53 protein-coding genes, 1 tRNA gene and 1 pseudogene (1 of these 55 running past the window's edge) are annotated in these 55855 nt (G+C 66.9%); 25 read left to right on the forward strand and 30 right to left on the reverse strand.

Annotation, left to right across the window (positions count from 1 at the left end):
• The 7 genes from cysS to ACX12D_RS06760 all read left to right on the forward strand — a co-directional run.
• On the forward strand, window positions 1-1311 hold the 3' portion of the coding sequence (gene cysS / locus ACX12D_RS06730; protein WP_459373373.1) for a cysteine--tRNA ligase. Its footprint begins 78 nt before the window's first position; the window shows 1311 of its 1389 coding nt (coding positions 79-1389); its start codon lies off the left edge, out of view; it ends in the stop codon at window positions 1309-1311.
• A complete protein-coding gene (locus tag ACX12D_RS06735; RefSeq protein WP_459373374.1) occupies window positions 1296-2234 on the forward strand; it encodes a DNA-3-methyladenine glycosylase family protein in 939 nt (312 codons plus the stop codon). Before cysS ends, ACX12D_RS06735 begins: the two co-directional genes overlap by 16 nt.
• Window positions 2235-2348: 114 nt before the next feature.
• The gene (locus ACX12D_RS06740) at window positions 2349-3320 is read left to right on the forward strand and encodes an acetyl-CoA carboxylase carboxyltransferase subunit alpha (protein WP_006163150.1); all 972 of its coding nucleotides are present in this window, start codon (window positions 2349-2351) and stop codon (window positions 3318-3320) included.
• Complete coding sequence (gene tilS, locus ACX12D_RS06745; protein WP_459373375.1) at window positions 3286-4752, forward strand: tRNA lysidine(34) synthetase TilS; 1467 nt, start codon at window positions 3286-3288, stop codon at window positions 4750-4752. The genes ACX12D_RS06740 and tilS overlap by 35 nt, the downstream gene beginning before the upstream one ends.
• 141 nt (window positions 4753-4893) lie before the next feature.
• On the forward strand, window positions 4894-6144 hold the full coding sequence (locus tag ACX12D_RS06750) for an aspartate kinase (protein ID WP_174422792.1): 1251 nt from the start codon (window positions 4894-4896) through the stop codon (window positions 6142-6144).
• 150 nt (window positions 6145-6294) lie between these two features.
• Window positions 6295-6388: transfer RNA gene (locus ACX12D_RS06755), tRNA-Ser, on the forward strand.
• Between the two features lie 123 nt (window positions 6389-6511).
• Entirely contained in the window at window positions 6512-6670 is a 159-nt protein-coding gene (locus tag ACX12D_RS06760) for a DUF6538 domain-containing protein (RefSeq protein WP_459373376.1), read from the forward strand.
• Between the two features lie 289 nt (window positions 6671-6959).
• Here the strand turns inward: ACX12D_RS06760 and ACX12D_RS06765 are convergent, their stop codons facing one another.
• From ACX12D_RS06765 to ACX12D_RS06800, 8 genes are all read right to left on the reverse strand, one after another.
• Window positions 6960-7910: a PDR/VanB family oxidoreductase gene (locus ACX12D_RS06765; RefSeq protein ID WP_459373953.1), complete on the reverse strand. Its 951-nt coding sequence runs from the start codon at window positions 7908-7910 to the stop codon at window positions 6960-6962.
• Between the two features lie 63 nt (window positions 7911-7973).
• Window positions 7974-8714, reverse strand: coding sequence for an SDR family NAD(P)-dependent oxidoreductase (locus ACX12D_RS06770; RefSeq protein ID WP_459373377.1), 741 nt, complete (start codon window positions 8712-8714; stop codon window positions 7974-7976).
• A 9-nt stretch (window positions 8715-8723) separates the two neighbouring features.
• Window positions 8724-9224 carry an aromatic-ring-hydroxylating dioxygenase subunit beta gene (locus tag ACX12D_RS06775; RefSeq protein ID WP_459373378.1) on the reverse strand — a complete coding sequence of 167 codons (501 nt, stop codon included), beginning with the start codon at window positions 9222-9224 and terminating at the stop codon, window positions 8724-8726.
• Window positions 9217-10506: an aromatic ring-hydroxylating oxygenase subunit alpha gene (locus ACX12D_RS06780; protein ID WP_459373379.1), complete on the reverse strand. Its 1290-nt coding sequence runs from the start codon at window positions 10504-10506 to the stop codon at window positions 9217-9219. Before ACX12D_RS06780 ends, ACX12D_RS06775 begins: the two co-directional genes overlap by 8 nt.
• 17 nt (window positions 10507-10523) lie before the next feature.
• On the reverse strand, window positions 10524-11666 hold the full coding sequence (locus ACX12D_RS06785) for an amidase (protein ID WP_459373380.1): 1143 nt from the start codon (window positions 11664-11666) through the stop codon (window positions 10524-10526).
• Window positions 11663-12178, reverse strand: coding sequence for a nuclear transport factor 2 family protein (locus ACX12D_RS06790; RefSeq protein ID WP_459373381.1), 516 nt, complete (start codon window positions 12176-12178; stop codon window positions 11663-11665). Before ACX12D_RS06790 ends, ACX12D_RS06785 begins: the two co-directional genes overlap by 4 nt.
• 4 nt (window positions 12179-12182) lie before the next feature.
• On the reverse strand, window positions 12183-12551 hold the full coding sequence (locus ACX12D_RS06795) for a hypothetical protein (protein ID WP_459373383.1): 369 nt from the start codon (window positions 12549-12551) through the stop codon (window positions 12183-12185).
• A 34-nt stretch (window positions 12552-12585) separates the two neighbouring features.
• Entirely contained in the window at window positions 12586-13722 is a 1137-nt protein-coding gene (locus tag ACX12D_RS06800; protein WP_459373954.1) for an acyl-CoA dehydrogenase family protein, read from the reverse strand.
• A gap of 289 nt (window positions 13723-14011) precedes the next feature.
• Between ACX12D_RS06800 and ACX12D_RS06805 the strand changes: the two genes are divergently transcribed.
• The gene (locus tag ACX12D_RS06805) at window positions 14012-15511 is read left to right on the forward strand and encodes a sensor histidine kinase (protein WP_459373384.1); all 1500 of its coding nucleotides are present in this window, start codon (window positions 14012-14014) and stop codon (window positions 15509-15511) included.
• A 17-nt stretch (window positions 15512-15528) separates the two neighbouring features.
• Here ACX12D_RS06805 and ACX12D_RS06810 read toward each other — a convergent pair whose 3' ends face one another.
• Window positions 15529-16164 carry a response regulator transcription factor gene (locus ACX12D_RS06810; protein ID WP_459373386.1) on the reverse strand — a complete coding sequence of 212 codons (636 nt, stop codon included), beginning with the start codon at window positions 16162-16164 and terminating at the stop codon, window positions 15529-15531.
• 270 nt (window positions 16165-16434) lie between these two features.
• Between ACX12D_RS06810 and hpaC the strand changes: the two genes are divergently transcribed.
• The 4 genes and pseudogenes from hpaC to ACX12D_RS06830 all read left to right on the forward strand — a co-directional run.
• Window positions 16435-16941: a 4-hydroxyphenylacetate 3-monooxygenase, reductase component gene (hpaC, locus tag ACX12D_RS06815; RefSeq protein ID WP_459373388.1), complete on the forward strand. Its 507-nt coding sequence runs from the start codon at window positions 16435-16437 to the stop codon at window positions 16939-16941.
• Window positions 16942-17056: 115 nt separating this feature from the next.
• Window positions 17057-18454 (forward strand): MFS transporter, encoded by a 1398-nt coding sequence (locus ACX12D_RS06820; protein WP_459373389.1) that lies wholly within the window; start codon window positions 17057-17059, stop codon window positions 18452-18454.
• An 87-nt stretch (window positions 18455-18541) separates the two neighbouring features.
• Entirely contained in the window at window positions 18542-19474 is a 933-nt protein-coding gene (gene catA / locus ACX12D_RS06825) for a catechol 1,2-dioxygenase (protein ID WP_459373390.1), read from the forward strand.
• A gap of 18 nt (window positions 19475-19492) precedes the next feature.
• A pseudogene (locus ACX12D_RS06830) lies at window positions 19493-19639 on the forward strand (helix-turn-helix domain-containing protein); the annotation flags it as partial.
• A gap of 107 nt (window positions 19640-19746) precedes the next feature.
• On the opposite strand, the gene ACX12D_RS06835 reads toward ACX12D_RS06830, so the two are convergent.
• From ACX12D_RS06835 to ACX12D_RS06890, 12 genes are all read right to left on the reverse strand, one after another.
• Window positions 19747-20910: an FAD binding domain-containing protein gene (locus ACX12D_RS06835; RefSeq protein ID WP_459373955.1), complete on the reverse strand. Its 1164-nt coding sequence runs from the start codon at window positions 20908-20910 to the stop codon at window positions 19747-19749.
• Between the two features lie 67 nt (window positions 20911-20977).
• Window positions 20978-23242: a xanthine dehydrogenase family protein molybdopterin-binding subunit gene (locus ACX12D_RS06840; RefSeq protein ID WP_459373392.1), complete on the reverse strand. Its 2265-nt coding sequence runs from the start codon at window positions 23240-23242 to the stop codon at window positions 20978-20980.
• Window positions 23239-23748, reverse strand: coding sequence for a (2Fe-2S)-binding protein (locus tag ACX12D_RS06845; protein WP_459373393.1), 510 nt, complete (start codon window positions 23746-23748; stop codon window positions 23239-23241). Before ACX12D_RS06845 ends, ACX12D_RS06840 begins: the two co-directional genes overlap by 4 nt.
• Window positions 23745-25019, reverse strand: coding sequence for a c-type cytochrome (locus ACX12D_RS06850; protein WP_459373394.1), 1275 nt, complete (start codon window positions 25017-25019; stop codon window positions 23745-23747). Before ACX12D_RS06850 ends, ACX12D_RS06845 begins: the two co-directional genes overlap by 4 nt.
• A 329-nt stretch (window positions 25020-25348) precedes the next feature.
• Entirely contained in the window at window positions 25349-26461 is a 1113-nt protein-coding gene (locus ACX12D_RS06855; RefSeq protein WP_459373395.1) for an alkene reductase, read from the reverse strand.
• Window positions 26462-26635: 174 nt separating this feature from the next.
• Complete coding sequence (locus ACX12D_RS06860) at window positions 26636-27559, reverse strand: LysR family transcriptional regulator (RefSeq protein ID WP_459373396.1); 924 nt, start codon at window positions 27557-27559, stop codon at window positions 26636-26638.
• A gap of 45 nt (window positions 27560-27604) precedes the next feature.
• Window positions 27605-28288 carry a TetR/AcrR family transcriptional regulator gene (locus ACX12D_RS06865; protein ID WP_459373398.1) on the reverse strand — a complete coding sequence of 228 codons (684 nt, stop codon included), beginning with the start codon at window positions 28286-28288 and terminating at the stop codon, window positions 27605-27607.
• A 122-nt stretch (window positions 28289-28410) separates the two neighbouring features.
• Window positions 28411-30060 carry a cation/acetate symporter ActP gene (gene actP / locus ACX12D_RS06870; RefSeq protein ID WP_459373399.1) on the reverse strand — a complete coding sequence of 550 codons (1650 nt, stop codon included), beginning with the start codon at window positions 30058-30060 and terminating at the stop codon, window positions 28411-28413.
• Window positions 30057-30419 carry a DUF485 domain-containing protein gene (locus ACX12D_RS06875; RefSeq protein ID WP_441630489.1) on the reverse strand — a complete coding sequence of 121 codons (363 nt, stop codon included), beginning with the start codon at window positions 30417-30419 and terminating at the stop codon, window positions 30057-30059. The genes actP and ACX12D_RS06875 overlap by 4 nt, the downstream gene beginning before the upstream one ends.
• Before the next feature lie 49 nt (window positions 30420-30468).
• On the reverse strand, window positions 30469-31692 hold the full coding sequence (locus ACX12D_RS06880; RefSeq protein WP_459373400.1) for an FAD binding domain-containing protein: 1224 nt from the start codon (window positions 31690-31692) through the stop codon (window positions 30469-30471).
• Between the two features lie 2 nt (window positions 31693-31694).
• Complete coding sequence (locus tag ACX12D_RS06885; protein WP_459373402.1) at window positions 31695-32183, reverse strand: VOC family protein; 489 nt, start codon at window positions 32181-32183, stop codon at window positions 31695-31697.
• Between the two features lie 153 nt (window positions 32184-32336).
• Window positions 32337-33494 (reverse strand): FAD binding domain-containing protein, encoded by a 1158-nt coding sequence (locus ACX12D_RS06890; protein WP_459373403.1) that lies wholly within the window; start codon window positions 33492-33494, stop codon window positions 32337-32339.
• 157 nt (window positions 33495-33651) lie between these two features.
• On the opposite strand from ACX12D_RS06890, the gene ACX12D_RS06895 reads away from it, so the two are divergent.
• From ACX12D_RS06895 to ACX12D_RS06915, 5 genes are all read left to right on the forward strand, one after another.
• The gene (locus ACX12D_RS06895; protein WP_459373404.1) at window positions 33652-34302 is read left to right on the forward strand and encodes a DsbA family oxidoreductase; all 651 of its coding nucleotides are present in this window, start codon (window positions 33652-33654) and stop codon (window positions 34300-34302) included.
• A gap of 76 nt (window positions 34303-34378) precedes the next feature.
• Window positions 34379-35038, forward strand: a complete 660-nt coding sequence (locus ACX12D_RS06900; RefSeq protein ID WP_459373406.1) for a DsbA family protein — start codon at window positions 34379-34381, stop codon at window positions 35036-35038.
• Window positions 35039-35204: 166 nt separating this feature from the next.
• The gene (locus tag ACX12D_RS06905) at window positions 35205-35747 is read left to right on the forward strand and encodes a gamma carbonic anhydrase family protein (RefSeq protein ID WP_459373407.1); all 543 of its coding nucleotides are present in this window, start codon (window positions 35205-35207) and stop codon (window positions 35745-35747) included.
• A 162-nt stretch (window positions 35748-35909) separates the two neighbouring features.
• Window positions 35910-36413: a hypothetical protein gene (locus ACX12D_RS06910; RefSeq protein WP_459373408.1), complete on the forward strand. Its 504-nt coding sequence runs from the start codon at window positions 35910-35912 to the stop codon at window positions 36411-36413.
• Between the two features lie 11 nt (window positions 36414-36424).
• Window positions 36425-37240 carry a DUF2145 domain-containing protein gene (locus ACX12D_RS06915; RefSeq protein WP_459373409.1) on the forward strand — a complete coding sequence of 272 codons (816 nt, stop codon included), beginning with the start codon at window positions 36425-36427 and terminating at the stop codon, window positions 37238-37240.
• Between the two features lie 21 nt (window positions 37241-37261).
• Here ACX12D_RS06915 and ACX12D_RS06920 read toward each other — a convergent pair whose 3' ends face one another.
• The 3 genes from ACX12D_RS06920 to wrbA all read right to left on the reverse strand — a co-directional run bounded on the left by ACX12D_RS06920 (window position 37262) and on the right by wrbA (window position 39818).
• Window positions 37262-38683 (reverse strand): FAD-binding oxidoreductase, encoded by a 1422-nt coding sequence (locus tag ACX12D_RS06920; protein ID WP_459373410.1) that lies wholly within the window; start codon window positions 38681-38683, stop codon window positions 37262-37264.
• Between the two features lie 83 nt (window positions 38684-38766).
• Complete coding sequence (locus ACX12D_RS06925; RefSeq protein ID WP_459373412.1) at window positions 38767-39216, reverse strand: DUF2069 domain-containing protein; 450 nt, start codon at window positions 39214-39216, stop codon at window positions 38767-38769.
• A complete protein-coding gene (gene wrbA, locus ACX12D_RS06930; protein ID WP_459373413.1) occupies window positions 39213-39818 on the reverse strand; it encodes an NAD(P)H:quinone oxidoreductase in 606 nt (201 codons plus the stop codon). Before wrbA ends, ACX12D_RS06925 begins: the two co-directional genes overlap by 4 nt.
• 157 nt (window positions 39819-39975) lie before the next feature.
• Between wrbA and ACX12D_RS06935 the strand changes: the two genes are divergently transcribed.
• Window positions 39976-41340, forward strand: coding sequence for a YihY family inner membrane protein (locus tag ACX12D_RS06935; RefSeq protein WP_459373414.1), 1365 nt, complete (start codon window positions 39976-39978; stop codon window positions 41338-41340).
• Window positions 41341-41353: 13 nt separating this feature from the next.
• On the opposite strand, the gene ACX12D_RS06940 is transcribed toward ACX12D_RS06935, so the two are convergent.
• The 3 genes from ACX12D_RS06940 to ACX12D_RS06950 all read right to left on the reverse strand — a co-directional run bounded on the left by ACX12D_RS06940 (window position 41354) and on the right by ACX12D_RS06950 (window position 44277).
• Window positions 41354-41671 carry an Mpo1-like protein gene (locus tag ACX12D_RS06940; protein ID WP_441630513.1) on the reverse strand — a complete coding sequence of 106 codons (318 nt, stop codon included), beginning with the start codon at window positions 41669-41671 and terminating at the stop codon, window positions 41354-41356.
• A gap of 471 nt (window positions 41672-42142) precedes the next feature.
• Window positions 42143-42967: an alpha/beta fold hydrolase gene (locus tag ACX12D_RS06945; RefSeq protein WP_459373415.1), complete on the reverse strand. Its 825-nt coding sequence runs from the start codon at window positions 42965-42967 to the stop codon at window positions 42143-42145.
• Window positions 42967-44277: an O-acetylhomoserine aminocarboxypropyltransferase gene (locus ACX12D_RS06950; protein WP_459373416.1), complete on the reverse strand. Its 1311-nt coding sequence runs from the start codon at window positions 44275-44277 to the stop codon at window positions 42967-42969. Before ACX12D_RS06950 ends, ACX12D_RS06945 begins: the two co-directional genes overlap by 1 nt.
• A 201-nt stretch (window positions 44278-44478) precedes the next feature.
• Between ACX12D_RS06950 and ACX12D_RS06955 the strand changes: the two genes are divergently transcribed.
• From ACX12D_RS06955 to ACX12D_RS06975, 5 genes are all read left to right on the forward strand, one after another.
• The gene (locus tag ACX12D_RS06955) at window positions 44479-44925 is read left to right on the forward strand and encodes a CBS domain-containing protein (protein ID WP_006163173.1); all 447 of its coding nucleotides are present in this window, start codon (window positions 44479-44481) and stop codon (window positions 44923-44925) included.
• A 163-nt stretch (window positions 44926-45088) separates the two neighbouring features.
• A complete protein-coding gene (locus tag ACX12D_RS06960) occupies window positions 45089-46987 on the forward strand; it encodes an MFS transporter (protein ID WP_459373417.1) in 1899 nt (632 codons plus the stop codon).
• 22 nt (window positions 46988-47009) lie between these two features.
• Window positions 47010-47729, forward strand: a complete 720-nt coding sequence (locus tag ACX12D_RS06965) for a glutathione S-transferase C-terminal domain-containing protein (RefSeq protein ID WP_459373418.1) — start codon at window positions 47010-47012, stop codon at window positions 47727-47729.
• An 87-nt stretch (window positions 47730-47816) separates the two neighbouring features.
• On the forward strand, window positions 47817-48935 hold the full coding sequence (aroC, locus tag ACX12D_RS06970; RefSeq protein ID WP_309405460.1) for a chorismate synthase: 1119 nt from the start codon (window positions 47817-47819) through the stop codon (window positions 48933-48935).
• A 1-nt stretch (window position 48936) separates the two neighbouring features.
• Window positions 48937-50163: an MFS transporter gene (locus ACX12D_RS06975; RefSeq protein WP_459373419.1), complete on the forward strand. Its 1227-nt coding sequence runs from the start codon at window positions 48937-48939 to the stop codon at window positions 50161-50163.
• Window positions 50164-50193: 30 nt separating this feature from the next.
• On the opposite strand, the gene ACX12D_RS06980 is transcribed toward ACX12D_RS06975, so the two are convergent.
• Window positions 50194-51300, reverse strand: coding sequence for an NAD(P)/FAD-dependent oxidoreductase (locus ACX12D_RS06980; RefSeq protein WP_459373420.1), 1107 nt, complete (start codon window positions 51298-51300; stop codon window positions 50194-50196).
• A gap of 106 nt (window positions 51301-51406) precedes the next feature.
• Window positions 51407-52105 (reverse strand): FadR/GntR family transcriptional regulator, encoded by a 699-nt coding sequence (locus ACX12D_RS06985; RefSeq protein WP_459373421.1) that lies wholly within the window; start codon window positions 52103-52105, stop codon window positions 51407-51409.
• 305 nt (window positions 52106-52410) lie between these two features.
• On the opposite strand from ACX12D_RS06985, the gene ACX12D_RS06990 reads away from it, so the two are divergent.
• A complete protein-coding gene (locus tag ACX12D_RS06990; RefSeq protein WP_459373422.1) occupies window positions 52411-53301 on the forward strand; it encodes a flagellar brake protein in 891 nt (296 codons plus the stop codon).
• 157 nt (window positions 53302-53458) lie between these two features.
• The gene (locus tag ACX12D_RS06995; RefSeq protein ID WP_459373423.1) at window positions 53459-53920 is read left to right on the forward strand and encodes a hypothetical protein; all 462 of its coding nucleotides are present in this window, start codon (window positions 53459-53461) and stop codon (window positions 53918-53920) included.
• A gap of 57 nt (window positions 53921-53977) precedes the next feature.
• On the opposite strand, the gene ACX12D_RS07000 is transcribed toward ACX12D_RS06995, so the two are convergent.
• Window positions 53978-55663, reverse strand: a complete 1686-nt coding sequence (locus tag ACX12D_RS07000) for an electron transfer flavoprotein-ubiquinone oxidoreductase (RefSeq protein ID WP_459373425.1) — start codon at window positions 55661-55663, stop codon at window positions 53978-53980.
• Window positions 55664-55855 lie beyond the last annotated feature (192 nt).

Consider the following 55855-nt stretch of genomic DNA (forward strand, 5'->3'; position numbering starts at 1 on the left):
ATGTATGTCTGCGGCATGACGGTGTACGACTATTGTCACGTCGGCCATGCGCGCGTGATGGTGGTATTCGACATGGTGCAGCGCTGGCTGCGCACCGCCGGCTACGATGTGACGTATGTACAGAACATCACAGACATCGATGACAAGATCATTCGCCGCGCCGCGGAGAATGGCGAGACCATCGGCGCGCTGACCGACCGCTTCATCCGCTACATGCACGAAGACGCCGATGCGCTCGGCATCCAGCGCCCGGACCATGAGCCGCGCGCCACCGACTACGTGCCGCAGATGCTCGACATCATCAGCAAGCTCGAAGCCCGCGGCCTGGCCTACCACGCCAGCGATGGCGACGTGAACTATGCCGTGCGCAAGTTTCCCAACTACGGCCGCCTGTCGGGCAAGTCGCTGGAGGACCTGCGCGCCGGCGAGCGCGTGGCCACCAACGAAGCCAAGCACGATCCGCTCGACTTCGTCCTGTGGAAGTCCGCCAAGGAAAGCGAGCCCGCCGAAAGCAAGTGGGATTCCAAGTGGGGCTCGGGCCGCCCGGGCTGGCATATCGAGTGCTCGGCGATGAGCTGCGCCTTGCTGGGCGAGCATTTCGACATCCACGGCGGTGGCGCCGACCTGCAGTTCCCGCACCACGAGAACGAGATCGCGCAGTCCGAGGGCGCGAGCGGCAAGACATTCGTCAACCTGTGGATGCACAACGGCTTCGTGCGCATCAACGACGAGAAGATGTCGAAGTCGCTCGGCAACTTCTTCACCATCCGTGACGTGCTCAAGGAGTACGACGCCGAGGTGGTGCGCTTCTTCATCCTGCGCGCGCACTACCGCAGCCCGCTGCACTACAGCAATGTCCACCTGGAAGACGCCCGTCACTCGCTGACGCGCCTGTACACGGCGCTAAAGGACGTGCAGCCCGATGGCCTGCCGCTGGACTGGGAAGAGGCGCATGCGCGGCGCTTTATCGACGCCATGGGCGACGACTTCAATACGCCGATCGCCATGGCCGTGCTGTTCGACCTGGCCGGCGAAGTCAATCGCACCGGCTCCAGCGCGATGGCGCGCCAGCTCAAGGGCTTGGCCGCCACGCTGGGCCTGCTGGAGCGTGACGCCCATGCGTTCCTGCAAGGCGGCAAGCCGGCCGATGGGCTGGAGCCGGAGCAGATCGAGGGGTTGATCGCGGCGCGCAAGCAGGCCAAGGCCGACCGCAATTTTGCCGAAGCCGACCGCATCCGTGCCGAACTGCTGGCGGGCGGCGTGGTTCTCGAAGACAAGCCCGGCGGTGCTACCGAGTGGAGGCGCGCTTGAACGCTGCCGTGCGCAAGACGGCGACGCCCGCGGCGCCGTCCAAGACTGCTGCGACCACCAAGGCCAAGCCCGCGGCCAAGCCGCTGGCGCCCGCGAAACTGCCTGCAAAGCCGCTGAAGGCAAGCCCGGCGGCGAAAGTCGCCAAGCCTGTGAAAGCGGCCGCCAAGGCCGCCGGCAAGTCAGCTGGCCCGGTGCTCAAGGCGGACGGCAAGCCCGCCCTCAAGACCGGCGCGCGCGCGGCCAAGGCGCCCGTGCTGCCGGAAGCCGAGGCGCTGCCCCTGCCGGTCGAAACGGTGGTGGATGCCGTGCGGCCGGCTTACTGGGACGAGGCCTGCGCCGACCTGATGAAGCGCGACCGCATCCTGCGCAAGATGATCCCCACCTACGGCCCCGCGCACCTGATCTCGCGCGGCGACCCGTTCATCACGCTGGCCCGCTCCGTGGTCGGGCAACAGATCTCGGTCAAGGCCGCGCAGACGGTGTGGGAGCGGCTGGTGGCGGTCTGTCCCAAGCTCACGCCGGCGCAGATGCTCAAGGCGGGGCACGATAACCTGGCCGCCTGCGGCCTGTCGCGCCGCAAGGCGGAATACATCGTCGACCTTGCCGAGCATTTCAAGGCAGGGCGCGTCCATGTGAACAGCTGGACCGAGATGGATGACGAAGCCGTCATCGCGGAACTGACGCAGATCCGCGGCATTGGCCGCTGGACCGCCGAAATGTTCCTGATGTTCAACCTGATGCGGCCCAATGTGCTGCCGCTCGATGACGTCGGCCTGATCAACGCCATCTCGGCAAATTACTTCAGTGGCGAGCCCGTCACGCGCAGCGAGGCGCGCGAGGTCGCGGCCAACTGGGAGCCCTGGCGCACCGTCGCCACCTGGTATATGTGGCGCAGTCTTGATCCCCTGCCTGTGACGTATTAGGCTGGAAGGCAGCAAAATTTGCATGGAAGTGCGCGAGACTGCATCCGCAGACTTGCGGTTTAGTGGGCGAATTCCGGTAGAATGCGCTCCTTCACAGACAGGTACGCGAGTCTCATGAAAACCACCTTCCTAGATTTTGAGCAGCCGATTGCCGAACTCGAGGCAAAGATCGAAGAACTGCGATTTGTGCAGGACGATTCGGCTGTCGATATCTCCGAAGAGATTTCGCGGCTGGCCGGCAAGAGCCAGCAGCTTACCAAGGACATCTACGCCAACCTGACCCCATGGCAGGTGGCACAGATCGCCCGGCACCCGCAGCGTCCTTACACGCTGGACTATGTGCGGGAGATCTTCACCGATTTCCACGAACTGCACGGCGACCGCGCCTTTGCCGACGATCTGTCGATCGTGGGCGGCCTGGCCCGCTTCAACGGGCAGGCGTGCATGGTGATGGGCCACCAGAAGGGCCGCGACACCAAGGAGCGCGCGCTGCGCAACTTCGGCATGTCCAAGCCCGAGGGCTATCGCAAGGCCAAGCGCCTGATGGAACTCGCCGACAAGTTCGGCCTGCCGATCTTCACCTTCGTCGACACCCCGGGTGCATTCCCCGGCATCGACGCCGAAGAGCGCGGACAGTCCGAAGCCATCGGCCACAATCTTTACGTCATGGCCGGCCTCAAGGTGCCCCTGATCGCCACCATCATCGGTGAGGGCGGCTCGGGCGGCGCACTGGCGATTGCCGTGGGCGACGTGGTGCAGATGCTGCAGTTCGCCACCTACGCCGTGATCTCGCCGGAAGGCTGCGCGTCGATCCTGTGGAAGACCGCCGAAAAGGCGCCGGAAGCTGCCGAAGCCCTCGGCCTGACCGCGCACCGCCTCAAGGCGCTCAGCCTGATCGACAAGATCGTCAGCGAGCCGCTGGGTGGCGCGCACCGCGACGTCAAGGGCATGGCAGCCATGCTCAAGCGTTCGCTGGCGGATTCGCTGCGCCAGTTCCAGGGCATGAGCGTGAAGGAGCTGCAGGCGCGCCGTCATGAGCGTCTGCTGGCCTATGGCAAGTTCAAGGAAACCGGCGCACCGGGCTGACCCGTCCGCCGGCTTGACCGACAAGGTCGCACAGGCGCTTCAGGCCGGTGCGGCCTTTGTTGTTTCTGGCGACGGCGCACGGGCAGGCACGGTGGCGGTGGCACTCTCCGGCGGACGCGATTCGGTCGCGCTGCTGCACGCGCTGCGTGCGGCGGTGGTGGCGTCGTCGCTGCCGCTGCGTGTGGTGGCGCTGCATGTGCATCATGGCCTGCAGGCCGAGGCGGACCAGTGGGACGTGTTCTGCGCGACGCTGTGCGCCGACTGGCAACTGCCGTTTTACAGCCAGCGTGTCTCGGTCAGCCAGGGGCAGGGCGAAGGGCTGGAGGCGGCGGCGCGCCGCGCGCGCTACGCGGCGCTCGAATCCATGTGCGACGAGGCAGGGGCAGAGTTGCTGCTGTTTGCCCATCACCTGGACGACCAGGTCGAGACCGTGCTGTTGCGCTTGTTTCGCGGCGCCGGGCTGGCCGGGCTTGGCGGCATGCCGCGCCTGCGCAGGCTTGGGGCAAGGCAGCAGATCGTCTTGCTGCGTCCGTGGCTCGAGGTCGGCCGCGACGAGATCGATGCGTACTGCGCCGTGAACGCGCTCCCCTGGATCGACGATCCTTCCAATGACGATTCCCGATTCGCCCGCAACGCGCTGAGGCAGCACATGCCCGCGCTGGCCGCGGCGTTTCCCGCGTTGCGCGCCAATGTGGCGCAAGCCGCCGCGCACCTGGCGCAGGCCGGCGAATTGCTCGATGCGCTGGCCACGCAATGGATGGCGGGGCTGGTGCGCACGCCGCGCGATGCCAGCACGCTGGCGGAACTCGATCTTGCTGGGTTGCGCGCGCTGCCGCCGGCCGAGGCCGACGCCGTGCTGCGCCTGTGGCTGCGCGAGCTTGGCACGCAGGCCCCGTCCACCGCGCGGCTGGCCGCCATGCGCGCGCAACTGATCGAGCATGAAGGCGGCGAGCCCGCCATCCAGCACGAGACGCTGATGCTGCATCGCTTCCGGGGGCGCGTGCTGGCCCGGCGCGCGGGACCAGCCATCGAGTCTGAAGACCTGGCGCTGCACTGGCAGGGCGAGGCCCGCGTGGCCGTGCCTGCGTGGCACGGCGAGCTGCGCTTTACGCGCGACGATACCTTCGGCCTGCCGGAGGCAGCGCTGCGCCGGCCCCTGCGCCTTGCCGCGCGCCAAGGCGGCGAGCGCATCGTGCTGCGCCCGGGCGGGCCCGCGCGCGCGCTCAAGCAGGCCTACCAGGAGGCTGGCGTGCCGATGGCACGGCGCGCGCGGCTGCCGCTGCTGTGGTCGGGCGATCAGCTCGTGTTCGCGGCGGGCCTGGGCATGCACCGGCGCTGGCCGGATGCGCCGGCCGCGCCGCGCTGGCGTGTCGAATGGGTCGAGTGGGTCGAGCCGGTTGGATCGCCCGGGCAGGGCGCAGCCATCGAATAAGCCGCGGCAAGCTGCGTTCCGCCCGCAATATTCCTCGCGCGCCACTTGCCGTGGCCGTCGTCCGAGCCGCCCACACCTTGCCTTGGTGCTCCCCTTCGTGTATTTTCAAGGGTTTGCACAATCGCTGGTGTCGACAAACAGATGGCTCTCATCGTTCACAAATACGGTGGCACTTCGATGGGTTCTCCGGAACGCATCAAGAATGTCGCCAAGCGCGTTGCCAAATGGCATCGTGCAGGTCACCGCGTAGTCGTGGTGCCTTCGGCCATGTCAGGCGAAACCAATCGCTTGCTTGGCCTTGCCAAGGAAATTTCGGCGCAGCCGAGCCCGCGCGAGCTGGATATGCTGGCCGCCACCGGCGAGCAAGCCAGTTCCGCGTTGCTCGCGATTGCGCTGCAAAGCGAGGGCGTCGACGCGATCAGCTACACCGGCTGGCAAGTGCCGGTGAAGACCGACTCGTCCCACACCAAGGCCCGCATCGAGTCCATCGATGACGAGCGCATCCTGGCCGATCTCGACGCCGGGCGCGTGGTGGTGGTCACGGGCTTCCAGGGCATCGACGACAACGGCAACATCACCACGCTTGGCCGCGGTGGTTCCGACACCTCGGCCGTGGCGATCGCCGCCGCCATCGAGGCTGAGGAATGCCTGATCTACACCGACGTGGACGGGGTCTACACCACCGATCCGCGCGTGGTCGAAGACGCTCGCCGCCTGGACCAGATCACCTTCGAGGAAATGCTGGAAATGGCCAGCCTGGGCTCCAAGGTGCTGCAGATCCGTTCGGTGGAATTCGCCGGCAAGTACCGCGTGAAGACCCGCGTGCTGTCGTCGCTCACCGACCCCCTGATGCCCCTCGAGCAAGAAATGCACTCGGGCACGCTGATCACTTTTGAGGAAAATTCTGAAATGGAAGCAGCCGTCATCTCCGGCATCGCCTTTGCCCGTGACGAGGCGAAGATCACCGTCCTGGGCGTGCCCGACAAGCCCGGCATCGCATACCAGATCCTGGGCCCGGTAGCCGACGCCAACATCGACGTCGACATGATCATCCAGAACCAGTCCGTCGACGGCAAGACCGACTTCACCTTCACCGTGCCGCGCGGCGAATACCAGCGCGCGCTTGCCATCCTCAACGACGGCGTGAAGGCACATATCGGCGCCGCCAGCGTATCGGGCGACCCGAAGGTGTCGAAGGTCTCGGTAGTCGGCGTGGGCATGCGCTCGCACGTCGGCATCGCCAGCAAGATGTTCCGCACGCTGTCCGAAGAAGGCATCAACATCCAGATGATCTCCACCTCGGAAATCAAGATCTCGGTGCTGATCGACGAGAAGTACATGGAGCTCGCCGTGCGCGCGCTGCATAAGGTGTTCGAGCTGGATCAGGCGTGATCCATGCAAGGCAGGCTGCTTGCGGCCTGCGCTTCTAACGGGCTGTGCAAGTTTTTTAAATTAGTCATCGAATCACCGTTGACCAATTGAAATTGGCCCGATAGAATACGCGCTTCGTTGTGTGGCCTCCCTCACACAACGGCAGATTTGGGAGACGTGGCCGAGAGGTCGAAGGCACTCCCCTGCTAAGGGAGCATCCGGGCCAAAACCTGGATCGAGGGTTCGAATCCCTCCGTCTCCGCCACTACATCGTATTGGCGGCGGAACCCCGGAAGATTGCGGTCTTCCGGGGTTTTGTTTTTTGGGGCGGGGTTCAGGCGGTACACTATGCCGCGCAGGTGTTACACCGGTACCTGTGAGAACCCGAATGGCAACGAACATCCAGCTTCGCGGCAGCGTGTATTACTTCCGCCGCAAAATTCCCCTAGACCTCATTGAGCAGCACAGCGGCAAGCGCGAGATTATCCGCAGCTTGGGCACAAAGGATCGTCCCGAGGCCGAACGTCTGGCACGCAATATCTGTTGAGCTTGATGACGAATGGCAGGCCATGAGGGCAGAGCCATCCGGCCCGGCAGCATGGCCTGACGATACCGACTTCGTAGACGTTGCCGGCAAGCTGATCCCTGTTTCGACTGGCCCGGCCCCTGGACCTAGGCAAGTCACGCAGGCGTCCGCTACCTCCCGCCGGAAAGGCCGCCATAGCGCCTAAGTCATGAGGGAAGAAATGGGCGCTCCCAAAGACCCGTACCAACATTACTTCGCCGAAGTATCACGATTACTAGACTTCACTTCACGTCACGCAAGGAGATGCGTACTACAGGTCCAGTACGATCCGTGCCGTGCGCGCACGCGACACGCAGGCACAGATCTGCTTGTTGGAGGCCTTCTCTTTCTTCGAGAGGCAGTTGTCGCGGTGATCTGGCTCGCCATCGAGCACTGGCACCACGCACGTGCCGCAGATGCCTTCGCGGCATTCGGTGTCGATGTCGCAGCCAGCGGCGATCAGCGCGTCGACCAGCGTCGTGCCTTCCGGGACGACGATGACCTTGCCGCTCTGCGCCAGCTCGGCCTCGAACGCGCCGGTGGGCAGGCCGGCCGCCGGCGGGTCGGCCTGGAAGTGCTCCAGGTGCACGTTGTCGGGGCCAAGCACGCGTTCGCCTTCCTCGACCACGCGTGCCATGAAGGCGGAGGGGCCGCAGGTGTAGGCCAGCGCGCCCGCGCCGGCTCCCGCTATGCAGTTGGCCAGCAGGTGGCCGAGCGCGTCGCGCTCGATGCCGATGTGCAGCGTCACCTTGCCGTCAAACGGCGCGGATTCCAGCAGCCGCAGGAAGGCGGCGCGCTCGCGCGAGCGAGCAAAGTAGTGCAGGTGGTAGGGGCGCTTCTCGTGATTGAGCTTGTAAGCCATGCTCAGCAGCGGCGTGATGCCGATGCCGGCGGCAAACAGCAGGTACTGGCTCGCCTGCGGTGCCAGGCTGAACAGGTTGCGCGGGGCGCTGATCGCTAGCTCCGCGCCTTCCTGCACCACGTCGTGCAGGGCCTCGGAGCCACCGCGCGACGCATCTTCCCGCTTCACCGCGATCAGGTAGCCGGACGTATCGTCGGGCGGGCTGCACAGGGAATACTGGCGTGTGACGCCGGTCGGCCCGAGCACATCCACGTGGGCACCCGGCTCGTAAGGGGCGAGCGCCGCGCCATCACAGGGCACAAGACGGTACGAACGGATGCCGACCGCCTCTTCCACAACCTTTTCGACTCTGACTTTCAACATGACTACCCTTCCAGAACGGCTATCTTGATTCAGGCTGAGACGCGCGGATGCCTTCGGCGCCTAGCGCATCAGCAGGCCGCCGTTCGCATCCCAGTTGGCGCCGGTGACCGCGCCCGCGGAGTCGGCGGCGAGCAGCAGCACCACATCCGCCACATACTCCGGCGACCCCAGCCGCTGGACCGGGATCGTCTTGCAGATCGCCTCCAGGCGTTCACGCGGGACGGTCTCGTGGACGATCGGCAGGTCGAGCGGGCCGGGCGACACGCAGTTCACCGTCACGCCGTGCGGCGCCAGTTCACGCGCGAAGATCTTGGTCAGCACGCCCACGCCGCCCTTGGCCGCCGCGTAATGCGCGCCGGTGGCCGTGCCGCCGTTCTGGCCGGCCAGCGAGCCGATGTTGACGATCCGGCCGAAGCCCCGCGCGGCGAAGTGCGCACCGAACACCTGCGAGCCGACAAAGGTGCCGCGCAGATTGATGGCCACCACCTGGTCGAACTCTTCGGGGCTGATGTCCATCAGCGCCGACACCTGCGACTTGCCGGCGTTGTTGACCAGCACGTCGGTACCGCCCCAGCGTTCTTCCAGTGCGGCCCTGGCCGACTCGAACGCGGACTTGTCGGTCACGTCGAGGGTGAGTGCCAGGGCGGTCTCGCCCGCAGGATCCAGCGAATGCGCCACCGCTGCGGCGTCCTGCGCATTGAGGTCACCGATGGCCACACGGTAGCCGGCCGCATGCATGCGGCGGGCGATGACCTCGCCAAGGCCGCGCGCACCGCCGGTGATCAGGGCAACTCGCTTCATCGCGTCTCCTTACAGCAGGAAGCCGAGAGCGTTGAGGCTGTCGGTGGAGTTGATCAGGCGGACCACCTTCTGTTCGAGCCGGATGCCGGCCTGCGTGAAGCGCAGGCGGTGGGTCAGGTCGGCGGCGAACAGCGTGTGGCGCTCGCGCTTGTAGGCGACCAGGATCTGCGCGGAACGGACCTCGATGACGTCAGCCTCGCTCGACACTTCAGTGAAGCGCGACACGGTACGCACCGTGCGCGCCGCATCCACGGCCGAGACCGAGTGGCCGGACGTCAGGCGCTCGATGCGCATGGCGCGCATGCGGGCATCGTCGTAGGCGTAGTTCAGCGCGGCTTCGAAATCGGTCGTGTCCGGATCGATGGGAATCACGTAGCGGCCGTTTTCGCTCCACAGGTCGGCCCAGTGCTTGTAGTCCTTGCGATCCAGCAGCTCGGCCTCGCACCAGATGAACTCGGCGGCCAGTTGCAACGAGGGCGTGACCCGGTTCAGTTCGTTGGCATTATTCATCGCTCATCATCCTTTTCCACATCCGATAGGCTTCGCGCATGCCGCCTTCGTCGGTGGCGTGCGAGACCTTGTCGCCGTTTCCAGCAACGATTTCGCGGTTCAGGCCGCGGTTGACCAGGATCGGCACGTTCTTGCCGGCATACGCGCCGCGTTGCACGCGTTCCCAGGCTTCGGCGTCGTCCGGGCTGCCAAAGCCGAACGGGCCCTGGAAGTGCTCATGGATGCGCAGGCGCTCGCGGTTGGCGATCTCCGGGCCGCCGTCCATGCCGAGCGCCACGTGGCGAATCTCGGTCTCGGTGGCCGACACCGGATGCAGCACGCGGAAGAACGCCATCGACATCGCCACGTTGGGGAACAGGTTCAGGTTGAAGCCTGCGCCGTGCAGCGAGCGGACGATGCGGCGGACCTGCTTGGGCGGCATCTCCTTCGACAGGGCCTCGGCGATGTGGGCGAAGCGTTCCTGAAGCTGCTCGGTGCCGTCGTCCTGGTCGAGATCGACATGCTCGGGCACCATCACCATCACGCTGTGCCCGTTGCCAAGCGCATGGGTGACGGCCTTCTCGTCGGTCATGAACGACAGCATCTCGGACGTCTCTTCATCGACCGACGACATCCACGACTTGTGCACGATCGGGAAGTGGTAGCCGTCGGTGGTGTTCTCGAGCTGGATCTTCCAGTTGCCGCGGAAGCTGAACTTGTGTTCGCCCTGCGTCTTGATCGGATAGCCGGCGCCCTGTTTCATGAACAGGTCGATCCAGTGCCTGGCTTCGCCGAGGAAGTCGCTCAGCGGCTCCACGTCCTGGTTGAAGCAGGCGAACACCATGCCGGCGTAGCTGTCCACGCGCAGCGAACGCAGCGGCAGTTCGGACTTGTCGAGGATGTCCTCGTAGCCGTCCGGATAGGGCAGGGCGCGCAGCTTGCCGTCCAGGGCGTAGGACCAGCTGTGGTACGGGCAGGTGAAGCCGCTGACGTTGCCCTTGGACTTTTCGCACACCGTGGCGCCGCGATGGCGGCAGCGGTTTTCGAGCACGCGGATCGCGCCGGTCTTGTCGCGCACGACGATGACGGGCTGGCGGCCGATCTTCGTGGTGCGGAAATCGCCGGGGTTACGGATCTCGCTTTCGTGCGCGACCCAGACCCAGGTCTTGTAGAAGATGCGTTCGAGTTCGGTTTCGAACAGCGCCGGGTCGTAGTACATCGAACCGTCGACGCGGTCGTCCTGCACCAGTTGCTCAGGCTTGACCGTGAACGTCACCGGCTGGTAGTTGTCGTGGGAACACATGCTAGTTCTCCGTGAGGTCATTGGGAGGCGCCATCGGCAGCGATGGCGCGTTCAATCCGGGATGCGATGGCGCAAAGCGTCTCGTCCTCGCCCTTGCGGCCCACCAGTTGCAGGCCCGCCTTGATGGCAACGCCGGCGACCGGCACGGGCAGCGTGAGCGCGGGATGGCCGCTCAGGTTGAAGGGGCGGACCAACGACGTCAGGCCGAGTATTGGTGCGCCAGCGTAGACTGCCGCGAGGGTCGGCGGGAGTTCGGGCAGGGTGGGCAGCACGATGGCGTCCACCCGGCCGAGCACGGCATCGACCTGCGACGTGAAGGCGCGGCGCACGGCTTCCGCCTGCCCGACGTCGTCAAGGCTGACGACACTGGCGGCCAGCAGGCGCTGCTCGACGTCGGGCTGCAGCGCCCCGGCGCCGGTCAGGTGTCCGAAGGCGGACCAGGTCTCGAAGTTGATGACCTGCATGCCGGCCCGGTAGGCGGCGGCCATGTCGTCGAGGCTCACACGCTGGGTGTCGAAGCCGGCCTTGCACAGTGCGCTGGCGACGGCGTCGAGGATGGCGGGATCGGCCTGCACGTAGTCCAGCAGCCCGATGCGCAAGCGCTTGCCGCTGTCGCGTGCCTGCACCGGGTCGAAGTCCGGCGCGATCACCGCCATCGCTGCGACGATGCCCTCGACCGAGTCCGCGAACGGGCCGACGCAATCCAGCGACGACTCTGCCGGATGCGCGCCGCGGCGGCTGACGCGGCCGAAGGTCGGTTTCAGTCCGGCCACGGCACAGCAGGCAGCGGGCATGCGGATGGAGCCGCCGGTATCGGTGCCCAGCGCGATGCGGACTTCGCCCGCGGCGACCGCAGCGGCGGAGCCGCTGGACGAGCCACCCGGAATGCGGTCCGGCGCATGCGCGTTGAGCGGCGTACCGGCAAAGTTGTTGATACCCGAGATGCCGAACGCGAGCTCGTGCATCGTGGTCTTGCCGACGATCGACCAGCCTGCCTCGACGAGGCGAGCGACAACGTCCGCGTGCGCGGCGGCCGGCGCGGCGTTGCTCAGTGCCCGGCTGCCTGCCACCGTCGGGTAGCCCGCGATGTCGATCGAATCCTTGATGGCGATGGCGGGGCCGTCGCCACCGAGGCGGAAGCGCGAGACAAAGGCGGTCATTGCGGTGCCTCCGCGAGCGTCAGGCACGACAGCCGCTCTGTCTGGAAATGCCGCATGCGTGCCGCGCCGTCGCTGCCGATGGCGAATTTGACTGCCAGCCGCGCCGAGATCAGCTCGGTCTTGCCGCCGACATAGACAGACAGTTGCTGCATGATCCAGCGGCCGCGCACGACGTCGCCGTCAGCGACCATCGCCTCGCTGGTGAGGCAATGCACGTTGCGCTGGAAATGCGGCACGGGCGGCAGGTACTTGCGCAGGAACCCGCCGATGGCGGCGGGGCCGACGTGGCGACCGAAGCCGGACGCGTATTCCGTGCCCACGCCTTCCCATACGGCGTCGTCGGTGAACAGCGCCGGCAGTTCGCCGTCGCCGTTGCAGGCGTCAGCCGGCGCCGGCACGTCGCACAGCGACATGTAGCGGGACAGCGTACGGCGTGCCGCGCCTTCGGCTTCGAGGGCTGCCATGCGCCGGCTGAGGTCGTCGACGCTGGCGGGGATCTGCGTTTTCGTCATGGCGTCAGGCGGCTTCGGCCGGAATCTCGAGCGCGCGGCCCACGCGTGCCTCGATCTTGGCGTAGCGCCACAGGCTGTGCTCGCCGACCGGTGTCGTGCGGAACAGGTTGCAGGCGGCGACGACGGTGTCGTAGTCCTTCACGTCGGCCATGATGTACACGGTCCACGGCGACGTGGTGGACGGGCCGACCATCAGGCGGTCGTCGTCGATAGCGCCGAGGATGGAGACGCCGGGTATGGCGCCCATCGACTTCATCATGGCGCTGAATCCTTTCCACACTTCAATGCCATGGCCGGTCGGCAGGTCGAAGAAGTTCTGCGTGATGCCAATGCAGAAGAGGACGCGCAGGGGGCTTTGGGCAGGTTGCGACATACTGGCTCCGGTCGGTGTTGGTTCGAGTGGCAATTCAGATGTAGCCGGGCATCGGCGGCACGCCGAGGCTGACAGCGCCGGCGGCGTCGTACAGGCCTTCGCCGAGGAAGGCGTGCTGCGTGACGACCATCGCGTCGCGCAGGTAGCGCTGCAGCGGGTGGCCGTCGTAGATGGCGGCGGTACCGGCCAGCAGGTAGGCCGCCTGCACGGCGCTGGCGCCGGCGCGGGTCGCCTGCACGGCCGACAGGCGCAGCAGGCTGGTCTGTTCGGGGGTGAGGTTGTCGCCCTTGAGGATCGTGACCCAGGCGGACTCGGTGGCGTCGTAGAAGAAGGCACGGGCCGAGCGCAGTTCGGCTTCGGCCTTGGCGACCGAGATGCGCAGGTACGCGCGGTCGGCCATCTTCGGTGCGCCGGTGATCCCGGTGCGGCCGCCGGCCATGCGCGACACTTCATCCAGCGCGGCGCGGGCAACGCCCAGGCTGACCACCGCCAGCACCTGCGCGGCGTAGGCGATGGACGGATAGCGGTACAGCGGTTCATCGATGGTTGGCGTACCGCCGCGCACGAAGGTCCACTCGTCGGCGACAAAGGCATCCTTGACGCGCAGGTCGTGGCTGCCGGTGCCGCGCAGGCCGATCACTTCCCAGTTCTCGACGATTTCCACGTCTTCGGGCCGCAGCACGGCAGTACGCGGCTTGCCGCCATCGCCGGCGCCGATGCCGACCCCCAGGATGTCCGCGCCCTTGCAGCCGCTGGCGAACTTCCACAGGCCATTGACGCGGTAGCCGCCGTCCACCTTCTTGGCCGGCTGGATCGGGAACAGGCCGCCGGCGAACGCGACGTCCGGGCCATTGGCATAAAGGCTGGCGAGGGTAGCGTGCGGCAGGGCGGCGAGGTAGACGGCGGCCGAGCCGAAACTGGCCACCCAGCCGGCGGAGCCGTCGGCTTCGGAAATGGTCTCGATCAGCCTGAGGAATTCCGCGGGCGAGCACGCATCGCCGCCGAAGCAGCGCGGCGTGGCGGCGCGGTAGACGCCCAGTTGCTTCAGCTGGGCTACCATGTCCCGCGGCACGTGCCGCTTTGCATCAAATTCTTCGCGGCGGGCGCGGATTTCGGCCAGCAGGCGGTCGAGCGCGGCCTGGTGCGGCTCGGTCTGCGCGGCGTAGGGCATGGCGACGCCGGGGTGCTGGTTGAGAAGGCTATCCGACACAGCGGAATGCAGCATGGTTGTCTCCGGTGGATTGCGTAGGCCGGCTAAGGGACCGGCCGGGGAGCCGGTTCTGACGGCATGGACCGTTGAGAGCAGTCTATCGACGGCGCCCGGGCGGCAACAATTGGAGCGGGGCGTGCATTGCTGCGCAGTTTCCCGTGGATGCGTAAAGAAATTACCTATAGGGGTCCAGGGTCTGCCGGCGGTACGCTGCGGGTTGATTCATTCCACTGGCATGGCTCGAGGCAATATGTATCGATTCGGACAAGACGACTTCTTTCGCATGGTCGAGGCGCTGACGTTGCGCGTGATCCTCCATGACGCCGAAACCAAATCCATCCTGTGGGCGAACCATGCCGCGCGTGAGACGCTGGGCTTCACGCTCGAGGAATTTCCGGCACTGAAGGCGCCGGACATGACCAGCACTGCGGAGAAGTACCGGCGCGAGGTCGGGCTCCAGTGGCTCGACGAAGCGGTCCGCACCGGCCAGAGCGTGATTGAGTGGTGCTATCGCGCCAAGAACGGCGACGAGATCCTGTCGGAAGCCATCGCCACGCGCGTGTCACTCGAGGCGCGCGACGTGCTGATGGTGCAGTTCCGCGATATTGCGGCGGAAGAAGCGCTCAAGCGCGAACTGCGGCGCTCGGAAAGCCGGCTCAGGGCATTCATGCAGGACCTGGCCGAAGGGGTTCTCGTGGTCGATCGCGGCGGGTACGTGGCGTACGTGAGCGAATCAGGGTGCCGGATTCTCGGGCGCGTCGAGGGCGACCTGCTCGGAGCAGCGATCGACAGCCTGTGCGAAGCCCCGTTACTGGAGGTGCTCCGCGACCACGTCGCGCCCGATGCGGCCACGCGCGGCTCATTCTCCACGCGCTTTCAGGTGCGCACGGCAATGGGCGAGCTGCGCTGGCACCAGGCGGTCACGCGCTACGTGGAAATCGAGGACGACGTCAGCGGCTACCTGCTGCTGTTCCGCGACGTGACCGAGCTGGTCGAGGCCGAATCGTTGGAGCGCGAACGCGAGCGCGAGATCGAGTACCGCGCGCGCTACAACGCGATGGGCGAAATGGCGATGACCATTGCGCACGAACTGAGCCAGCCGCTGGCGGCCACGCGCAACTTCATCGAAGGCGTCTCCATGCGGCTGGCGAGGAACCAGGCCAACCCGGACTCGATCCGCTTCGGCCTGGAGGCGGCCGCACGCCAGGTGGAACACGCGTCGCTGATCATCAAGAGTATCCGCGAGTACGTCGTCAAGCTGGAGCAGGCCGAGGCGCTGGCGGACCTGAACGACATCGTCCATGACAGCGCCTACTTCATCTCGCTGAAGTGCGAGGAGGCGGACGTCAGGCTGGAACTGGCACTGTCGCCGCAGGCGCTGCCGATCAACTGCGAGAAGGTGCTGATCGGCCAGGTGATCCTGAATATCGCGTTCAATGCGATCGAGGAGATGGCGGCGCTGCCACCGGACCGGCGCACGCTGCGCATCGAAACCTGCACGACGGGCGATCATGGTGACAAGGCCATGCTGATCGTGCACGACCTCGGGCGCGGACTGCCGCAGGCGGCGAGCAAGCGGATCTTCGACGGCTTCTTCTCTGGCAAGCCGGGCGGCAACGGCATCGGGCTGGCGCTCTGCAAGAGCATCGTGTCGCGGCACCGGGGCGAAATCTGGGCGCAGAACCGCGTGCCGTTCGGCACGTCGTTCGCATTCTCGGTGCCGCTGTGCGGGGAGCCGGCGGGCAGCTAGCCGTGCTGGCCGGCGTGCTAGCCCACCGCGCCGGTCTTCGACGACGCCCAGACCTCCATCACCTCCCGCACCAGCGTGGCCGTGCTCACCACGCCGAGCTTCTCGCGAATCTTGGTGCGGTGGACGTCAACCGTCTTCACGCTGATGTGCAGTTCGTCGGCAATGACCTTGCTTGCCTTGCCGTCGAGCACGCGGCACAGGATCTCCTGCTCGCGTGTGGTCAGCTTGTCCAGCTTGGCGCGGATCTTCTGGCGCTGCTCGGCGCTGTCGTGCATCTGCACGGCCTGCTTCAATGCGCCCTGGATCCTCTCCAGCATCTGCTGCGGGTTGTAAGGCTTCTCGACAAAGTCGATGGCGCCGTTCTGCAGCGCCTTCACCGACATCGGGATGTCGCCGTGCGCCGAGACGAAGATGATCGGCAGCGTAGCGCCTCTGTCATTGAGGATCTGCTGGAGCTGGAAGCCGCCGGTCTCGGGCATGCGCACATCAAGTACCAGGCAGGCCGGCCGCCTTGGATCGTAGGCGGCCAGGAATTCTCGCGCGCCGGCAAGGCACTCGGCCTGGACGGACACTGTCTCGAGGAGCCAGGCCAGGGAGGTGCGAAGGTCTTTGTCATCGTCGACGATGTAGACGATAGCCGATGTAGCGGTCATGAAGGAGGCGCTTTTTGTAGAGAATGCCGAATTCATCCTGGCCGATGCGCATCTGGTGTGTGTTCTGCCCGGCAAGGTGCTTGAGGTTTAAGCGTACACCAGGTACTACCGGGCCCACGATAAAGAAAACACGTAGAAGGTGGCGCATAACCCTGTGAATCAGGGTAGATCCTATGAATAGCGGGCGGCGGGGGCATTGCCCTAAGCTTTCGTAGAAGCCGGCCATGAGGTCGGCAACAGGACCGACAGCACCCCCATAGCGAGCCCCCGATGAATGCCGTCAATCAAACTGAATTCCGCCAGGCCATGGCGCACCTGCCCGCAGGGGTCAATATCGTCACCACCCAGGGAGACGCAGGCCGGTGCGGCATCACCGCCAGCGCCGTGTGCTCGGTGACCGATTCACCGCCGACGATCCTAGTCTGCGTCAACCGCGACAGTGCCTCGTGCGGCATTTTTCAGCGCAATGGCCGCCTTTGCGTCAATGTGCTGAGCAGCGAGCAGGAGGATCTTGCCAGGCACTTTTCCGGCATGACCAAGGTGCCGATGGAGGACCGCTTCTCCTGGGACATCTGGGACATCTGGGACGACTGCGACGCCGACCAGCCGGCCCTGCGCGACGCCATCGTCAAGCTGCAAGGCACCATCAGCGACTGCAAGGAGGTGGGGTCGCATTCGGTGGTCTTTGTCACGCTCGACCGCATCGCGGTCAACGAAGAGGGGGGCGGCCTGGTGTATTTCAACCGGGATTTCCACCGCGTGCAGCGTTCGCGATAGCGGCGCCCGGACACGGCGCGACACTGGACCGCACGGCACCGCGGTTTGACAGAGGCATCAGCCCGCCGCAGCCGTCGCGCCTGCCATCCACCACAGAAGAGAAAGGAGACAAGTCATGAGACCAGATGGCGATCTGACGATCGATGCCAAGCCAGCCCCCGCCGTATCGCAGCTCCAGGCGGGCAAGCGTTCCGGCGACGTCCATGCGGAGGATGCCGCGGCGGACGAAGCCGTCGTCGGGAAGATCTACCGGCGGCTGATCGGCTTCCTGTTCGTACTGTTCGTGTTCTCGTTCCTCGACCGCATCAACATCGGCTTCGCGGGACTGACCATGGGGCGCGACCTCGGCCTGTCGGCTACGGCCTTCGGCCTGGCGTCCACCGTGTTCTACGGCGCCTACATCCTGTTCGGGATCCCGAGCAACATCATGCTCGGCAAGCTCGGCGCGCGCCGCTGGATCGCGACGATCATGGTGGCGTGGGGACTCGCCTCCACGGCGACGATGTTGGCCTGGGATGCCAACAGCCTCTACGTCCTGCGCATTCTCGTGGGCATTACGGAAGCGGGCTTCCTGCCCGGCGTCCTGCTGTACATGACGTTCTGGTTCCCGGCGGCGCATCGCGCGCGTGCCAACGCCTTCTTCATGATCGCGATGCCGGTCACGTCGGCAATCGGCGCCATCGTTTCCGGCTACCTGCTGAAGCTCGACGGCTTGCACGGGCTGCACGGCTGGCAATGGCTGTTCATGCTGGAAGGCCTGCCGTCGGCGCTGCTCGGCATTGTGGTCTGGCTGTATCTGGATGACACGCCGGCCAAGGCAAAGTGGCTGACACCGGCCGAGCGCGCGCGGCTGGCAGCGATGATGGAAAAGGATGCGGCCAGCAGTCCGGTCCGGAAGGTGGGAGGCCAGGAGGTGTCGCTGACGCAGGCGCTCTTCTCGCTGCCGGTCATGAAGCTGGCCGTTGCCTACTTCCTGCTGGTCAACACGCTGGGGATGATCAGCACCTGGGTGCCGCAGATCGTCAAGAGCTTCAACCAGGGCAGCAGCGAGCTCGCCATCGGCATGCTGACCGCCGTGCCGCACGTTGTCACCATCGCCGCGATGGTCGTGTGGGGCCGCCGTTCCGACAAGCACCAGGAGCGCCGCTGGCACGTCGCGCTGCCGATGCTGTTCGCCGCTGCCGGCTGGGCACTCACGTCCTTTGCCGCCGACCCGCTGGTCAAGCTTGCCGGCCTGTGCGCGGCATCGGCGGGTGCGTACGCGTCCATGACGATTTTCTGGACGCTGCCCGACCTCGTCATGTCCGCGAATCACCGCGCCATCGGCATTGCGTTCATCAACGCCGCCGGCATCGTCGGCGCGGCGCTGAATGCAGTGATCGTCGGGTACCTGCGCGATGTCACCAGCAGCTTCACCTCGGGGCTGCTGTACGCCGCCGCGGTGCTCGTGCTGGGCGCGCTCGTGGTGGTCACGTTCGCGCGCGGTGGCTCCGCCGCAGATCGTCGCGCCTGATTTCCGTTTGCCTTGCCGAAGACGCCAGAGTTCTAGCGCGCACCGCGCGCAGCACCCATCCCCCAAAAACCAAAGGAGGTAGTCATCATGAGCGTTCAAGTTTTTCAAACCAAGGAAGTTCAGGATCTGCTGAAGGCAGCCGCCAACCTTGAAGGCAAGGGCAGCGCGCGTCTGCAGCAGATCGTCCATCGCCTGCTGGGCGATCTATTCAAGGCCATCGATGACCTCGACATCTCGCCCGACGAAGTCTGGGCTGGCATCAACTACCTCAACAAGCTAGGCCAGGACGGCGAAGCAGCACTGCTCGCGGCGGGTCTCGGGCTCGAAAAATACCTCGACGTGCGCATGGACGCTGCGGACAACGCGGCCGGTCTCGACGGCGGCACGCCGCGCACCATTGAAGGCCCGCTGTACGTTGCCGGCGCAACCGTGCGCGACGGTGTGAGCAAGATCGATATCAATGCCGACGCCGAAGCCGGTCCGCTGGTCATTCACGGCACCGTCACGGGTTCTGACGGCAAGCCCCTCGCAGGCGCGATCGTGGAATGCTGGCACGCCAACTCAAAGGGCTTCTATTCGCATTTCGACCCGACCGGCGCGCAGACCGAATTCAACCTGCGTGGCGCAGTGCGCTCCGGCGCAGATGGCAAGTACGAATTCCGCACGCTGATGCCCGTGGGCTACGGCTGCCCGCCGCAAGGCGCAACGCAGCAACTGCTGAACGGTCTTGGCCGCCACGGCAACCGCCCGGCACACGTGCATTTCTTTATCACGAGCGATGGCCATCGCAAGCTCACGACGCAGTTCAACGTCGAAGGCGATCCGCTGATCTGGAACGACTTCGCCTACGCCACCCGCGAGGAACTGATTCCGCACGTCGTCGACAAGACCGGTGGTGCGGCGCTCGGCCTCAAGGCCGATGCATACAAGTCGATCGAGTTCAACATCGTGGTCACGCCGCTCGTCAATGGTAAGGACGACCAGATCGTCAATCGCCTGCGCGCCAAGGCGACGGCGTAACGGGTTCGCGCTGGACGGATGTTGTTAGCGAACAAGCCGCTCGCGGAAGGTGCGGCAGCGGTGGGCGTGGCACGGCAGACGGTGTACACATGGAAGGCGCGACTGGACGAAGGCGGCATCGATGCGCTGCGCACCATGGCCCGTGGACGGCCGTCGTTGCTCGAAGGTAGCAGTTTTCTACCCTGCATGGGCGCCGAAAGGTCAAACGCCAGTCATCCCGTTTCATTTCAACATGGAAACATGTCTCGGCCATCGCGGGCCTGAGGCCCCGGTCAGTCAGGCTGCATCACGCCCATGATGCGCCGGCCGAGTGAAATGCCCCACTGGGCCAGGCGCTTGTCCTCGGCCCACTGGCTTCGATCCCACAGCGCGAGCGCGTCGTCGATATGCTCCCCGCCGGCCTGCAGCGCGCGCGCCAGGGCTACGGCATTGGCTGCCGCCTTGCCCGCGCCCGCGCCGGTATGCGGACGTGCCACGAAGGCGGCATCGCCTAGCAGCACGGCGCGGCCAAAGCGCATGCGCGGCGCCGCGTAATCCTGGATCAGCTGCAGGAAGGGATCAGGGGTCGATGTGACCAGTGCCGCGAACACGGGTGCGAGGCTGTCCGCCGCGGCAAGCCGCAGCGCCTGGGCATCGGCATCCTTGACCGCGCCCGGGGGCAGCGAATGCGTGTGCTGGCGGCCATGGCGGTCCAGCAGCACGGCCGCCAGCGGTGCTCCCGCGGGCAGCGCGCGGTACCAGACCCAGTTCAGGCGCCGTTCGTTGCGCCGGGCCGATCCGTCCTCGCCGGGAATCAGGTAGGTCAGCATCTGGTGTCCCGGCCCGTCCTGGAAGGCGAAGGCATCGACCAGCAGCGATCTGGCCTGCTCGCCCAGCGCTGCCTCGGGCAGCACGCCGCGCCAGGCGACATAGCCGGCATAGGCGGGCGCATCGCCGGGCAGCAGTTGCTGCCGCACCGTGGACAGCGGTCCGTCGGCGCCGACCAGCAGATCCGCGCGCTCGGTGCGGCCGGAGGCAAAGCGGGCGGTCACATGATCGGCCTCGCGGGCCAGCGTGACCAGTTCCTCGCCGGCATGGATCCTGCGCGGATCCAGCGCGCCTTTCATCAGGGCATAGAGTCCGTTCCAGGCGATTTGCGTCTGCGGCATGTCGATGCGGCGAACCACACCCGCGCGGTCCAGGAAGATGCGGTCCTTCGACGGCACGCCGAACTCTGGCGGGTACGCGACCCCGGCGAAGGCCAGCGCGTCGAGCACGCTGGGCTGCAGCACTAGCCCGCCGCCGCGGCTGTCGAGCTGCTGCGGCGAGCGCTCGAAGACATCGACCTCCCAGCCGATGGCGCGCAGGCAGATGGCGGTAAAGAGCCCGCCGAGCGAGCCGCCGATCACGATGGCGCGGCGAGGTCTGGACGTGGGCATGGTGGGCACGATGGGCATGATGGTCATGGCATTGAGGTTCTGGGACCGGGCGCCGGTCAGCGCCCGGGTCATGGCACGCTGCGCGCTATGGCGCGATTTCCCTGCGCAGCCGCTCGCCGCCCAGCGGCATGTCGCGCAGGCGCTTGCCGGTGGCGTCGAACAGGGCATTGCCGATGGCGCCCGCGGTGGGCCCCATTGCGGCTTCGGCCACGCCGAGGAAGGGCGTGCCTGGGCGGTCGATCAGGTGCACGTTGACGGTGGTGGGCACGGCGGAGAAGCGCATGATCGGATAGGCGCTCCAATCGAAGCTGCCGATGCCGCTGGTATCGAAGCGCAGCTGCTCGTACAGCGTCCAGCTCGCGGCCTGCAGGACGCCGCCCTCGATCTGGTTGCGCACGCCATCCGGATTGACGATCTGCCCGCAGTCGACGGCCACCTCCGCATGCTCCAGACGCACCAGTCCCGTGTCGCGCACCACCGAGATCTCCAGCGCGATCGCCATATAGCCCATCAGGTTCTTGTACCTGGCGAACGCGAAGCCGACGCCGTGGCCGGGCTTGCGGCCGCGCCGGGGCCAGCCGAACCTGGCGGCGGCAAGCTGGATCACGTCGCGCGCGCGCGGGTCTTCCAGATGCCGCAGCCGGAACGCCACGGGGTCGGTGTTGGCCGCGGCGGCCAGTTCGTCCATGAAGCTCTCGATCGAGAAGACGTTCATGTGCGCGCCCAGCGAGCGCATCGCCGAGGTGCGCAGCGGCATGGTCGGCGAGAAGTGGTTGACGATGTGCGAGGCCGGGAGCTTGTAGAGCGGAATCGCGTTACGGTCGCCGCCGCCCTCGGGCTGCACCATCGGGACCGAGGGCGCGGGGACGAAGGGCTTGGCCAGCTGGGTGGCGGGCAGCAGTCGGCCTGCGTTGACCACGCGCTCGTTATGCGAGCTGCTCCACAGCGCGTAGTTCCAGTCGACGATATGGCCGCTGGCATCGAGCGAGGCTTTGACCTCGGTGACCATGGCCGGCGTGAAGTGGTCCCACAGGTTCTCCTGGTCACGCATCCATTGCACGCGCACCGGCTTTCCCGGCAGAGCGCGGGCCAGATAGGCGGCATGCGCGGCGGCGTCGTCGGCGCCGTTGTGCCCGTAGCAGCCCGAGCCTTCCACGTGGATGCAGCGCAGCTTGTCCTTGGGCATCGACAGCATCTCGGCCAGGCCGTCGCGCAGCGGGTAGACACCCTGGGAGTGGGTCCATACGGTCAGCACGCCGTCCTGCAACTGCGCGACGGCGCACGAGGGGCCGATCGATCCGTGCATCAGGTAGTGCTTGGAATAGCTGGCGGCCAGCGTCCTGGCGCCCGCCGGCACAGCGCCCCGCGTGTTGGCGATCTCGATGTGCTGCGTGGACAGCGGCTTGAGCTGTGCGATCACGTCGGCGGGGCGGGGCAGCGCGCGCCCCTTGCTCCAGCGGCAGGCGGCGCTGAGCGTGCGCTGAGCCAGTACCGCCTGCCATTCCCCCGCGGCCACCACGGCGAGCAGGTTGCCGTCGCGCACGACGGCGATCACGCCGGGCATGGACTTGACCGTGGTCTCGTCGACCGACAGCAGCGCGGCGTCATAGGCCGGCGGCAGCACCACGCGCGCATGCACCATGCCCGGCATGGCCAGGTCTTGGACATAGCTCGGCTTGCCGGTGACCTTGCCGGGAATGTCCAGCCGAGGCATCGGCGTGCCGATCACGGAGAACGACTTGGGGTCGCGCAGCGGCGAGGCGGGTGTTGCCGTGCGGTGCAGGTTCACCGTGGGCAGCAGTTCGCCGAACGACAGCGAGCGCCCGTCGGGGGCGGTGATGCGCGCATTGCCGACCGACAGCGACGCCGCATCGACACGCAGCTGCCGCGCGGCGGCGTCGGTCAACAGCCCGCGCACCTGAGCCGCCGCGTTGAGCAGGGCGCTGCCGCTGTCGGCCATGGTGTGGCTGCCGGCGGTCAGCCCTTCGTCCGGCGAACGGCCGGTATCGGCGCTCAGGAAAGTGATCAGCGCGGGCGCCATCTGCAGTTCCTCCGCAGCCACCTGCAGCAGCGCGGTGCGCACACCGGTGCCCAGCTCGACCTTGCCGGTGTACACCGTGACCTGGTTGTCAGGGGCGATCCTGATCCAGGCATCGAGATAGGGGTTGGTCTTCAGGCTGCCGGCCAATGCGCCGTATTGCCGCGCGACCCGCACGGCGGCACCCTCGTCGGCCAGCACCATCTGCGCCATGGCCTTGCGGCCCGGCAGCAGCGTGAAGCCCACCACCAGCGAGCCCGAGACCAGGATGGCGCGGCGGCCCAGGTCGATGGGGTCGTCATGGCCGCTCATCGCGTCCCCTCCTTGTTGCCCTCGGCCTTGACCCCGCCCGGGCGCACGGTGCCGGGCATGCCGGCCACGGCGCGGATGGCCGCCAGGATGCGCATATGGGTGCCGCACCGGCACAGGTTGGGTTCCATGTGCGCGCGCAGCTCGGCCTCGGTGGGGTGCGCGTTGACCTCCAGCAGAGCCTGCGCGCGCATGATCATGCCGGCGATGCAATAACCGCACTGCGCCGCCTGGTGGTCGATGAACGCTTTCTGCAAGGGACCTGGCCTGTCGGCGGTGCCCAGGCTCTCGATGGTGCGCACCGGCCGGGTACCGACCGATGCCACCGGCATCAGGCACGAAAACACCGGGCGGTCGCCGACGATGACGGTGCAGGCACCGCACTGGCCCAGGCCGCATCCGAACTTGGCGCCGTGCAGGTGCAGCTCGCCGCGCAGGGCGTAGAGCAGCGGCGTGGACGGATCGATGTCCAGCGCGTGGCTGGCGCCGTTGACGGTGAGCTTGATCATCTCGATTCGTCCCCTTTCCTGAGGTTAGCTACGGTGTCCTGCACGCCGGTCCACGGCGGCTGCCGGGTGTAGGTGGCGCGCAGGTAGGCCGCCAGGTCGGCAAGCTGCTGGTCGTCGAAGGCCTGTGCGAACGCAGGCATATAGTGCATCGCGTCCTCGCCGTTCCACGCCACGCCTTGCAGCATCATCTGGATGGCGTTGCGCGGCGTGCTCGCGTTGACCGCGGAACTGGTGGCGAGGCTGGGGCGGGCACCCACGCTCTGCATTGGCGAACCGGGGCCATGGCAGGCGGCGCACGCCCCGGTGAAGAGCGTCGCGCCGCGCGCGATGGCGGACTGGTCGGCCACGGCCGCCGAGACCGGCACCACGGCGGGCGCGGGTGCCGGCTTGTGCAGCGACATCAGATAGCCCGCAATGGCATCGACGTCCGCCTCTGGCACGGTGGCCAGTTCGAGCGTGACGGGCAGCATCGGCCCGGCAGCCGCGCCATGCGCCGCGGAGATGCCGGTGCGCAGGTATGCGCTTAGCTGCGCCTTGGTCCAGGGCACGGGCCCGCTCGCCAGGCGGTTCAGCGGCGGTGCTTCCCAGTTGTCCACTACGCCGCCGTCGAAGGCGCGGCCCGGTTTTTCCCCGCCGATCGCATTGAGCGGCGAGTGGCAGGCGGCGCAGTGGCCAAGCCCGTCCACCAGCAGGCGGCCGCGGTTCCAGGCTTCGTCCTGCGCGGGGTCGCGCTGCGCTTCGCCGGGCCGCAGGAACAGCACGTTCCAGAAGGCGACCAGGGGCCGGAAGTTGAGCGGGAAGATCAGTGCGTTGGCGGGCGGCCTGGCAGTCACGGGCTCGCGCCGCATCAGGTAGGCGTAGGCCGCCTCGATCTCGCGGTCCGACATCCTGGTGAAGTGAATGTACGGAAACGCCGGATAGAGCTGGTGGCCGTCGCGCGCGATGCCGCGCCGCATGGCGCGCGTGAAGGCGTCCAGCGACCAGGTGCCGATGCCGGTTTGCGCATCGGGCGTGATGTTGGTCGAGTAGATGGTGCCGAACGGCGTGACCAGCGGCAGGCCGCCGGCGAAGGGCTGGCCGCCCTTGGCCGTATGGCACACCGCGCAGTCGCCGAGCGCGACCACGCGGGCGCCCTCCAGCGTCAGCGCCCGGTCGAAGGAAGCGGGCGCGGGGATCGGCGCGATGGCGGGCTCCCACATGATGCCGGCGGCAGCCACCAGGGCAACTGCCGCCGCCCCTGCTGCCGCGAGGATGATAGGCCGCCGTTTCATGCCTGGCCTGCCGGGAGTAGATGCCGGTTCATTGCGGGAATCCTTGTATCGATAAAGGCCCGCGGCGCGCATTCCATGCATCGGGACTTTTGGCAGCGGTGGGAAGGCACGGGGCAACTCGCATGGTAGGAGCCGTGTTGACCGGCAACAATCAGACCAGGGGGCTGTGACGCTCAAACCAAAGTATGAGAGGGTGGTGTGCCGGCGCGATGGCGCAGGCGGCCGCGCTCTCCGGCGACGCGTGCGGCCGGGGCCGCAAGCCAGGCGCCCGGGCTGATATTGGCCGCGCGGCTTGCCGGGTACGCCGATCGCCTGTCGGCCATCCGCATTCACGCCGCGGCCGGATAATCGGTGTAGCCTCCGGCACCGCCGCCGAAGAAGGACGCGGCATCGGGCGCGTTCAAGGGCAGGCCGCCGCGCAGCCGGGCGGGCAGGTCGGGATTGGCGATGAACGGGCGGCCGAAGGCGATGATGTCGGCGCGGCCACTGGCCAGCGCGTGCTCGGCGGAGTCGCGGCCGTAGCCGCCCGCCAGCATCAGCACGCCGCGGTAGGCCGCGCGCAGTTGCTGGATGATCGCGTCCCAGCGGGGATCGGCGTGCTCCTCCTTGACGGTGCCGACCATGGCCGGCTCGACCAGGTGCAGGTAGGCCAGGCCCCGGGTGTCGAGCTGGCGCACGATGTAGCCGAAGGTTTCTTCAGGCGATGCATCTCCCATGCCCATGAAGCGCCCCATGGGCGTCAGCCGCACGGCAACGCGCGCGGGCCCGACTTCCGCCGCGATCGCGTCCACCACCTCCAGCAGCAGCCGTGCCCGGTTCTCGATGCTGCCGCCGTAGGCGTCGTCGCGCTGGTTGCTGTTGGAGTTGATGAACTGGTCGAGCAGGTAGCCGTTGCCAGCGTGGATCTCCACGCCGTCCATGCCGGCAGCCATGGCGTTGCGGGCGGCGTGCCGGTAGTCGGACACGATATCGTGGATGCCGTCGAGGGTCAGCGCCTGCGGCACGGGCACGTCGCTCCAGGCGCCGTTGCCATGCTCATCGATGATGAAGGTCTTGCCGGGCACGGGCAGGGCGCTGGGCGCCACTGGCAGCGCGCCGCCGGGCTGGAACACCGGGTGCGAAACGCGGCCGACGTGCCACAGTTGCATGAAGATGATGCCGCCTTGCCCATGCACGGCGTCGCTGACCGCCTGCCATCCCTGGATCTGCGCCGCGCTATGGATGCCCGGTGTCCAGGCGTAGCCCTGTCCCTGCTGCGAGATCTGCGTGGCTTCGGTGACGATCAGCGCCGCGCCGGCACGCTGCCGGTAGTACTCGACATTCATGTCGGTGGGCACGTTGCCTGGCTGGCCGGCGCGCGAGCGTGTCAGCGGCGCCATGGCAACGCGATGCGCCAGGGTATGGTTGCCGAGGCGAACGGGGGTGAAGAGATGGTGGGTCACGGTGGTTCTCCGTCAGGTGCGATGGGTCGGTCGGTGGCAGCAGGCTTGCCTTCGCGCCGCGCTGGCCGTCTCGAAAAGAGATGACCTGAAGGTTAGGTGCTAACCCGTCGCAGGAGAATCGGGCCACCGCGCAACGTTGCGTTGCGCTGGCGGCAAGGGGGAGGGGGCGGGGCGTCAGCCGCCCGCTTCGTGCCGGCCGGTCGGCCCGGGAATCCGCGAGAGAAAGTCGAGGAAGGCGGCGATGCGCCGCGAGCCGCGCTGGTTGGGCAGGTAGAGCGCGGTGATGGCCGAACTGGCGCGGTTGGGGTTGACGGTCCAGTCTTCCAGGAGGGCGGTCAGCCGCCCGCTCTGGATGTCGTCGTCGACCAGCCAGTCGGGCAGCAGGGCGATGCCGCCGTCGGCCAGCGCCAGTTCGCGCAGCACTTCGGCGTTGTTGCTCTTGAAGGTGCCTGGAACGGGCACCTGGATTTCTTCGGTGCCGCGCAGCAAGGTCCACATCTGCTGGCCAGCGCCGTACGTGAAGCGCAGGCACGTGTGTCCGGCCAGATCCGCCGGCGCGGCGGGGATGCCGCGCTGCTGCAGATAGCCCGGACTTGCCACCACCCTGCGCCGGAACGTGCCGATCTGACGCGCCACCACTTCATCAAGCGACGCAGCGCTGCCCAGGCGGATGGAGAGATCCATGCGTTCGCCGAGCAGGTCGACGATCTCGTCGGTCAGCGTGACTTCCAGTTCCAGTTTCGGATACTGCGCGATCAGGCCGCCGAGGAACGGCGCGATGCAGCGGCGCCCGAACGCCACCGGCAGCGACACGCGAAGCTGGCCCACCGGTGTATCGCCACGGTCGGCGATCAGCGCGTCGGCTTCCGCCACCGCGTCGAGGATCTTGCGCGCCCGCTGGTAATAGGCTGCGCCGGCTTCGGACACCGTCACCTGCCGCGTCGACCGGTTCAGCAGCACGGTCCCCAGCTCCTCCTCCAGGCCATCCATCATGCGGGTCACCGATGACGTGGCCAGGTTGACCCGGCGCGCGGCGGAGGAGAACCCCTTGGCGTCGACCGTCTCGACGAACAGCTTCAATGCCAGCAGCTTGTCCATAGGTAAGACTCCAGCGGTAAGGGTACCTTCTATCCCTGCGGGGGCTCAGTTGCCGGGCTTGTCGGGCGCGCGCAGGGAACGCATGACGGCGGGCGCGCCGTGGAGAAACATGTCCACCTTGCGGCGGATCACGGCGCCGATGTCCGCGGGCACCTTGAGGCCATAGACCCATTTGCGCACGCCGAGATAGAAGATGGCCGCGTGCAGGCCCCAGATCATCTCGACCTCGGCCTCCAGCTCGGCCGCATTGCGCGGCTCCGGGATGCCGTACGCGTCGCGCACCTCGGCCAGCACGGGCAGGAAGACCTTGCTGCGCAGCTTGTTGAGGTACTTGTTGTTGATGCCTTCCCGCGTGAGGCCGGCAAAGATGAAGACCCGGATCCATTCCTCGCGCAGGATCACGGAGGCATAGTCGAGGTAGAACGCATACAGCCGTTCGGTCAGCGGCGTGGCGCGATCGGCGATCTGGCGTTCCCAGTCGGGCCGCCATTGGAACACTTCGCTGTAGACCCGGTCGATCAGCGCCTCCTTGCTGGAGAAGTAGCGGTACAGCAAGGGCTGGGTGACGCCAATCTGCTTGGCGAGATCGCGCGTGCTGCCGGAGAATCCGTTGCGCGTGAAGTGCTCAATGGCCTTCTGCACGATCTGCTGCTCCCGCTCTTCCGGGAGCAGCCGTTTTGCGGTCTTGGCCGGGGCAGGGGTCTCCGGCGGCGTTGCGTCTCGTTTCATTCGTTCACCTGTGACAGGCACGTCCCGTGCGGAGCGTTTGCGGCATTGTACCAATCGGGTGATAAATTGTGAGGCGCTGGCCGGGCTGCCGGCAGTGGGGCCGGCAGCACAGGACACGGGGCCTACTGCGGCTTGACCAGGCCGAGCTCGCAATCGACCAGCTGATTGTTGAAGGCGCCGCGTTCACGCGCGCCGCGCGCGGACCGGTCGGTGACCGAGAACATGTAAATGCCGGCAAAGGCCACCAGCATGGAGAACAGCGCCGGATACTCGTAGGGGTAGATGGCGCTCGCATGGCCGAGCACCTGCACCCACACGGTCGGGCTCAGCACCGTCAGCACCACTGCGCTCAGCAAGCCAAGAGAGCCGCCCACCACAGCGCCCCGCGTGGTCAGTCCGCGCCAATAGATCGACAGCAGCAGCACCGGGAAATTCGAGCTGGCGGCGATCGAAAAGGTCAGGCTGACGATAAAGGCAATGGTTTGCTTCTCGAACAGGATGCCCAGCAGGATGGACAGTACGCCCAGCACGAGCGTGGTCATCCGGGAGACGCGCATCTCCTCCTTGTCGGTGGCGTTGCCCTGGCGCAGGACCTTGGCATAGAGGTCGTGCGAGATGGCCGAGGAACCTGCCAGCGTCAGCCCCGCCACCACGGCCAGGATGGTCGAGAACGCCACCGCGCAGATGAAGCCGAGGAAGAGGTTGCCGCCAACGGCATGGGCCAGGTGCACGGCCACCATATTGACGCCGCCGATCACTGCGCCGGCAGGCGTGTGGTAGGCCGGATCGCTGGCCACCAGCGCGATGGTGCCGAAGCCGATGACGATGATCAGCGCGTAGCCGATGCCGACGATGCCGGTGGCATACAGGATGCTCTTGCGTGCTGCCTTGACGTCGCCGACGGTGAAGAAGCGCATCAGGATATGCGGCAGGCCGGCGGTGCCGAAGATCAGCGCCAGGCCGAGCGATACCGCCGAGACGGGATCGGAGACCAGGCCGCCCGGGCGCATGATGGCCGCGTGCTTGCCGTGGGCCTCGATGGCCTGTGCGAACAGCGCATTCAGGCTGAAGCCGAAGCGGCTCATGACCATGAACGCCATGAAAGCGGCGCCCGCAAGCAGCAGCACCGCCTTGATGATCTGGATCCAGGTGGTGGCCAGCATGCCGCCGAAGAACACATAGACCACCATCAGCACGCCGACCAGCACGACCGCCGCCGTGTAGCTGAAGCCAAACAACAGCTCCACCAGCTTGCCGGCCCCCACCATCTGCGACACCAGGTACAGCAGTACGATGACGATGGAACTGGACGCGGAGAACGCGCGGATGGGGCGCTGCTGCAGGCGGTATGAGACCACGTCCGCCAGCGTGAAGCGGCCCAGGTTGCGCAGCGGCTCGGCGATCAGGAACAAGATGATCGGCCAGCTGGCGAGAAAGCCGATGGAGTAGATCAGGCCGTCGTAGCCGCTGGTGAAGACCAGCGCGGAGATGCCCAGCAAGGAGGCCGCCGACATGTAGTCGCCGGCAATCGCCCAGCCGTTCTGCAGGGCGGTGATCTTGCCGCCGGCGGCATAGTGATCGGCCACGCTGTGGTTGCTCCTGGCCGCCCAGCGCGTGACCACGAGCGTGGCGGCAACGAACATCAGGAACATGGCGATGGCGATGACGTTCATGCCCTGGCCCACCGAGCTTTGTGCCGCGAACGCGGGCGAGGCGGCAAGCAGCAGGGTTGCGGCAGTGGCGGAAATGGAGAAGCTGGCGGTTCGTTTCATTTTGCTGCCCCTTGCTTGAGCTCGCCGATGCGCTGGTCGTACACGGTGTTGGTGCGATGCACGTACACCGCAACCAGCAGGAAGGTCAGCGCGAACATGCCGAAGCCGACGGGAATGCCCACGCTCATGGGCTGGCCCAGGGTCAGTTGGCGGCCCAGCAGCGCAGGCCGGAAGGCGAGCGTGAGGATATAGCCGAAGTACACCGCCAGCATGATGGCGGTCAGTGCCCACGCGAACCTGCGCCGCGCGCGCACCAGGGACTGGAATGCCGGATCGGCGAGCAGGGGATTCGGTGGGGGCGCAGCGGGCGCGGCGCTTTCGCGGGCGGCTGCGGCAAAGGTGGGGGCGGTGTGTTCCAAGGCTGTCTCCATTGGGGGCGTTTGGTCTGGCGGGAGGGCGGCGGCGTGCTCAGAAGCGCGTCGACACCGCCGTCTCGCGCATCACGGCTTCCGGCGTGCGATAGCGCTCGGCCATCTGGCGGTCGGTCTCGTTCTTGAGCTGCGCCTGCATGTAGGCGCCGAGGTGGCGCGCGTGCTGGACGATGGCCGCGCCCACCTGCACGCGCTCGGCGCTGTAGCTTTCCAGTGCGGCACTGACGCTGTCATGCGCTTGCAGCGCCTTGACCAGCGAGATGGCGTCGCCCGCGGCCTTGGTCACACCCATGCCGCAGTGCGGGCGCGCCACGAAGGCGGCGTCGCCGAGCAGCGCCACGCGGCCGAAGGCCATGTGCGGCACCTCAAGGTCGAAGATGGGCTGGAACAGCGGCTGCGCGGCCTTGGTCACGACCTCGCCGAACTGGGGCGCCAGGTTGGCCAGCGCGGCCTCTTCCATGCTAGCAAGCACGTCCGGGCGGATCAGCCCCGGCGGGATGCCGCCGGACCAGCGCTTGCCGCTGGCGTCGGTCAGCAGGTCGGGCAGGTCCACGTCTTCGCTGGTGGCGCGATACCACACGAAGTTGTAGCGGCGCTCGCCAACCCGGGTGCTGTTGCCCTGGCCAGCCACCGGGTAGCCGAGGATCTGCTCGCGCGGCGGCAGGCAGAAGGCGAACTTCTCGAACAGCATGTCGCGCGTGGCTTCGCTCAGGCTCGTTTCGTCCACCAGGCCGCGCCAGGCGATGTAGCCGGCGTACTGGAGCCTGGCCTCGGGCAACAGGCACTCGCGCAGCGCGGAGCGGAAACCGTCCGCGGCGACGACGAGATCGGCGTGATGGATCGAGCCATCGTCCAGCATCACCACGGCGCGGCCGGGCTCGCTGCGCACCGACACCACATTGGCGCCCGTGCGGTAGGTGCCCCCGGTGAAGGCGGACCGCAGCACGTGATACATCTTGCCCCATGCCGTCAGCGTTTGCGGCATCTCACGCTGCGACAGCACGCTGCCGTCCTGGGCCAGCGTCAGCCGGGACTTCACCTGCACGCCGATGGCGTCGTCCACCTCGACCCCGGCGGCGGCCAGGGCCTCGAACAATTCCGGATGCGTGACGATGCCCGCGCCGCGCCCGGCAAGGGCGTCGGGAACGCGCTCGCATACCTCCACTTCCCACCCGCCGCGGGCGAGCAGGTTGGCGGCGAACAGCCCGCCCAGCGAGCCGCCCACGATGATGGCCTTCGGCCGTGTCGATAGGGTTGTCATAGTCAGTCTCCTGCCACTTCGGGGTGGGGCGCGCGCGCGCCGTTGCCCGGGATTTCAAGGCCCGCCACCTCGGCGGCGGGGTAGTTCAGTTCGATGGTGACGCCGGAAGGATCCTCGATGAACACCTGGTGCAGGCCCAGGCTGGGGACGGTGCGGTCGCGCCACGGGATGCCCTCGGCTTCCAGCTTTGCCCACATCTGCGCCACGCCGGTGGCCAGGAACGCGATGTGGTCGAGGGCGCCGGTGCCCGCCGCCGAGGGTGCGCGGTCGCCGAGGTAGGCGGACAGCCCGCCGGGGTTGCCGGGGTCGGCACCGATGATGTGGACCGTGCCGAAGTCACCCTCGTCCCCGCCCATGTACAGCCAGACGCCGGGGAAATCGAAGGGCGGGCGATAGCCTTGCCTGAAGCCGAGAATGCGTTCGTAGAAGGCGCAGGATTGCTCGAGGTCCGTGGTGCGGATCGAGAAGTGCGCGAGCTTGCGGATGGTCATGGTTGCCTCTGCTATTGATCGATCGATTAGTGATCGTGTGATAAATTGTAGTGCGGCTGAACGGAACGGCCAAGAGCGGAAAAGGGGAGTACTTACCCTGATCGGCGCAGTGCATGCCGGCTGCGCCACTTCTTCGCGGCACGGCGCTGTGCCTTAGTGCAGTGCGATCCCCATGATGCGGTTACCCATGTTGATGCCCCACTGGGTCATCTGCTCGCCTTGCGCGAGTTCGCCCTGCTGCCAGCGTTGCAGCGCCTGGTCCGGGTCGGCCGTGCCGTCGAGCGCCTTGGCCAGCGCCACGGCATTGGCCGCGGCCTTGGCGGTGCTGCCCGCGGTGTGGGGGCGGGGAACGAAGGCGGCATCGCCGGTCAGCAGCACGCGGCCGAACAGCATCCGAGGCACCTGCAGGTCCTGGATGGCCTGGACGAAGATCTGATCGGTGTGATCGATCAGCGCGCGGAACGCGGGGTTGGCGCGCGCGGCAGCGGTCTGGCGAAACCCTTTCTCCTGCTCGGCCGACAGCAAGCCCGGTGGGATCGAATGGCTGCGGCGTCTTCCGTGGCGATCGGTGAGCACGGCGTCGAGCGCCGCGCCGGGCTCGGCCTTCAGATACCACAGCCAGTTGAAGCGGCGCCGTCCGGGCGCCGTGGCGCCGTCGGCGCCGGGCACCATGTACTGCAGCATCATCGAGTCGCGGTCTTGCTGGAACACGAAGTTCTCGTGCAGCAGCGGCCGGGCCGCTTCGGGCAGGCGGCCTTCGTCGACCAGGCCACGCCAGACGACATAGCCGGCATAGCTGGGGGCGACGCCGGGCAGCACGATCTTGCGCACCGTTGAGCCGGCGCCGTCGGCACCAACCAGCAAGTCACCGCATGCCTGGCGTCCATCGGCAAAGGTGGCGCAAACGCCGTGCTCGTGCTGCGCGATACCGGTAAGCGTCGCGCCGCGATGATAGTGCGCCGCGGGGAAATGATCGAGCAGGGCGGCATATAGCGTGTTCCACGAGGTCTGTGTCTGCGGCATGCGCCGGCGGTGGAGCACTTGGCCGCCTTGATCCAGGAACAGCCGGTCGTGCGAGCGCACACCTAGCGCTCCGTGCGCGGCGATGCCGGCGAACGAGAACGCCCGCAGTACCTCCGGCTGCAACACAATGCCGCCGCCACGGCTGTCGAGGTCCGATGCCGAGCGCTCGAACACGTCGACCTGCCAGCCTACGGCACGCAGCGCGGTGGCCGTGAACAGGCCGCCCAGCGAGCCGCCTATGACCAGGGCCTTGCGCGGGCCGACGGAGGATGCGTCGTTGGTGTTCATGTGTGGCTCCAGAGTGCAAGTGGATGCATTGCATCGTAGAAGCGTCCGGGCCCGCAGAGAATGCATGGCGGGGGCAAAGCAGCGTTGCGCTGGCATGCCATTGCGCCGGTACCGCCCGCCATCTACGCTGGCTCCATCACTTTTGCAAGGAGCTGCCATGCATCCCGTCAACACCCAGATCACTTATGACTTCATTTGCCCGTGGTGCTGGATCGGCCATCGCAACCTGAAGGCCGCCATCGAGCGCATGTCGACCGAGGTCGCCCCCGCGATTTCCTATGTGCCCTACGAACTCAACCCGGACATGCCGCTGGAAGGCGCCGACCGCAAGGCCTACCGCACCGCGAAGTTCGGCAGCTGGGCCCGCTCGCAGGCCATGGATGCGGAGGTGGCGATGACGGGCCGGCGCGCCGGACTGGATTTCAACTATGACCTGATCACGGTCACGCCCAATACCCGGCTTGCGCACCGGCTGATGGCATTCGCCCAACAGACCGGCGACGCAGCCATGGCGGAGGCGTTGTTCGATGCCATCTTCGCCGCGTACTTCTCCCGCGGCGAGCACATCGGCCTGATCGATGTACTCGTGCCGCTGGCCGTATCGGCTGGCTTCGATGCGCAAGCCGTGCGGAGCCACTTGTCTGGCACCGACGGCGAGGCGAAGGTCGTGGCGGCGCAGGCGAAGGCACAGCGCGAGGGCGTTCGCTCGGTGCCCACGATCCGGATCGGCAACACCGTCATCGCTGGGGCGCAGCCCCCTTCCATCATGGAAAAGGCGTTGCAGGCGGAAGTGGGCGAGGCCATTTGAGAGTGAACGCGCGGATAGTGAGCGCAGCGGCAGCGTGCACCGCGCGGCTGCCGCAGAGAATCTGGAGAACACGGAAATGAACAAGCAAGCGACGCTTCATTACGTCTATGACCCGTTTTGCGGATGGTGCTATGGTCTTGCGCCGCTTGTGTCGGCGGCCGACGAAGCCGGCCTGAGGGTAGTGCCGCACAGCGGCGGCATGCTGGCGGGAGAACGGGCGCAGAACATGTCCGCCGAATGGCGCGATTTCGTTCGCCCTCACGAGGAACGCATCACCGCGCTCAGCGGGCAGCCTTTCAGCGAGACGTACCAGCAGGGCACGCAGTACGACTACGATGTCAGGCTGGATTCCGGCCCGCCCACCGCGGCGATGCTGGCCGCTGAATCCGTCGCCGGCGCTGGGCTGAAGATGCTAGAGCGTCTTCAGACCGCGTATTACCGCGAGGGACGCCCGATCGCCGAGCGCAAGGAACTGATCCAGATTGCCGACGAACTGGGACTCGATGCCGCGCCGTTCGCAAACGCCTACGACCAGGTGAGCGCGATGCTGCCGGACCATTTCGAGCAGACCCAGGCGCTACTCGATGAGATCGGCGGCCGTGGTTACCCGGCGCTGGCCATCGAGCAGGACGGCAAGATTTCGAGGCTGCGCCTGGGACGGTATTTCGGGAAGCCGGAGTTGTTCAAGAAGGCAATGGAGGAGGCTTTGGCGCAATCAGCGCGTGCTCCGGCGTAATTCGGGCGGTTGGGTCGATACCTTGCCCACGCGAATCGCACGGCGCTGCGGTGCAGGCAGCCAGCGGATTAGAATGCTCGAACCGGCGCGCTCCACGCTGACCCGGCGCCATCCGGGCGCCGCAGCGCGCGCTTGATTGGCGACTTTCCGTATCCAGGCTTTTATCGTGACCATTCGCAGCTTCCAGGGCAAGGCCCCCCAACTCGGCGACCGCGCGTTCGTCGACCCCAGTGCCGTCGTGATCGGCGACGTAGAGATCGGCGCGGACAGTTCCATCTGGCCGCTGGTGACTATCCGTGGCGACATGCACCGCATCCGCATCGGCGCGCGCACCAGCGTGCAGGACGGCAGCGTGCTGCATATCACCCATGCCGGCCCCTTCAATCCCGATGGCTTTGCGCTCACCATCGGTGACGACGTGACGATCGGCCACAAGGCGCTGCTGCATGGCTGCACGGTAGGCAGCCGCATCCTGATCGGCATGGGCACCATCGTGATGGACGGCGCGGTGATCGAGGATGACGTGATCCTCGGCGCCGGCAGCCTGGTGCCTCCGGGCAAGGTGCTCAAGAGCGGGCATCTCTATGTCGGCAGCCCGGCGAAAGAGGCTAGGGCGCTGACGGAGAAGGAGCTTGGTTTCTTCCGCTATACGGCGGCCAACTACGTCAAGCTGAAAGACCAGCACGTGGCGGAGCTGAAGGGCGGCTGAAGGGCAGTTGAGGGGCTGCCTGCCTGGTTCGCGGGGATATCCCGGCCGCTCTTGCCCAGGATCGCCGCGAACCCCAGTCTGTCGTCCAGCGCCGCGCAGGCATTGATGCCTGTGAGGGCTTTGCCTTTACAATAGAAGATCACATTTTCGAGAAAAAGAACAATGAACTTCTATCAAGGCAAGGTTTCGGTGCGAACGATTTCCGCATTGCTGGCCATCGTTGGCGCGTCGCTCTGTGTAGCGCCGGCCAGTGCGCAGTCCATGGCGAATATGGGCGGGTCGGAGCAGGTTTCCGTCGGCACGCTGTCGATCCTGGCCGCGCCTGTCGTCAGCGTGGCCGGCAGCACCGGTGGCGCAGGCCCGGTGCAGGGTTCCGTGCTGGCAGGCATGGGCAGTGCCTTTGTCGTTTCCGGCATTGCGCAGGGCGGGAAGGATACCGTCGAGGTGATCCTCGACTCGGTCAGCACCGCGGGCAAGGCTTCGGTCAAGGTCGCCAAGAGCGGGTTCGAGAAGCTGGGCGTCTCGGTGGGCGCCACCGTGAACGCCGTGGCCGATTCGACCGGCACCGTGCTGGTGGTGTCAGGCAAGGTGCTCGCCTTCATTCCCAATTCGATCGGTGAGGCGTTGCTTTATCGCGAGCGTGTTCCTTCGGCCGCGAAGCCGTGAAGGGGCACACCATGATCTCGAACTGGATGGGCCGCACGGGCCGCACCGGCGCCTTGCTCGCCTTGCTGCTGGTTCCGCTGCTGGCTTCGGCAGGGCAGAGTTGCGAAGACACGCCGCTCAGCACGCAGACGCTGCGCCAGGCCATGGCCACGGCGCAAAAGGTGACGGCGGAGATGGAACGGCGCCAGGACAACGTGGCGCTGCTGGGGCGAGTGGGGCAGGATCTGTCCAGCTACGGCCTGAAATACAGTCACGTCGGCATCATCTACCGCAACCCGTCGGACGCGCGCTGGCGCATTGCCCATTTGCTCAATAGCTGTGGCACCGCGCAGTCGGATCTGTGGTACGAGGGCGTTGGCAATTTCTTCCTGGACGACATGTTTTCGTACGATGCCGTCCTGATCGTCCCTCCCAAGCAGATCGCCGATCGCCTGCTGCCGCGCCTGCAGGATGGCGCAGCCCTGCGCTCGGTTCACGATATCAACTACAGCCTGGTATCGTACCCATTCTCCACGCAGTACCAGAACTCCAACACCTGGGTGCTGGAAACGCTGGCGGCCGTGGAAGCCAGGGACGCCAAGATCGTCAATCGCGAGCAGGCACAGGCCTGGCTCAAGCTGGCCGGCTACCAGCCGTCCGAGATGAAGATCGGTACGTTCAAGCGCCTCGGTGGCCGCGTGTTCAAGGCCAACGTGGCCTTTGACGATCATCCCACTGAACTGCGCTTCTCCGACCGCATCAGGACCGTCACCGTCGATTCCGTGATGCGATTCCTGGCGGACCGCAACGAGGGCTGGCAGGTCGTGGAAATTCCGGCGGCGCGCTAAGCCGCCGGCGGGCGTTTCCTGTCAGATCACCTTGCCCGGATTCATCAACCCCTGGGGATCGAGCGCCTGCTTGATTGCTCGCATCATCGCCAGCTCCACGCCGCTCTTGTAGCGGCGGTTCTCCTCGCGCTTGAGCTGGCCCAGCCCATGCTCGGCGGAGATCGAGCCGCGGTGGGCGTGCACGCTGTCATGCACGATCAGGTTGATGGCCTCCGAGTTGCCGAGGAAGGCATCGTGGCTTTCGCCCACGGGCGGCGACACGTTGTAGTGCAGGTTGCCATCGCCGAGATGGCCGAAGGTGACCATGCGCGCGCCGGGAAAGGCTTGCTGGATCAGGGCGTCGGTGGTGTCGATGAAATCGGCGATGCGCGAGATCGGCACGGCGATGTCGTGCTTGATGTTCTTGCCTTCGTCGACCTGGGCGAGCGGGATATGTTCGCGCAGGTTCCAGAAGTCGCGTGACTGCTGCACGGATTCGGCGACCACCGCGTCTTGCACCACGCCGGCTTCGAAGGCAGTTTCCATCAGCGCTTCGAAGATGGCGCGCGCGTGGTCTTCGCTTTCATTGTCGGACAGTTCCAGCAGCACGACCTGGGGGTGCGGGCGGTCGAACGGATAGCGCAGTTGCGGATAGTGCGTGGTGACCAGCGACAGGCATCGCTCGGACATCAGCTCGAAGCCGGTCAGCATGGCGCCCGCGCGCTGCTGGGCGATGGCCAGCAGGGCCAGCGCAGCGCGCGGGTTGGCCACGGCTGCCAGCGCGGTGACGCGGGCGCGTGGCAGCGGGTAGAGCTTCATCACGGCGGCGGTGATGATGCCAAGCGTGCCTTCCGCCCCGATGAACAGGTCGCGCAGGTCATAGCCCGTGTTGTCCTTGCGCAGGCCGCGCAGGCCGTCCCAGATCTCGCCGGCAGGCGTTACCACCTCCAGCCCCAGGCAAAGCTCGCGCGTATTGCCATAGCGCAGCACGGCCGTGCCGCCCGCGTTGGTGGAAAGGTTGCCGCCGATGGTGCAGCTGCCCTCCGCGGCCAGGCTGAGCGGGAACAGCCGCCCGTGCTCGCGCGCGGTGTCCTGCAACTGCTGCAGGATCACGCCGGCTTCCACGGTGATGGTGTTGTTGAGCGGGTCCACCTGCCTCACGCGGTTCAGGCGTTGCAGCGAGATCACCACCGAAGCCTGGTCCGCCTGCGGCGTGGCGCCGCCACATAGCCCCGTATTGCCGCCTTGCGGCACCACGGCCAGCTTGTGCGCGTGGCAGGCGTGCACGGCGGCGGCGACTTCCTCCGCCGTGCCCGGCCGCAGCACCGCCACTGCCTCGCCCGTGTAGCGCTTGCGCCAGTCGGTCAGGTAGGGGGCCTTGTCGGCGGCGTCGGTCAGCACGTGCTGCTCGCCGAGCGCGGCGCGGCACAGGGCAAGGAAGGATTCGAGGTGCGAGGCGTTCATGGCGGTGGGTCCGGGAGGGCGGTCGCCGTGAGGGCGGCCGCGCTGAGATGGATCGGTGCGGGCTGACGAGCTCGCCGGCGTGGTTATTTGCCGGGCTTGGCCGGCTGCAGGGCCTTGGCACGGCGCTTGTAAGGGCGCAGGTAGAGGATGGTGCCGAAGAAGAACAGCAGCGTCAGGGCCACCTCGGTCCACGCCAGCAAGGAAGATGGCGCGCGGTCGCTGGTGGCGCGCACGATGCCTTCGGTGAAGAACAGCAGGATCAGCATCGACGACCACTGCATCGTGTAGCGGTTGCGGGTCAGCACGCCGCGCAGCGGCAGCAGCAGAGGCAGGAACTTGAGGACCAGCCAGGAGCCACCCGGACGCAGCGGCGCCAGGAACCATTCCCAGGCGATGCACAGCACGATCAGCGCAATCAGGCTGCCGGCGCTCAGGCGCCACAGGGTGGCATTGTGCAGCGCGCCGTCGCTGGCGTTGGCGGTGGACGGGGCCGTGGTGCGCGACGCGTCCGGGACGTTCGGGGCGGCGCTCATGCGCGGCTCCCGCCGGCCAGGCGCAGCGCGGTCTCGGCCAGCCGTTTGCCCATGGCGCGCGCGAGCGTGGCTTCGTCTTCGGACACCGGCGCGCTGTTGTCCACGCGCGCGTGGTGGCTTGGGCCGTAGGGCGTGCCGCCGCCGGTGGTGGTCATCAGCGCGCTTTCCGAATAGGGCAGGCCCATGACCAGCATGCCGTGATGCAGCAGGGGCAGCATCATGGACAGCAAGGTGGTTTCCTGGCCCCCGTGCAGGCTGCCGGTGGCGGTGAACACGCAGGCGGGCTTGCCGGTGAGGGCGCCGGACAGCCACTGGGCCACCGTGCCATCGAGGAAGTACTTCATCGGCGCGGCCATGTTGCCGAAGCGCGTGGGGCTGCCCAGGGCCAGGCCCGCGCACTCCTCGAGGTCGCGCAGTTCGGCATACGGCGGGCCTTGCGGGGGGATATCCGGAGCAGTGGCTTCGCTCACCGTCGAGACCGGCGGCACGGTGCGCAGGCGCGCTTGGGCGCCGGGCACGCTGTCGATGCCGGTGGCGATGTGTTCGGCCAGCTTGCGGGTGCTGCCGTGGCGGCTGTAGTAGAGGACTAGGAGTTCGGTCATGGACGGAGCTACGGCGCCAAACGGTGTAACCGAGGAGGCGCCAGGATGGAGCGGTCCCGGGAGGCAGGCCGGGTTTGTGCCTTGCGCTGCGCGCGAGGGCAATGCGCGTATTATAGTTGCGGCCTCGCCACGGAATCCGGTAAGGAGTTTCCCCCGCATGTTTGCCGCCCGCATCGTTCGCCTGCGCAGGGAATGGAATCTGCAAAAACTACGCGCGCTCACGCGCTACGCGCTGCGTCGCGCCGGCGAAGGCCGCTTGCCGCAGGTTGCGGCCAGCCTGACTTTCACCACGGTGCTGGCGGTAGTGCCGGTGCTGACCGTGGCCTTCGCCTTGCTGGCGGCCTTCCCGGTATTCCGCGAGTTTCGCAGCGCGACCGAATCCTTCCTGTTCCAGAACCTGATTCCTGGCAACGTCAGTAATTCCATCACCAGCTACCTTGGCCAGTTCGCCAAGAATGCCAAGGGCCTCACGGCGGTGGGCCTGGGTGGCCTGATGGTGACTTCGGTGCTCACCATGCTGACGGTGGAGGACGCGCTCAACGCGATCTGGCGCGTCAAGCAACGCCGCCCGCTGGCGCAGCGCGTGCTGGTGTTCTGGGCCGTGCTGACGCTGGGCCCCGTGCTGATCGGCGCCAGCCTGTCGATCAGCTCCTACCTGATCTCGGTCTCGGCCGGTTATGTCGGCACCATGCCGTTCGGGCTGGGGCTGGTGGTCGGCCTGACGCCGGTGCTGCTGTCGGCGGTCGCCTTTGCCTTCCTCTACACGGCCGTGCCCAACGCCAACGTGGAGTGGCGCGACGCGATTGCCGCCGGGCTGGTGGCAGCGCTGGCCTTCGAGCTGGCCAAGCGCGGCTTCGGCTACTTCGTCACCCATATCCCGACCTACACCGCGGTCTACGGCACCTTTGCCGCGCTGCCGATCTTCCTGCTGTGGATCTACCTGAGCTGGCTGGTGACGCTGCTGGGCGCCACCATCGCCGCCAACCTGCCGGTGATCCGGCAAGGCTACTGGCGCCGCCGCACCTTTGCCGGCAGCGAGTTCTTCGATGCGCTGGGCGTGCTCTACCTGCTCTATCGGGCGCGGGACGAAGTGCCGCGCAGCGTCGGCGAGCTCGACCTGGGGCGCAAGCTGCGGGTGGAGGCGGACTACCTGGCTGGCCTGCTCGGCAAGCTCAAGGGCATGCATCTGGTCGGCAGGCTGGCGCAGGATCGCGGCCAGGCGCACTGGGCGCTGTTGTGCGATCCGGGCCAGGTGACGCTGCGCACGCTGCACGACCGGCTGGTGCTGAACCTGCCGCGCCTGCCGCGCACGGCGCTGGCGCAGCAACTCCGGGGCGCCGATGCGCTCAAGCAAGTGCTGGACAATCCGCGCCTGGACCAGCCGCTGGAGGCCGTATTCCGGCGCCGGCAGCAGGATCTACAGGCGCAAGCGCAGAGCGGGACGGCCGCCCAGGAACACCCCGCCGATCCCGCGCGGCGCACCCTGGAGGTGGTGCCGCCCGGCTGGCACGGCCAGGTCTGATAGCTGCGCAGGCCTAGAAGGGAATCCTGCCGCGCCAGATATCGCCGTACATCACCCAGTCGCCCATCAGGCTGTAGAGCGGATGCCGAAAGGTGGCGGGCCGGTTTTTCTCGAAGACGAAATGGCCGACCCAGGCGAAGGCATAGCCGGACACTGCGGCCGCTGCCAGCCACCACCAGTTGCCGCTGAGCAGGAGTGCAAGCAGGCACAGCAACGCCACGGTGGAGCCGGCGAAATGCAGGCGGCGGCAGGTGCGGTTGCGGTGCTCGTTCAGGTAGAAGGGGTAGAAGGCGGCGAAATTCTCGAACTCACGGGGGTGGGCCTGGGGCATGGCGGGGCCTGGGGGGGTGTTCGGGGACTTTTAGTTTAGGTGGGGGGGGACTGCGACTGCAACTGCAACGGCTTAACGTCAAGGGCAACTGCAGTTTCACCACCCCTGCGGGGCGGCGACCTACTTTTTTGTCTTGCCAAAAAAGTAGGCAAAAAAGGCGCGCCGGATGGGGCGACTACCCCCTCGGGATTTCACGAAAAGAGCGGCCGGGACCCAAACTCGCATCGCCTTAAGGCGATACTCAGACATGGGTCCCTCTTTTCCGCTCTTTTCGTGAAATCCCGAGGCGCCCCATACGGCCTAGGTGAACCTTGACGGCTCGCTTCGCATCGCGCTGGGGTGATTCCCGCCCGAAGGGCGGGAATCACGGCTACACCGAATCGAGGCTCTGACTCTCCCGCTGGTTTTCCCCTCTCCCACTTGTGGGAGAGGGGCCGGGGGAGAGGGCGGGCGCTTGCTACGCCGCAGCCTTCAACCCGCCGCTACCACCTTGCTCGCGAACGCTGCCAGCGCGTCCAGTACTTCATCCGGCCTTTCCCCCATCAGCGCGTGCCCGCAGGGCACCGTGACCGTGCTGGCCGAGGCCATCCTGGCCGCGAGCGCCTGGGCGGCCTTGGGCGAGGTCATCATGTCCTTGCTGCCGCTGATGAACAGGGCGGGGCAGCGCACGGCGGCCACGGCGGCGTCGCCGTTGGCGTAGGCGTTGCAGGCGGAGAAGTCGTTGTGGAAGACGTGGCCTTCGGGGTTGCGTTGTGCTACGCGTTCCATCAGGCGCTGGCTGCCGCCTTGCATCCACGAGCCCGGTCCCGGCGAGGAGGGCTTGTTGGCGAGGCTGGAGTGCGACCACGCGTTGACCATGGCGATGGCCTGGTCCACGCGGTTGAGCGAGGCGTCGAGCAGGGCATCGGCGACTTTCATCGGGTAGGCCGTTGCAAGCAGGGCGATGCCGCGCACCGCGTCAGGGTGGCGGGCGGCCGTTTCCAGCGCGATCAGCGAGCCCATGCTGTGCCCGAAGACCAGCGCGGGGGCGCTGACGCCGGCTGCGCGGACCAGCTCGATCACCCAGTCGGCCATCGCCTCGACCGTCTTGAGGGGCTCGCCCTCGCTGCGGTTGTGGCCGGGCAGGTCCACGGCCAGCACGCTGAAACCGTGGTTGGCGAACCAGCGCGTCTGCAGGGCCCAGACGCTGTGGTCGTTCTGCGCGCCGTGCACGAACACGGCACAGGGCAGGGCCGGGTCGAAGGGTTTGCCGCCGGTGTAGGCGTAGGCCTTGCGGCCTGCGATCGTCAGTTCCATCAGGCTTGCCCTCCCTTGGCGCTCATGGCTTTCTCGGCGGCCTTGAGGCCGCGCTTGAGGTCGTCGATGAGGTCGTCCGGGTCTTCCAGTCCGACCGACAGGCGGATGGTGCCTTCGCTGATGCCAGCCGCCTGCAGCGCCGCGGCGTCCATGCGGAAATGGGTGGTGGAGGCCGGGTGGATGACCAGCGAGCGGGCATCGCCCACATTGGCCAGGTGCGAGAACAGCGCCAGGCTTTCGATGAAGCGCTGGCCTGCGCCACGGTTGCCCTTGAGGTTGAAGCTGAACACGGCGCCCGCGCCGCGTGGCAGCAGGCGCTTGGCGAGTTCGTAGTCAGGGTGGGATTCCAGCTCCGGATAGGCGACCGACTCGACCATCGGGTGCGACACCAGGAACTGCACCACGCGGCGCGCGTTGTCCACATGGCGGGCCATGCGCAGCGGCAGCGTCTCGATGCCCTGGAGCAGTTGCCAGGCGGCCATCGGGCTCAGGCAGGCGCCGAAGTCGCGCAGGCCTTCGCGGCGCGCGCGCAGCAGGAACGGCGCCACCGTGCTCTCTTCGGTGAAGACCATGTTGTGAAAGCCAGCATAGGGCTCCGACAGTTCCGGGAAGCGCCCGGAGGCTTCGAAGTCGAAGGTGCCGCCTTCCGCCAGCACGCCGCCGATGGTGGTGCCATGGCCGCCCAGGAATTTGGTGGCCGAGTGATAGAGCAGGCCGGCGCCCAGCTCGAAGGGCTTGAGCAGGTAGGGCGTGGTGAAGGTGGAGTCGACCAGCAGCGGGATACCGTTGTCCTGGCCGAGCTGCGCCAGGGTCGGGATGTCGAGTACGTCCAGCCCGGGGTTGCCCAGGGTCTCGCCAAACAGCAGCCTGGTCTCGGGCCGGATGGCCGCGCGCCAGGCGTCGATGTCGCGCGCCTGCACGAAGGTGGTCTCGATGCCGAAGCGGCGCAGCGTGTAGTGCAGCAGGTTGTGCGAGCCGCCATACAGGGCGCTGGACGCCACGATGTGCGAGCCCGCGCCCATCAGCGTCGCCACCGCCAGATGCAGGGCGGCCTGGCCAGAAGCCACGCCGATCGCGCCGGCGCCGTTCTCCAGGGCGGCGACGCGCTCCTCGAAGACGGCGACCGTCGGATTGGAGATGCGGGAGTAGACGTGGCCCGCGCGTTCCATATTGAACAGCGAGGCGGCGTGCTCGCTGTCTTTAAACACGAAGGATGTCGTCAGGTGGATGGGCGTGGCCCGCGCCCCCGTGGCGGGGTCGGGGGCGGCGCCAGCATGCAGCGCCAGGGTGTCGAAACGGGTACCGGACATGGCTTCCAGGGCTAGAGTTGTCTCCGGATCGCATCGTAGCATCCGCTGCCGCCGGGGGCACGGCAAATAGCCTTGGCGGCCCCGGCGGCGGCCCGTGCTTTACTTGTGCGGCTGGTTTCGGCTAGGATCGGCGCATCAGGCCATGCCGGCAGCGGCAGGTAATAAACAGCAAAACAGCAGATTCAGCAAGCGGAGACCATCATGAAAGTCAGCGACATCCTGCAGATCAAGGGCAACACGCTCTATACGGTGAAGCCGGAAACGTCACTGCTGCTGGCGGTCAACATCATGGCCGAGCACGATATCGGCTCGCTGGTGGTGATGGAATACGGCGACCTGGTCGGCATGCTGACCTTCCGCGAGATCATCAAGACGCTCTCCGCCAACGGCGGCAACGTCGGCACCACCAGCCTGCGCAAGGTCATGGACGACGCGCCGCTGACCTGCACCATGGAGACGGACGTCAATGAAGTCCGCCGCATGATGCTGGAGCGCCACACCCGTTACCTGCCGGTGCTGGACAACCGGACGCTGATGGGCGTGATTTCGTTTTACGACGTGGCCAAGGCCGTGGTGGAAGAGCAGAGCTTCGAGAACCGCATGCTCAAGGCCTACATCCGCGACTGGCCGGAAGAAAAGACCGATTGAGCCGCCATGGCGCGAGAGGCGCCACGTAGCGGCGGCCGGGTTGTGTCGATCGAGGCGCTGCGGGCTGTACTCCGTCCCGGGGCGCGGCCCGTAGTCCGTACAAGTGGTAAATGCCGCGCAACGACGCGGCATCTTTTTGAGCCGACCGCTACATGAGCGCTACATGAGCCAACAAAACCAATTCCGTCTGCTCCGCACGCGCCGCTTCGCGCCGTTTTTCTGGACCCAGTTCCTGGGCGCCATGAACGACAACCTGTTCAAGGTCGCCTTTACCTCGCTGGTCACCTACCATACGGCCCTGTTCGACGGCGTTGACGCCAAGAGCGCGGCATTCCTGATCTCGGCCATCTTTATCGCGCCGTTCGTGCTGTTCTCGGCCACCAGCGGCCAGATCGCCGACAAGATCGAGAAGTCCCGGCTGATCCGGCTGGTGAAGACGCTGGAAATCGCCATCATGCTGCTGGGGCTGGCGGGATTTGCCATGCACAGCGCGCCCTTGCTCTACACGGGCACCTTCCTGATGGGGCTGCACTCGACGCTGTTTGGGCCGGTCAAGTTCGCATACCTGCCGCAGCACCTTGACGAGACCGAACTGGTGGGCGGCAACGGCCTGGTGGAGATGGGCACCTTCGTGGCCATCCTGCTTGGCACCCTGCTTGGCGGCGAACTGGCCGGGCTGACCCATGGCGAGAAGATCGTGGGGCCGTTCTATGTCGGCGCAGCCTGCGTAGCGCTGGCGCTGGCCGGCCGCATGGTGTCCGCGCGCGTGCCGGACTCGCCGGCGCCGCAACCCGACCTGCGCATCAACTGGAACCCGTTTACCGAGACCTGGCGCAACCTCAAGCTGGCGCGCACCGACCGCACGGTGTTCCTGAGCCTGCTGGGGATTTCCTGGCTCTGGTTTTTGGGCGCGACCTTCCTCACCTCGTTTTTCAGCTTTTCCAAGGACGTGCTGGGCGGCGACCAGAACGTGGTGACGCTGCTGCTGGCGGTGTTCTCGCTGGGCATCGGCACCGGCTCACTGCTGTGCGAGCGGCTGTCTGGGCGGCATGTCGAGATCGGCCTGGTGCCGTTCGGCTCGATCGGCATGACGGTGTTCGCGATCGACCTGTTCTTCGCCAGCAGCGGCGAGCGGCACAGCGAACTGTCCGGGCTGGCCAGCTTTGCCGCCGACCCGCGCCACTGGCGCGTGCTGATCGACCTGTTCCTGCTGGCGATGTTTGGCGGCTTCTACAGCGTGCCGCTGTACGCGCTGATCCAGAGCCGCTGCGCGCCGACGCACCGGGCCCGCATCATCGCCGCCAACAACATCCTCAACAGCTTCTTCATGATCGGCTCCTCGCTGCTGGCGGTGGTGCTGACCCAGGCTGGCTTCAGCATTCCGCAGCTGTTCCTGGTGGTGGGGCTGCTCAACGCGGTGGTCGCCGTCTACATCTATTCGCTGGTGCCGGAGTTCCTGCTGCGCTTTATTGCCTGGATCCTGGTGCACACGGTGTATCGCCTGAAGCGCGTCAATGCCGAGCACATTCCGGCCGAGGGCGCGGCGGTGCTGGTGTGCAACCACGTCAGCTTTGCCGATGCGGTGGTGCTGATGGCCGCCAGCCCGCGGCCGGTGCGCTTCCTGATGGATCACCGCATCTTCAAGGTGCCGCTGATGTCGTGGTTCTTCCGCCAGGCCAAGGCGATCCCGATCGCGCCGGCGCACGAGGATCCGGTCATGCTGGAGCGCGCCTACGACGAAGTCGCGCGGGCGCTGGCCGGCGGCGACCTGGTCTGCATCTTCCCGGAGGGCAAGATCACGGCCACCGGCGAGCTCAATCCTTTCAAGCAGGGCGTGCAGCAGATCATCCGGCGCACCCCCGTGCCGGTCGTGCCGATGGCGCTGCGCGGGCTGTGGGGCAGCTTTTTCTCCCGCAAGGGCGGCAATGCCATGTCCCGGCCATTCCGGCGCGGCATCCTGAACCGGCTGGAGCTGGTCGTGGGCGACCCGATCGCGCCGGAACTGGCCACGCCGGAGGGCCTGCAGGAAGTCGTGCAGGGCTTGCGCGGCGAGTGGCGCTAACGACAAGCGAGAGGCGACAACCATGATCACCCTTTACACCTTCGGGCCGGCGTTCGGCCTGCCAGACGCCAGCCCTTTCGTCACCAAGGCCGACATGCTGCTCAAGCTCGCGGGGCTGCCGTACCGCGCCGCGCAGGGCGGCCTGCGGCGCGCGCCCAAGGGCAAGCTGCCCTATCTCGACGACGAGGGCCGCGTGGTGGCGGACTCCACGCTGATCCGCTGGCATCTGGAGAAGACCTACCACGTCGACTTCGATGAAGGGCTGACGCAGTCCCAGCGCGGCACGGCCTGGGCGGTCGAGAGGATGCTGGAAGATAACTTCTACTGGGCGGTGGCCGACGCGCGCTGGAACCACGACGCCAATTTTGCCCGGGGCCCGGCGACGTTTTTCCGCGCCGTGCCGTGGCCGGTGCGCGGGCTGGCGATGCGTTTTGTGCGCGCGAAGATCCGCCGCATCCTGTGGACGCAGGGGCTCGGGCGCCATAGCCCGGCCGATCTGGCCGCGATCGCCAGCCGCGATGTGGCGGCCGTGGCCGATGTGCTGGGCGGCCAGCCCTACCTGATGGGCGACAAGCCTTGCGGCGCCGACGCCACGGTCTTCGCCTTCATGGCCGGCGCGCTGTGCCCGCTGTTCGACACGCCGATCCGCACCGCCGCCGAATCCCAACCCAGCCTGGTGGCCTACGTGGCGCGGATGCGGGAGCGCTTCTATCCGGACCTGCAGGCGGCGCCCGCGCCCTGAGCGCGAGCCGGGGAGGGCCGGAAGGGCGGCAAAAGCCTTACAATGTAGCCCGTTCCCCAATTCTCACGCCCTGCGCGGTCTCCCATCATGTCCGGCAATACTCTCGGCCTGCTCTTCACTGTCACCACTTTTGGCGAATCGCACGGGCCGGCCATCGGCGCGGTGGTGGATGGCTGCCCGCCGGGCATGTCCCTGACCGAGGCCGACATCCAGCTGGACCTGGATCGCCGCAAGCCCGGCACCTCGCGCCACGTCACGCAGCGCCAGGAGCCCGACCAGGTCGAGATCCTCTCCGGCGTGTTCGAGGGCAAGACCACCGGCACGCCGATCTGCCTGCTGATCCGCAACACCGACCAGCGCAGCAAGGACTACGGCAATATCGTCGAGACCTTCCGCCCGGGCCACGCCGACTACACCTACTGGCAGAAGTACGGCATCCGCGACTATCGCGGCGGCGGCCGCTCGTCGGCCCGCCTGACGGCACCGGTGGTGGCGGCGGCGGCCGTGGCCAGGAAGTGGCTGCGCGAGCAGTACGGCACCGAGATCCGGGGCTATATGTCGCAGCTGGGCGAAGTCCGCGTGCCGTTCGTGGACTGGGCGGAAGTGCCGGAAAATCCCTTCTTCGCCCCCAATGCGGAGATCGTGCCGGAGCTGGAAACCTACATGGACGCGCTGCGCCGCGACGGCGACTCCGTCGGCGCGCGCATCGAGGTGGTGGCGAGCCATGTGCCGGTGGGCCTGGGCGAGCCGCTGTTCGACAAGCTCGATGCGGATATCGCGCATGCCATGATGGGCATCAACGCCGTCAAGGGCGTGGAGATCGGCGCGGGGTTCGAGAGCGTGAGCCAGCGCGGCAGCGTGCATGGCGACTCGCTCAGCGCCGAAGGCTTCCGCGGCAATAACGCCGGCGGCGTGCTTGGCGGTATCTCGACCGGCCAGGACGTCACCGTCTCGCTGGCAATCAAGCCTACCTCCAGCATCCGCACCCCGCGCGAATCCATCGACAAGGCAGGCCAGCCCGCCACGGTGGAAACCTTCGGCCGCCATGATCCCTGCGTGGGCATCCGCGCCACCCCTATTGCCGAAGCCATGCTGGCGCTGGTGCTGATGGACCATGCGCTGCGCCACCGCGCCCAGTGCGGCGACGTCAAGGTCGATACCCCGCGCATTCCTGCCCAGTCGCCGCAGTCCGGCCAGTCGCGCTGAGTTGGCGCAGGCGGAACAACACGCCCGCGCCGCGGGTGCCGGGCGCGTCTCCGAGACGCGCTTCGGCCTGTTTTACCTCGGCTACTACGGCTACGTCGGCGTCATCTCTCCCTATGTGAGCCTGTTCTTCGCCGGGCGCGGTTTTTCCCCGGTGCAGATCGGCGTGCTGATGGCCTGCTTCCAGGTCAGCCGCATCGTCGGCCCGTATTTCTGGGGCTGGCTGTCCGATGTGATGCACACCCGCGTGCGCCTGCTGCGCCTGGCCGCCGTGACATCCCTGCTGGCCTTCCTGATGGTGCCCGGCGTTACCAGCTATGGCGGCATGATGGCGATGATGATCGGGCTGAACCTGATCACCAGCGCCATGTCTCCGCTGGGCGACGCGCTCACCATTTCCACGCTGCGCCGCTACGGCGCCTTCGATTACCGCTACGGGCGCATCCGCATGTTCGGTTCGGCCGGCTTTATTGCGGCCGTGCTGCTGGGCGGGGCGCTGTTCGAGCGCTACGGCATGGAGGCGTTCCCGTGGCTGGCGAGCGCCATGCTGGCGCTGTTCCTGGTGGTGGTGTTCGGCATGCGGGATGCGCCCGACGACGGGCCGCGCGTCAAGCCGCCGCCGGCGCTGCCGCTGCTGCGCCGTCCCGATGTGAGCTGGTTCTTCGGCTCGGCGTTCCTGATGATGTTCGCCCATGCCGCGCTGTACGTGTTCTATTCGCTGTACCTGGAGCAGCTTGGCTACAGCAAGTTCGCCATCGGCGTGATGTGGACCATCGGCGTGGTGGCCGAGATCGTTTTCTTCTTTTACCAGGGGCGGTTGTTCGCAAGCGTACCGTTGCGCCCCATCCTGGCCGGCACCTTCGTGCTGGCCGCGATCCGCTTTGGCCTGACAGGCTACTTTGCCCAGCTGTCATGGCTGATGGCGCTGGTGCAGGTCCTGCACGCGGCCACCTTCGGCGCGCACCATAGTGCCAGCCTGAAACGCCTGCAGCGCTGGTTCGCGGGCCCCTTGCAGGGGCGTGGCCAGGCCCTATACACCGGCCTTTCCTACGGCCTTGGCGGCACCTGCGGCGGGCTGGCGATGGGGTGGACCTGGAAGGCGCTCGGGCCCGCTCACACGTTCGGGCTGGCGGCACTGGCGGCGGCGGGCGGCGCGCTGTGCGCGTTCATGACGTTCCGTGCGGAGGCGGCTTCCGACGCCAAGGCGGATGCCGCCCCGGCCGGGCGCTGACGCGCGCCGGCGTTTGGATCGCTCAGGGCTTCACAGCAGGCTTGCCACGTGCTCGGCCAGCGCCAGCGACGACGTCAGCCCCGGCGACTCGATGCCAAACAGGTTGACCAGCCCGGGCACGCCATGGGTAGCGGGGCCGTCGATGCGGAAATCCGCCGCCGGCTCGCCCGGGCCGCTGATCTTGGGGCGGATGCCGGCATAGCCCGGCTGCAGCGCGCCATCGGCCAGCCCCGGCCAGTAATTCCGCACTTCACCGTAAAAGCTGTCGGCATCGGCCGGATCCACGCCGTACTCGATCTCGTCGATCCAGCGCACATTGGGGCCGAAGCGCGCCTGGCCGCCCAGGTCGATCGTCAGGTGCACGCCCAGGCCGGCGGCCTCCGGCACCGGGTAGATCAGGCGCGAGAAGGGGGCGCGCCCGGCCAGCGTGAAGTAGCAGCCTTTGGCGTAGTACTGCGATGGAATATGTGCGGCAGGCATGCCTTCGATGCTGCGCGCCAGCGCCGGCGCGGTCAGGCCGGCCGAGTTGATCACGGTGCGGGCCAGCAGCGTGGTGGCGGCCGCCTCGCCCTGGCTGCCCACGTCGAGGCGGATGCCGTCCGGCATCACGGCGCCGCCGGCCACGGGCGACTGCACCGCCAGCATGGCGCCGGCGTTCTCGGCGTCGCCCAGCAAGGCCAGCATCAGGCCATGGCTGTCGACGATGCCGGTGGATGACGAGAGCAGGGCGGCGCGGCATTGCAGGTTTGGCTCCAGCGCCTGCGCCTCGGCCTGGCTGAGCAACTGCAGGTCATGCACGCCATTGGCCGCGGCCTTGGCCCGGATGCCTTCCAGCGTGGCGACCTGGGCCTCGGTGGTGGCTACGATCAGCTTGCCGCAGCGCTGGTGTTGAATGTGGTGCGAGGCGCAGTAGTCGTACAGCATGGCCTTGCCGCGCACGCACATCGCGGCCTTGAGCGAGCCGGCCGGATAGTAGATGCCGGCGTGGATCACTTCGCTGTTGCGCGCGCTGGTGATGGTGCCGAAGGCGTTCTCGGCTTCCAGGATGATGACTTCGCGGCCCTGCATGGCCAGTTGTCTCGCCACGGCCAGGCCCACTACGCCTGCGCCGATTACCACGCAATCTACTTGTTCCATTGTCGTTCTCTGCTGATGCGGCCGGCGCCTGTCAGGCGCGATGCGTGCCGCGGGTCCCTGGATTGTGTTGTGCGGTGGATAGGCCCTGCGCTCTGCGCGCCAGGGCTTAACGCAAAGTCAGCCCCATGCGCTTGGCTGCCGCGCCGAGGTGCCTGCGTGCGGCTTGGCGCGCCGCGCTGGCGTTGCCGGCGGCAATGGCCTCCACCAGCGCGGTGTGCTCGCTGTCCGCGCCCTGCGAGCCGCCGCGAAAGCGGGCGGCGTTTTCCCAGGCGGTTTGCCGCGCCGCCAGCATGTGCTGGCCAACAAAATCGGTCAGGCCAGTGAAGCAGGGGTTGTGCGCGGCCTGCGCGATGGCGTGGTGGAACGCCACGTCGGCGGCTGCGGCGCTGGTGAAATCTCCGGCGTGCTCGCGCATCGCGGCCAGCGCGGCGTGGATGGCTTGCAGGTCCTCGTCGGTGCGGCGCAGCGCGGCCATTTCGGCGCAGGCGCACTCCACCACCATGCGCAACTCGAATAGCTGGGCCGGGGTCGGGCCGCCTTGCAATTCGGGGGCCATGCGCCATACCTGGCCGCCGGGCATGTCCGATACATAGGCACCCGAGCCTTTGCGCGTGACCAGCAGCCCATCCGCCTTCAGTTGTGCAATGGCCTCCCTGACGATGGGGCGGCTCACGCCAAAGGTCTCGCCGAGGGCGGCTTCGGCCGGGAGCCGGGCGCCGGCGGCAAAGCGGCCGGCCGCGATGTCGGCGCGCAGGGCGTCGGCGATACGTGCGGCAAGCGAGGCGGGGCGGCTTAGGACGGTCATCGATAAATATGTAAGGCTGTCAGACAGCTTGTGGCGAGATTTTGCGAGGAAAACGGGCCGGCGTCAAGGCATGCCTGTCCTCTTGGTCGTCGGATTGTTCTTAAGGTTTTCCAGGAATGCGCCGATAGCAAACTGGATGAGATGCGCTATTCACTTGGTACATCGCGGCGCCTTGAGGCAGCCGCGCCAGCCGCTCTGTGCACTGAGCGCCTCGCTAGGTGGTGGCCGGGACGACCGTTCCTGCGTTCCCGTAGCCGCTGTTGGATCTGCCACGCCCGCTGCCCGGGCGTTCACCGGTGCTAACCATGATTGCACTCACCCCTAACGATCTCCCCGTCGGCCAGCCCTTGCCTTGGTCCTTGCTGGACGAGGCAGGCAATCTCGTGCTCGGCAGCGGCAGCGTGATTCCCGAGGACCGCGACGTCGCCCTGGTGTTCCGTCATGGCACTGTGTGCCGGCCAGAGGACGACCCAGGCGAGCCGGGCGAACCGACGGACAGCGGGCGGCTGGTCAGTGCGGGGCCGCTTGGCCTGCAGGTAGGCACGCTGCTGCAGCTCAAATCGCCGGGGCAGACCGGGCGCGCCGCGGCCAGCCGGCTGATCGGATTTGTCGAGCAGGGCCTGTTCGTGACCTGGCCGCAGCTCGGCGGGAAGGAACTGCAGCTCAAGCCCGGCGAGACGGTGTTGCTGCGCGGTTTTTCCGGTCACGCCATCCTCAGTTTCGAGTCGACGGTAACCGCCATCTGCCGCAGTCCATTCCGCTACCTGGTCTTGTCGGCGCCGGCCGAGCCGCAGCAGATGCCGGTGCGCAAGGCGACCCGCGTGCCGACGCGGCTGGCGGCTTACCTGGTTGATCCCGGCAGCACGGATGAGGAGGCCGCGGCACAGCACCAGCCTGCCCGCCTGGTGTTGCTGACCGACCTGAGCACTGGCGGCGCGCAGATCCAGATCGCCGGCGCGGTGCCGGCATCCGGTGCGCCGGTACGCTTGTGCTTCCATCTGCGCACCGCCGCGCTGGACAGCGAGATCATGGTCGACGGGACGGTGCGCAACGCATCGCCTGCCGAGGGTGATGCGGAGTTTCCCACGTTCGGCGTTGCGTTCGACGCGCTCGGCGAGCGCGAGCTGACGCTGCTCCAGTGCTATATCTATGAGCAGTTGCTGGCAAATGCCAGCATGCAGGTCACCGCCGCGTGAGAAGGGGCGGCGTTTGGAGCAATCCTGCTAACACGGATTCTTGCCCGAATCACGCTTCCCGTTTCTACTGTCCCTTACAAGAGAATCGGGCACGGCATGCTGGCGTTGCGGCGGGCCGGTATCCCGATAATCCCGATCCCTGCCCCAAGGAGACATCTTGAAGCGCATATTCCGCCTTGGCGCGCACTTGCGCGCGCCCATCCTGGCGGCCCTGCTAGCCGTTGCCATGCCAGCCATGGCCGATATCGCGCAGGGCGGCGGCCAGACGAGCGCTTTGTCGATGGACGAGCGCGCGCTGGGACTGGAAGATCTATCGAGTGGAACCAAGTCAGTTAGCGCCGACGCCGGCGCTGACGGCGCACGCCTGCTGGCCGGGATGTCGCCCCTGGATGTGGCTTCGGCCACCGCCCTTGGCAAGCCGCGCGAGGCTGGCGGCATGACGGACGTGGTGCTGGCCCTGATCGACGGGATCGGGCAGGTGCCGCTCGCCGGCCCGGCACTCATCACGCTGATTGCTGGCGTGGCCGATGTGATTGGCTGGTATCAGAGCGTGACTGACGACAAGCCGCTCTACCATGATTCACTGACGTCGCCCGCGACGTCGAGCCCGCAGGCCTGAGCCCCCCAAAAAAAACGGCACCGGATCCGGTGCCATTTTTTTTGCCCTGCGGCGAACTTACATGCCCACGTAGTTCGGGCCGCCGCCGCCTTCCGGCGTCACCCATACGATATTCTGGGTGGGATCCTTGATGTCGCAGGTCTTGCAGTGCACACAGTTCTGCGCGTTGATCTGCAGGCGCTCCTTGCCGTCGTCGTTCTGCACGAACTCGTACACGCCGGCTGGGCAGTAGCGGCTTTCGGGGCCGGCAAACTTGTCCCAGTTGACATTGACGGGGACGCTTGCGTCCTTGAGCGTCAAGTGGGCCGGCTGGTTTTCCTCATGGTTGGTGTTGCTGATGAACACCGAGCTGAGGCGGTCGAAGGTGAGCTTGCCGTCCGGCTTCGGGTAGACGATCTGCGGGCACTCGGCGGCCGGCTTGAGGTAGACGTGGTCCGGCTTCACGCGGTGGATGGTCCAGGGCGGGTTGCGGATGCCCAGCTTGGGCAGCAGCCATTGCTCGATGCCGGTCATCAGCGTGGCGGTGGTGCGGCCCTTCTTGAACCACTGCTTGAAATTCTTTGCCTGCAGCAGTTCCTTGTGCAGCCAGCTGTTCTCGAAGGCGGTCGGGTAGGCCGTCAGTTCGTCGTGCTGGCGGTTGGCCTGCAGCGCGTCATAGGCGGCTTCGGCGGCCATCATGCCGGTCTTGATGGCAGCGTGGCTGCCCTTGATGCGCGAGGCGTTCAGGTAACCGGCGTCGCAGCCGACCAGGGCGCCACCCGGGAATACGGTCTTGGGCAGCGACAGCAGGCCGCCGGCCGTAATGGCGCGCGCGCCGTAGCTGATGCGCTTGCCGCCTTCAAAGTACGTGCGGATTTCCGGGTGCGTCTTGAAGCGCTGGAACTCCTCGAACGGGGAGAGCCAGGGGTTGGTGTAGTCCAGGCCCACCACGAAGCCCACGGCGACCTTGTTGTCTTCCATGTGGTACAGGAAGGAGCCGCCGTAGGTGGCCGGGTCCAGCGGCCAGCCGGCGGTGTGCACCACCAGGCCCGGCTGGTGCTTGGCGGGATCGATCTCCCACAGCTCTTTCAGGCCGATGCCGTAGCTTTGCGGATCCTTGCCGTCGTCGAGCTTGTACTTGGCGATCAGCTGCTTGCCCAGGTGGCCGCGCGACCCTTCGGCGAAGATGGTGTATTTGGCGTGCAGCTCCATGCCGAGCTGGAAATTCTCGGTCGGCTCGCCTTCCTTGTTGATGCCCATGTTGCCGGTGGCCACGCCCTTGACCGAGCCGTCATCGTTGTAGAGCACCTCGGCGGCCGGGAAGCCCGGGAAGATCTCAACGCCCAGGCCTTCGGCCTGTTGCCCCAGCCAGCGCGTGAAGTTGGACAGGCTGACGATGTAGTTGCCGTGGTTGTGGAAGCACTCCGGCAGCAGGACGGACGGCGTGGCTTTGGAGCCGGTTTCGTTGAGGAACAGGAACTTGTCTTCAGCGACCGGTTGGTTCAGCGGGGCGCCAAGTTCCTTCCAGTTGGGGATCAGCTCATTCAGTGCAATCGGGTCCATGATGGCGCCGGACAGGATGTGGGCGCCCGGCTCGGAGCCCTTTTCCAGCACGCAGACATTGACCTCGGTGCCTTTCTCCTGGGCGAGCTGCTTCAGGCGGATGGCGGTCGCCAGGCCGGCGGGGCCGCCGCCAACGATGACGACGTCGTATTCCATGGCCTCGCGGGGGCCGTACTGCTCCAGGAGCTGTTGCTGATTCATTGTCTCTAACCCTCTATTCTTGGCAACTTGCGCGCAATTGTGGGAAATGCCGTGTTCGGTAGTACCGGGGATGCGATGATCGGGGGGAACTTGGGGCAGGGGCGGCGCGGCGCACTCGCCAAATCGTGGCGGCCATGCGCGTTTTTCCTCTTTCCCTTTGTGGCCCGAGTTCTTAGAATCTCCGGCATTGTC

The organism is Cupriavidus sp. PET2-C1 (assembly GCF_054515855.1).

Excerpts from the sequence above, each read along its gene's own strand:
- ACX12D_RS06835 (WP_459373955.1), bottom strand. The coding sequence starts at position 20,910 with ATGCCCATCGTGCCCACCATGCCCACGTCCAGACCTCGCCGCGCCATC.
- ACX12D_RS06885 (WP_459373402.1), bottom strand. The coding sequence starts at position 32,183 with ATGACCATCCGCAAGCTCGCGCACTTCTCGATCCGCACCACGGACCTC.
- actP (WP_459373399.1), bottom strand. The coding sequence starts at position 30,060 with ATGAAACGAACCGCCAGCTTCTCCATTTCCGCCACTGCCGCAACCCTG.
- ACX12D_RS06805 (WP_459373384.1), top strand. The coding sequence starts at position 14,012 with ATGTATCGATTCGGACAAGACGACTTCTTTCGCATGGTCGAGGCGCTG.
- ACX12D_RS06850 (WP_459373394.1), bottom strand. The coding sequence starts at position 25,019 with ATGAAACGGCGGCCTATCATCCTCGCGGCAGCAGGGGCGGCGGCAGTT.
- ACX12D_RS06770 (WP_459373377.1), bottom strand. The coding sequence starts at position 8,714 with ATGAAGCGAGTTGCCCTGATCACCGGCGGTGCGCGCGGCCTTGGCGAG.
- ACX12D_RS06920 (WP_459373410.1), bottom strand. The coding sequence starts at position 38,683 with ATGAACGCCTCGCACCTCGAATCCTTCCTTGCCCTGTGCCGCGCCGCG.
- ACX12D_RS06750 (WP_174422792.1), top strand. The coding sequence starts at position 4,894 with ATGGCTCTCATCGTTCACAAATACGGTGGCACTTCGATGGGTTCTCCG.
- ACX12D_RS06860 (WP_459373396.1), bottom strand. The coding sequence starts at position 27,559 with ATGGACAAGCTGCTGGCATTGAAGCTGTTCGTCGAGACGGTCGACGCC.
- hpaC (WP_459373388.1), top strand. The coding sequence starts at position 16,435 with ATGAATGCCGTCAATCAAACTGAATTCCGCCAGGCCATGGCGCACCTG.
- aroC (WP_309405460.1), top strand. The coding sequence starts at position 47,817 with ATGTCCGGCAATACTCTCGGCCTGCTCTTCACTGTCACCACTTTTGGC.
- ACX12D_RS06740 (WP_006163150.1), top strand. The coding sequence starts at position 2,349 with ATGAAAACCACCTTCCTAGATTTTGAGCAGCCGATTGCCGAACTCGAG.
- ACX12D_RS06925 (WP_459373412.1), bottom strand. The coding sequence starts at position 39,216 with ATGAGCGCCGCCCCGAACGTCCCGGACGCGTCGCGCACCACGGCCCCG.
- tilS (WP_459373375.1), top strand. The coding sequence starts at position 3,286 with ATGGCAAGTTCAAGGAAACCGGCGCACCGGGCTGACCCGTCCGCCGGC.
- ACX12D_RS06865 (WP_459373398.1), bottom strand. The coding sequence starts at position 28,288 with ATGAAACGAGACGCAACGCCGCCGGAGACCCCTGCCCCGGCCAAGACC.
- ACX12D_RS06775 (WP_459373378.1), bottom strand. The coding sequence starts at position 9,224 with ATGAATAATGCCAACGAACTGAACCGGGTCACGCCCTCGTTGCAACTG.
- ACX12D_RS06910 (WP_459373408.1), top strand. The coding sequence starts at position 35,910 with ATGAACTTCTATCAAGGCAAGGTTTCGGTGCGAACGATTTCCGCATTG.
- ACX12D_RS06845 (WP_459373393.1), bottom strand. The coding sequence starts at position 23,748 with ATGATCAAGCTCACCGTCAACGGCGCCAGCCACGCGCTGGACATCGAT.
- ACX12D_RS06800 (WP_459373954.1), bottom strand. The coding sequence starts at position 13,722 with ATGCCCTACGCCGCGCAGACCGAGCCGCACCAGGCCGCGCTCGACCGC.
- catA (WP_459373390.1), top strand. The coding sequence starts at position 18,542 with ATGAGCGTTCAAGTTTTTCAAACCAAGGAAGTTCAGGATCTGCTGAAG.
- ACX12D_RS06780 (WP_459373379.1), bottom strand. The coding sequence starts at position 10,506 with ATGTGTTCCCACGACAACTACCAGCCGGTGACGTTCACGGTCAAGCCT.
- wrbA (WP_459373413.1), bottom strand. The coding sequence starts at position 39,818 with ATGACCGAACTCCTAGTCCTCTACTACAGCCGCCACGGCAGCACCCGC.
- ACX12D_RS06980 (WP_459373420.1), bottom strand. The coding sequence starts at position 51,300 with ATGGAACAAGTAGATTGCGTGGTAATCGGCGCAGGCGTAGTGGGCCTG.
- ACX12D_RS06760 (WP_459373376.1), top strand. The coding sequence starts at position 6,512 with ATGGCAACGAACATCCAGCTTCGCGGCAGCGTGTATTACTTCCGCCGC.
- ACX12D_RS06880 (WP_459373400.1), bottom strand. The coding sequence starts at position 31,692 with ATGACAACCCTATCGACACGGCCGAAGGCCATCATCGTGGGCGGCTCG.
- ACX12D_RS06940 (WP_441630513.1), bottom strand. The coding sequence starts at position 41,671 with ATGCCCCAGGCCCACCCCCGTGAGTTCGAGAATTTCGCCGCCTTCTAC.
- ACX12D_RS06950 (WP_459373416.1), bottom strand. The coding sequence starts at position 44,277 with ATGTCCGGTACCCGTTTCGACACCCTGGCGCTGCATGCTGGCGCCGCC.
- ACX12D_RS06985 (WP_459373421.1), bottom strand. The coding sequence starts at position 52,105 with ATGACCGTCCTAAGCCGCCCCGCCTCGCTTGCCGCACGTATCGCCGAC.
- ACX12D_RS06900 (WP_459373406.1), top strand. The coding sequence starts at position 34,379 with ATGAACAAGCAAGCGACGCTTCATTACGTCTATGACCCGTTTTGCGGA.
- ACX12D_RS06945 (WP_459373415.1), bottom strand. The coding sequence starts at position 42,967 with ATGGAACTGACGATCGCAGGCCGCAAGGCCTACGCCTACACCGGCGGC.
- ACX12D_RS07000 (WP_459373425.1), bottom strand. The coding sequence starts at position 55,663 with ATGAATCAGCAACAGCTCCTGGAGCAGTACGGCCCCCGCGAGGCCATG.
- ACX12D_RS06895 (WP_459373404.1), top strand. The coding sequence starts at position 33,652 with ATGCATCCCGTCAACACCCAGATCACTTATGACTTCATTTGCCCGTGG.
- ACX12D_RS06955 (WP_006163173.1), top strand. The coding sequence starts at position 44,479 with ATGAAAGTCAGCGACATCCTGCAGATCAAGGGCAACACGCTCTATACG.
- ACX12D_RS06795 (WP_459373383.1), bottom strand. The coding sequence starts at position 12,551 with ATGTCGCAACCTGCCCAAAGCCCCCTGCGCGTCCTCTTCTGCATTGGC.
- ACX12D_RS06810 (WP_459373386.1), bottom strand. The coding sequence starts at position 16,164 with ATGACCGCTACATCGGCTATCGTCTACATCGTCGACGATGACAAAGAC.
- ACX12D_RS06785 (WP_459373380.1), bottom strand. The coding sequence starts at position 11,666 with ATGACCGCCTTTGTCTCGCGCTTCCGCCTCGGTGGCGACGGCCCCGCC.
- ACX12D_RS06960 (WP_459373417.1), top strand. The coding sequence starts at position 45,089 with ATGAGCCAACAAAACCAATTCCGTCTGCTCCGCACGCGCCGCTTCGCG.
- ACX12D_RS06965 (WP_459373418.1), top strand. The coding sequence starts at position 47,010 with ATGATCACCCTTTACACCTTCGGGCCGGCGTTCGGCCTGCCAGACGCC.
- ACX12D_RS06990 (WP_459373422.1), top strand. The coding sequence starts at position 52,411 with ATGATTGCACTCACCCCTAACGATCTCCCCGTCGGCCAGCCCTTGCCT.
- ACX12D_RS06840 (WP_459373392.1), bottom strand. The coding sequence starts at position 23,242 with ATGAGCGGCCATGACGACCCCATCGACCTGGGCCGCCGCGCCATCCTG.
- ACX12D_RS06790 (WP_459373381.1), bottom strand. The coding sequence starts at position 12,178 with ATGACGAAAACGCAGATCCCCGCCAGCGTCGACGACCTCAGCCGGCGC.
- ACX12D_RS06820 (WP_459373389.1), top strand. The coding sequence starts at position 17,057 with ATGAGACCAGATGGCGATCTGACGATCGATGCCAAGCCAGCCCCCGCC.
- ACX12D_RS06915 (WP_459373409.1), top strand. The coding sequence starts at position 36,425 with ATGATCTCGAACTGGATGGGCCGCACGGGCCGCACCGGCGCCTTGCTC.
- ACX12D_RS06935 (WP_459373414.1), top strand. The coding sequence starts at position 39,976 with ATGTTTGCCGCCCGCATCGTTCGCCTGCGCAGGGAATGGAATCTGCAA.
- ACX12D_RS06890 (WP_459373403.1), bottom strand. The coding sequence starts at position 33,494 with ATGAACACCAACGACGCATCCTCCGTCGGCCCGCGCAAGGCCCTGGTC.